Below are 53417 nucleotides of genomic sequence, written 5' to 3' on the forward strand. Positions count from 1 at the left end.
GGCGGCATAGGCTTAGGACAACTCTTGCCTTTTTGAAAAAGAAGCTTGCTAAACGTTAAATCAAAAACTCAATCCTTGTAAAAGTAAAAAGACCGCCTCAATCACTTTTGAGACGGCCTCTTTTTATATTTTAGTCTACATTTAGTTGTGATCTGGATAAAATATTTAATTAAAATAACTCCGCTGATACCCGAGTTATCGTTACCCACTTGACCAAGGCCCATCAACCTTCCAAACGTTCATATCTACCGTTCTTGAAAAAAGCTACTTCGGCCTATTCAAGATAGTTATTTTTACTTCTTAAACCATTCGACATCTCAATGAACACACTAAAAGCAAGTTTTTTAACTGCCGTCTGTCTTCTTATTATAACTGCCAGTTATTCACAGACAAAGCTGATAGAAAAAGTAGAAAGAAAGGAAGGTGAAATTGTTATCCCTTATGAAAAATATCAGCTGGATAACGGATTGACGCTCATCATCCATGAAGATAATTCAGACCCATTGGTACATGTGGATGTTACCTACCACGTAGGCTCCGCCAGGGAAGAACTTAAAAAATCAGGTTTTGCCCATTTCTTTGAACACATGATGTTCCAGGGATCGGATAATGTTGCTGATGAAGAACATTTCAAGATTGTAAGCGAATCAGGAGGTACTTTAAATGGTACTACCAATCGTGATAGAACAAATTACTTTGAGACTCTTCCTAAAAATCAATTGGAAACTGCTCTGTGGCTTGAAGCTGACAGAATGGGTTTTTTACTTAATGCGGTAACACAGAAAAAATTCGAAGTACAACGTGAAACTGTGAAAAATGAAAAAGGTCAAAATTACGATAACAGTCCCTATGGTAAATGGAGAGAACTCAACGCCAGCACCCTTTACCCCTACGGTCACCCCTACTCCTGGCTAACCATAGGCATCCTGGAAGACCTTGACCGGGTGAATGTAGATGACTTGAAAAAATTCTTTTTGCGCTGGTATGGCCCTAACAACGCCACATTGACTGTGGGTGGCGATGTCAATAGCAAAGATGTTATCGCCAAAGTGGAGAAGTATTTTGGAGACATTCCCAAAGGCCCGGAAGTAACACCTTTAAAACTTGATCCGGTAGTATTAGATAAAGATCGTTATGTTTCATATTATGACAAAAACATACGATTTCCTGCACTGCTCATGACCTACCCTACAGTGCCTCGTTTCCACCCGGACGAGCCTGCTCTTGATTGCCTGGGAGAAATACTCGGCACAGGTAAAGGGAGTTATTTTTACAAAACCTTTGTAAAGACCCAGGCAGCCATACAGGCCAGCGTTTTTCATAATACCAGTGAGCTGGCAGGAGAATTCACCATGTTCGTATTGCCATTCCCGGGAAAGTCATTGAGTGATTTTGAAACGGAAATGCGTCAGGCGCTGGATGAATTTGAGAAAAACGGTGTGACGGATGAGGATATCCAAAAATTCAAAGCCCGATATGAATCACAAACAATCAATGCACTGGCTACAGTAAGTGGAAAGGTATCCCAATTAGCTGCATATGAAACTTTTTCAGGCAATCCTAACTACTTAAAAAAAGAATTGGAAAGCTACCTGGCAGTAACAAAGAAAGATGTGATCCGGGTTTATAACCAATATGTCAAGGGGAAATATGCCGTAGTACAAAGTGTTATTGCCAAAGAAGATGGTGCACCTGCCAAACCGGATAATTTCTCTCCACAAACAGAAGGTAACAACCCATTCCCCGTTACAGATTATAGTGGCTTAACTTATCAAAAAGGGGAGAGTGATTTTGACAGAAGCAAAAGGCCTGTACCGGGTCAAAGTCCGCTGGTATCTGTTCCCGAAGTTTGGAATGCAACCACCAAAAGTGGCATCAAGGTAATAGGTACTAAATCTTCGGAAATACCGACTGTTGCTATAGAATTGACCATCTACGGTGGCCATAAACTGGAAGCCAGCAATTTTGAAAAAGCCGGGGTCGCTCAATTAACGGCAGCCATGCTGAATGAATCCACGGAAAATTATTCAAGTCAGGCACTCTCAGAGGAACTGCAGAAGTTGGGCAGCAGTATAAGTGTATCATCCGGCAGTAACAGTACCGTTTTATCGGTAAGAACACTCACTAAGAACCTTGACGCTACTATCGCCCTGGCAGAAGAGGTGTTGAAAAGGCCTAAATTCTTACAGGAGGATTTTGACCGCATCAAAAAACAGCAGTTGGAAGGTATTAAGTCCCAGGAGAAACAACCTGTACCCATCGCCAACAATGTATATAGAAGGTTATTATATGGAGATGAGCATATTTATTCGGTTCCATCTTCAGGTATTGAAGAGACGGTGCAAAATATCACATTGGAAGACGTGAAAAACTTCTACAAATCCTACTATTCTCCGACTGTGGCGGAGTTGGTAATCGTGGGTGATGTTGATAAAAAGGAAATTATGCGCAAACTGTCATTCCTTGACAATTGGGAAGCCCAAAAAGTAACAATACCTGAAATGAAAACGAATGGGGCAATAGACAAAACAAAGATCTACCTGGTCAATAAAGAAAAAGCTCCGCAATCAGAGATCAGGATAGGCTACTTAACAGACATGAAGTATGACGCCACAGGCGAATACTTTGAACGTAGCCTAATGAATTACAACCTGGGAGGTGCATTTAACAGTCGTATCAACCTTAACCTTAGGGAAGATAAAGGTTACACTTATGGGGCCAGGTCTTCTTTCAGCGGCGGGGATGAAAATGGCCCCTTCACCGCCAGTGCAGGAGTAAGAGCCAATGTAACGGACAGCGCGGTAGCAGAATTCATGAAAGAGATCAAGCTATATGCTGATAAAGGTATTGAAGAGGATGAATTGAGTTTCATGAAAAACTCTATTGGACAGCGGGATGCACGATCTTACGAAGCACCATGGCAAAAAACCAGCTTTTTGCGTCGCATATTGCATTACGACTTAAGCACCAATTATGTCAAGGAGCAAAATAAGATCATCAATACTATAACGGTGTCACGTATCAATGAACTGGCCAGGAAACACTTACCGTATGAAAAGATGAATATCGTTGTTGTAGGTGATAAAGAATCCCTGGCGCCAGGCCTGGCTGCACTGGGCTATGAGATCGTAGAAGTAGACACCAAAGGAAATATTATAGAAGAAGGTGCTAAAATAGATACTTCAAAATAACCAACAGATTAATTAAAGGAGGTGCCTCAAAAGTTAAACGTATTTGAGTGCATACTTGATAATCACAGACCGAGGCCGTTCAAAACACATTTGATACGGCCTCTTTTTATTGCCTCTATCGAAGAACGAAACCTCGTTACCATTCCGCTCCAATAGTCAAACAAATAAACCTGGCATTTAGGCCATCTCTTAAGTGATGTGAAGGGCTATTTAAACCCAGGACTTATTCCACACAGTGAGTCTCCATGTTAAAGACCTATCCGAAAGACACCTGTTTTCCTTTTCTCCAAATTAAAAATATCCGTCTTAAGGTCGGTCACTCCTACAGAACTTAAGTTCAAAGTTTACAGGTATAAAAAGTAAAGTTCTACAAATCAGCACTCATTAAAATAATTGACATTTTATACTACCAAATGCGAAATGTCTGGGATTATTAAAAATTCAGGCAGTATTTGAAATATATCACCATGCGCTAAGTTACATACACACTCGAAGTAATGTGATATACTCCCACCCTATTTGTGCGTTTTCACGATCTATTCCTGAACACTAAACCTCCAATTTTACCCCCTAAAATCGGTCGAGAAAATGTTCAGACAAATCAGTAATCTTAAAAATCATAAGACAAATTCGAAAAGAAAACTAAGACTCTTATTAAGTCTCGAGATTGGCCTGGGCATTTTATTGATCCTTTTTTCTGTAATACTTATCAAGATCTTTTTATAACCAAACATGCCTATGAAAAAGTCATTACTCTTTAAAAAGAATTCCAGCTTTGTTCCTCTGATGGTACTGGCTCTGCTGATAACCTGTCAGTTGGTGTATGCCCAGCATCAGGTGAGCGGCAGAGTAACTGAAGCTGACGATCCGCTACCCGGAGTAAATGTGGTAGAAAAAGGCACCACAAATGGTACCGTTACCGATATTGACGGTAATTATACCCTTACAGTTCCTGCTGAAGCCACGCTGGTATTTAGCTATATCGGTTTCACTAATGAGGAAGTAATTGTCGGTGGCCGTGATGTAGTCAATGTAACGATGCAGATCGATGTAACTTCTCTGCAGGAGGTGGTGGTGATCGGGTACGGCACGATAAGAAAATCTGACGTTACCGGAGCAGTCGCACAAATAAAGACAGAAGACATGCAACGATTGGCCACTTCAGATGTCAACCTGACCCTCCAGGGACGTGCTGCAGGGGTACAGGTAATCAAGGATTCAGGAGCACCTGGCTCAGGTTCTGTGGTAAGAATCAGGGGAATTGGCAGTCTGTCTGATAGTAACCCTATTTATATTGTAGACGGTTTCCCCACTCAAGACATTAGCAATCTCCTGCCATCAGATATAGAGTCCGTCGAGGTATTAAAAGACGCCTCTGCTACTGCTATCTATGGTTCTCGTGGCGCTAACGGGGTCATCTTAATTACCACTAAGAGAGGTAATGCAGGCGCTGTCAACTTCAATGTGAATGCGTACTATGGGGCAACGGAAGTCTGGCAGACCTTAGATGTACTGAATGCAGAACAATACGCCAACCTCAGGTTGGAAGCATTTGCCAACGATGGCACTACTCCCGATGCGAGCACTTTGGCTAAGCTGGAGTTTGTCCGGGACAACCCGGGTAACGGAACGGACTGGCAGGAAGAGATTCTGGAAGTAGGCAAAGTCCAAAACTATGCCCTAAACGTAAATGGTGGGAAAACAGAAAGTAAATTCAGCTTATCAGCCAATTACTTCAGGCTGGACGGAACAGTAAAAGGGACATTTGAGGAGAAAGTCATCACACGATTCAACAATGACCTTCAATTCAATGATTGGCTGACAGGCGGATTGAATGTATCTTATGCTTATCAAAATTTCACCAATTCTGTTGAAAGTCAGTTCGGAAGCCCGTTATCTACAGCTATCAGAAAAGACCCCATTACCATGGCTTTTGATCCTGGCCTGGGCACTTATGGCAGAAGTGGGCTTTCAGATGTACCTAACCCTTTACGCCAGGTGGATGAGGGAAGAGAAAGACTACGGTCAAACTACCGGATCCAGGCAGGCGCCTTCTTAACCGCTGAAGTGGTGAAAGGGCTGAAATTCACTTCCCGATTTACTTTTGACAGAATCGAAACCGATAATGACGACTTTGCTCCTGCCTTCTTTATCAATGGCAATGAAAATCGCGAGCTAAGCATTCTTACCAGTTTCAATTCGCAACGCCAAAGTTTTGTCAACTCAAACTTTGTTAATTACTTAAAAGAATTTGGTAATCATACCATTGACGCTACGGTAGGTATGGAACTATTCTCAGACCGCCAGGATGCTGTCTCGGTGGTTATATTAGGTGCTCCGGAAGATGAATCGTTGAGATTTAACATACAAAGTAACAATCAGGAAGACGTTCAATACAGCGATGGCCGTTTTTTTCAGAACAAACTCTTCTCCTATTTTGCCCGGGCCAATTATAACTATGACGATCGGTACCTTGTCACGGCCACGGTAAGAAGAGATGGGTCGTCCAAGTTTGCCGATGGAAACCGATGGGGAACCTTTCCTTCCTTTTCCGCTGGCTGGAATGCACATAACGAATCCTTTTTTCCTACATCCGACATTTTTTCGTCATTGAAAGTACGGGCCGGATGGGGCGAAGTGGGCAATGAAACCTCGGTGGGGTCTTTCGACTATCTCACACTGTACAATCCCAATTTCAACTATGTGTTTTCAGGTGACAATACAGCCCTGGGTTCGGCCCCTACTACCATTGTAAATAGTAACATTCAATGGGAAACTTTCCGACAGATCAATATTGGGACAGATATAGGCCTGTTCGATGATAAATTGAACGCCACACTCGACTATTTCATCAAAACAACCGATGATTTCCTTTATGTGCAACCCGTGCCTGGCATAGCTGGCGCTGAAGGTGGTACAGCAAATATTGGTGATATGGAAAACAAAGGATTTGAGATCGCCTTGGGTTACAGGAATAGTTTTGGAGACCTGGATGTGGATCTTTCCCTGAATGCCTCAAGGATCGTCAATGAAGTACGTTCCCTCGGAGGAGGCGAACCTCTCGAAGTAGGTTTTGAATCCAGGTCCGGTGGTCCTAACACCATTACTCAGGAAGGAGAAGAGGCAGTGATCTTCTATGGTCTGAAAACCGACGGGATCTTTAACAGTCAACAGGAAATAGATACCTATACGAATAGTGATGGTGAATTAATCCAACCCAATGCACAGCCCGGTGACGTTAAATACATTGACGTAGACGGCGACGGTTCCATCAATTTTGCCAATGACAGGACTAACATAGGCTCGCCCGTGCCGGACTTAACGCTGGGATTCAATGCCAAATTAGGGTACAAAGGGTTTGATCTGAGCATTTTCATCCAGTCATCCATCGGAAACGACATTGCTAACATGGCAAAGTTTTATTCATCAAGTCCCAGTGGCCTGGATAATCAATTTGCTTCACGTATGAATCGCTGGACAGCCGAGAATCCCAATGCAAATGAACCGCGCATGACGGTAGCAGACCCCAACCAAAATTTCCTTTACAGCGACAGGTATATAGAAGACGGTGATTATGTCAGACTTAAGAATCTGCAGCTGGGCTATACCCTTCCGCAAAACTTAGTGAACAAAATGTTTGCTTCGTCCATAAGAGTATATGTCTCTTCGGATAATCTTATCACGATCACTGATTATTCTGGTTTTGATCCGGAAGTAGGCCCTTTCCAGGGAAACGCCCTTCATTTTGGCGTGGACTATGGCCAGTACCCACAGGCTAGGACTTTCATGGCAGGCATCAACATTAACTTTTAATTCTTAAGATGATGAAAAGATTTATTTTGAAATATTCATTATTGATGGCTTTTTTTACCCTGGTATCGGGTTGCGATGAATTTCTGGAAGTAGAACCCAAAGGCTCTTCCACAGAAGCTAATTTCTTCAACGATCCCAACAACGCACTAAAGGCGGTCAATGCCATTTACGATCCATTAACATGGGGACAATCGGGAAACACATTACCCGTAGGATTCTCTCACTCTTACGAATTTATTGTAGGAGATATATTAACGGATGATGCTGTTAAGGGAAGTACGGATTCTGACTTACCGGGTATCAGTGAGTTGGAAGAATGGAGAGCCACACCGGCTAATGCTAATATTCTGACACTATGGTACAATCCCTGGGTAGGTATTTACAGGGCCAATATCGCTATAAACAACCTGCCTGACGCTCCGTTAGAAGAAGCGCTAAAAAATCGTTTGCTGGGAGAATCCTATTTTCTTAAAGGGTACTATTACTTTTTACTGGCGCGTATTTTCGGTGGAGCGCCTCTTTTGGATGAACCATTAAATCCTGATGATGTAAAGGCCAGGGATTTCGAAAGAGCGTCCATTGAAGATACCTATGCATTTACCTTCGAGTTATTCCGCAAGGCCATTGAACTTCTTCCTGAGAAGAGTCAATACAGTAGCATTGACCTGGGGAGGGCTACCAAAGGCTCTGCCAGAGCGTACCTTGCCCGCGCATACATGTATGAGTTAGGCATGATCAACCGGAATAATCTGACCTGGGATGATGTATATGATCAGACCAATGCCATCATAACCTCCGGGCAATATAGTCTGGTAAACAATTTTGCCACCATTTTCCAATTAGAAGGTGAAAATAATGCTGAATCCCTGTTTGAAGTACAAGCCGCCTCGGCCAATACGGATGATGTTTTCCTGGGTACGGGAACGGTAGAAAATCGATTTCAAAATCCTTTCGACACGTGGGGCTGGGGGTTTAACGTACCGAGGCAAGACCTGTTTGATTCCTTCGCTGACAACGACCCCAGAAGACCGGCCTCGCTTATGATAGAAGGTGAAAATGCCTATGGGGTGGCCATAAACGTCACGGCCGGCAATCGTAATCCTGAAGGCGTCCTGAACAGGAAAGTTATCGGCCATCCTGATAACGGGCCAGCGTTCAATGGGGACGGAGAACAAAATATACGCAAGTTCAGGTATGCCGATATACTGCTGATGCAAGCAGAAGCTGAATTTCACAGAAGTAACGAATCCAATGCCATTGATCTTGTAAACCAGGTAAGAGAAAGGGCTTCCAACAGTACTTTCCCTCTGGGGTATAACACCGGAAACCCTAGTGGATACGACGCCCCGGTCTTCGGTGGTACGTTGGCATCTCTGTCCGGAGTGAGTGGACAGGGCCTTTTAAATGCTATATGGCATGAGAGAAGACTGGAATTTGCCATGGAGTCTTTACGGTTCTGGGATCTGGTCAGGACCGGACGGTATATCGGTGCACTTGATTCAAAATTCGGCAACACTACCGTCAGTTCAGGAGCAATGTCACATGCGTTGACACAGTACGAACACCCCATCCCTCTACTGCCCATACCTACCGTAGAAGCCACAAGTTGGGGTCTTCAACAAAATCCGGGGTACTAACCATAAAAGATGAATGGATATGAAAAAAATTAACATACTATTACTACTTATGTCATTAGCATTGTTGCATACGATGACTTCCTGCGAAAATGAAACGGATGAATTCGACCTGGATTTTCCTTTACCACAGATCACAGCATTTTCTCCACAGTCTGACACGGTAGGGAAAACCGTGACGATCACAGGAGCTAATTTTGAGCGGATAAGCTCTATATCAATAGGTGGAGCAAATATCACCAGCGAAAATTTTGAGGTAACAAGTTCCACAAGCATTACCGCCACTTTACCCAGAATATTTAATGCCGGACCAATAGCTGTAATGAATGTCTTTGACAGGGGCGCTATCACATTGGATAACTTTGTGCCTTTGTACCCCACGGCCACCGTCTCTGGCTGGCCTTCGGAGTTAAATGCCTTTGGTAAAGTTCAGATCTTCGGAAAAGATCTGGACATGATCACATTGGCCATTGTAAACGGTGACACGGCCTCTATCTCTTCGGCAGGTACCACCGCCTTGGTAATCGACACTAAAAACGTCAATTTCCTTGCTGGTACCATCGGAACGGAGATTGAAATATCGTTAACAGGCCTTGGAGATGTTGAAAATCAATCCGCATTCCTCACATTACAGGAACCGGCAGAAGAGTTACCTCCAGGGTCTGAACCTCGCATGCTGCTTGACTTTGAAGATGGTATAGTGCCCTGGCAAGAATGGGTGGACGGGCCTGTGACCGGTGAGCAAGCAGGGATCAACCTGGGAGCCATAAGTCCCCATCCTTCCGGCGGAGATAACTTTCTATCCGTGCTTATTCCAAATGTAAATACTACCTCCTGGTCGTCGGAAGTATTTTTTGGCGACGTGGAACCGGAAGGGGATCAAGCTACAGACACTATCAACCTGGGTGATTTCAGGGACCCGCACCTTTCCTTCCTGGTAAACACAGGCAGCGGTGAGGCCCGGTTTGCTATAGAACTATATGAATCACATAAATGGGGCAAATGGTATAACGATGAAGATGGTGCAGTCATAGTCAAAACCGGGGGAACCTGGCAGTGGGTATCCATCTCATTGGCTGAGGATTCCGGGTTTGGTAACTGGGGAACTGTTGGATGGGACAACGATGACGGAAGTAAGACCGATATTGATTTTAGCCGTATAAGGTATATCAAACTCGGTACCGGTACCGATGGTTTTACCATAGGGAATGATTACGAGGCAAACATTGATAACTTTCAAATTACCGATGGCCCTGTCAGTAATGGGGATGACTTTCTTTCAGGTTCTTCTACTCCCCTATTCGTTTTCTTTGACCTCGAAGATGGGGTAAATCCTTATCAGGCTATAAATGAAGATAAAGTACAAAGTATAGCATCTGTAGTCACCGATCCTGCAAATGCTCCTCAAGGAAACCGGTTCTTAAAAGTAGATGCAGATGTAATAACGGCAGGATGGAACTGGTATGGAAATTACACTATACGGGAACTCAATGTTGATATAAAAAGTCAGCTAACTCCGTACATTAGTTTTTATGTGCATAATGGGAACAGGGACACCCGGTTTGAAATGCAGTTGTTAGATGCTAACGGCTTCGGTTGGGGAACTAACTTTTTGACACCAGCGAATGATGGCTGGCAAGTGATAACGATCAACCTGGTAACAGCCAGTTGGAGCAACTGGGGAGGCGCTCCCTACCAGGCACCGGACCTAAGTGCTATCACCGGGTTGGACCTGGCCTTAAATGCTGAAAAGATAGGGGATGCAGGAGCTACACAAACGGTATTAACCGATTATGTCATACTGACTGCCGGCTCAGTACGTTCAAGGATCGGGAGTCATAATATAAACTATCCGATCGTCTACCCACAAACAAAAGCCGGAAAGAAGCCTGCTTTTTAACTCTTTTAGAACAATTTTATCAGGAAAGCTGGCTTAGAAATAAGCCAGCTTTCAAAAACGAACCCCAGTGAAACTATCCCTGAAACAAATGCAAATAACTTCCGCCAAAACTACAAGACCACCGAACCATTGATTTCAATCATATGAAAAGCCGACTACCACTAACGCTCTTTCTTATCGCTTTTACTCTATCTGCCTGGTCTCAAAAAGTATCTCCCGCAGATACAAAAGCCACAAAAAAGACGAGGATGCTTTATACCAACCTGCAACAAATCTCGCAGCAAGGCACCCTATTCGGGCACCAGGACGACCAGGCTTATGGTGTTGGATGGTGGAATGAAAAAGGCAGATCCGATGTGAAGGATGTGACCGGATCATATCCTTCTGTCCACGGCTGGGACCTGGGGGACATAGGCATTTCACCCTTTAACCTCGATACGGTAGACTTTAAGTTAATGAGACAATGGATAAAAGCCACGTACAAACGCGGTGGCATAAACACCATTTCCTGGCATTTGGATAATCCCAAAACAGGGGGTGGCTCATGGGATAAAACACCTGCAGTCAAAGATATATTACCCGGAGGCCCGGCACATAAGGTTTACCTGAGTCAATTAAATGCTCTGGCCGATTTCCTGAAATCATGTAAAGTCGGTTTAACCAGTATCCCAATCATTTTCAGACCTTTTCACGAACATAATGGCAACTGGTTTTGGTGGGGAAAAGGACACTGTAGTGAAGAAGAATACATAGCGCTCTGGAGATTTACCGTCGACCATCTAAGAACCCAGCAAGGCATTCACCACCTTCTGTATGCGTTTTCCCCGGACAGAAGCAGGCTTGACCTTTCAAAAGGGGCCGAAGCCTATTACTACGGATATCCCGGCGATGAATATGTAGACATCATAGGGCTTGATAACTATTGGGATGTAGGCCATGCAAAGAACAAAAAAACACTGGAACAGCAGGAAAAAGACCTGATCCAAAGTCTTTCTCTCATCCATAAGATCGCAACAGAAAAGAATAAAGTAGCAGCATTAACGGAAACGGGCCACTCCGGCTTGAAGGAAAGGGATTGGTTTACTCAAAGGATACTTAAACCTCTCAAGGAAAATACGGACCTGAATATAGCCTGGGTCCTGGTGTGGAGGAACAGACATAAAAATCATTTTTACAGTCCTCCTAAAGACCATCCGGCAGCACATGATTTTCAAGTCTTTTTTGATGACCCGCACACACTGTTCGAGAAGGACCTGAGGAAGGTATATAAACCTGGTTTTGAGATCATTAATAAATAATGCAGCGGGTCTATTATATCCTGGTCATCAGTTTTCTCAGTACACAATGTTCCTCCCGGCAGGAAACTGATCACACTACCCCACCAAATATCATTTTAATCCTTACGGATGATCAGGGCTGGGGGGACGTAGGTTTCCACGATAATGACATGATCAACACTCCTCACCTGGACCAGCTGGCCAAAGAATCTGTAGCATTTACAAGGTTTTATGTTTCTCCTGTTTGTGCGCCTACAAGAGCGAGCCTGCTTACCGGACGTTATCATCTTTCTACGGGCGTGTCATGGGTAACCCACCGAAAAGAAGTGCTGCGTAACTCCGAGATCACTATAGCAGAACTACTCCAGGCCAACGGATACCGTACAGGGCTATTTGGAAAATGGCATAACGGAAAACAGTACCCACATGACCCGAACGGGCAGGGTTTTGATCAATTCATAGGATTTAAAGAAGGGCATCTCAATAATTATTTTGATGTGGAACTGGCCCATAACCAGCACACTGTTACCACCAAAGGCTATGTCCCCGATGTACTGACTGATGCTGCCATTCGCTTCATCCAAAAAGACCTCCCTTTCTTTTGTTACCTGTCCTTTAACACTCCTCATAGCCCTTTCCAGGTACCGGATAAGTACTTCAAACCTTACAAAAAAATGGGGCTTAATGACAAAACATCAGCAGTGTACGGCATGATCACAAATATTGATGATAACATCGGGAGATTGTTGGATGCACTCAAACGTTCTGGTAAGGAAACTGAGACCATTGTTATATTCCTAAGTGATAATGGCCCGAACGGACATCGGTACAATGGAAATCTTAAAGGCATAAAATCCCATGTAGATGAAGGTGGTGTAAGGGTGCCGTTCCTGGTTCGATATCCCGGTATGCAATGGAATACTGACAACGGCATATCTGCCATGGCAGCTCACATTGATATACTACCTACCTTGGCAGAATTAACAGGCATAAGTATTCCGGACTCACTGGAGATACATGGTAAAAGCCTCGTAAACACCCTGCAAGGACAATCACCTGACACGTCTCGATATTTTTTCACCCACCAGGTGAGGCGAACGTTTGACACCATTCCCGGAGCTGTCAGAACAAATCGATATTTGCTGACACTTCAACCTGAAGACACGGCGCTTTACGACCTCCAGAATGATCCTTATCAAAGACAAGATATATCAGATGCAATGCCTCAAATGGTTTCCGACCTGGAAAAAAGGTATAGTAATTGGTTTACAGACATTACGAAAAAAGGCATTGAGCCACAACATATTGAGATTGGGCATACCAATGTCGCCTTCATTGAATTTCCAGCTCAGGAAGCAATAAGCCATGAAAACGTTCAATTCAAAGGCCTGGAAGGCTGGGCAAACGATTACCTGGTAGAATGGTTGGATAGGTCCAACGCTTCCTGGCACCTCAGGTCCTTAGCAGAGAGTCAATATGAAGTAGTATTACAAGCATCATGTGATGTCGGTACGGCCATCCAAATAAAGGTAGGCGGACAAGAGCTTAACCATATCGTCAGGACACCCAGGATCAAAAAACGACTGGAAAGTCCTGACAGGATAAAAAGAGGAGAAGTGTATGAGTATGTATGGCCGGAAATACCATTAGGTACAATAGCCATAGCTGAAGGACTCCATAGCCTGAAAGTAACTTCCTACGAACCAAAAGACCTGGAGGTCAAATCTATCATTTTAAAATTGATCAAGCATGACAAGTGAAATGGCTCGCATTGAACGTATGAAAAAGCTTTTCAAAGCACACGAAAAATTGATAAGTCGCCCCAATGAAAAGGTGTCGGAAAACAATGGATGGTATCAAAGGTACCGGTACCCGATAATTACAGCTGAACACACTCCTATCCCCTGGCGATATGATCTTGATCCGGAAACCAACCCGCTGATGATGGAGAGAATAGGTGTGAATGCGGCATTCAATTCAGGCGCCATTTTGTTTGATGGTCGATTTTTGTTGGTAGTACGTGTAGAAGGTTATGACCGTAAGTCTTTTTTTGCAATAGCTGAAAGTGAAAATGGCATAGACAACTTTCGCTTTTGGGACTATCCCATAACACTACCGGAAACACATGATCCTGACATCAACGTCTATGACATGCGATTAGTGCATCACGAAGATGGCTGGATCTACGGCCTTTTCTGTACGGAAAGAAAAGATACAGAAGCGCCCCAACATGACCAGTCCGCTGCCGCAGCAGCCTGTGGCATAGCACGAACACATGATCTGATCAACTGGGAACGGCTGGAAGACCTGGACAGTGATGGAAGCCAGCAGCGTAACGTAGTGTTACATCCGGAATTCGTTGATGGTAAATATGCTTTGTACACACGCCCGCAAGACGGTTTTATAGATTCAGGAACCGGAGGAGGTATTGGCTGGACTCTAGCAGAAAGCATGGAAAAGGCAAAAGTGACTAATGAAAAAGTCCTTGACCCTAAAGTATATCATACGATCAAAGAGGTGAAAAACGGTCAGGGCCCGGCACCCTTAAAAACTGACGAAGGCTGGTTGCATCTCGCACACGGGGTAAGGAACACCGCAGCAGGCCTGCGATATGTACTATACCTGTTCATGACTGCACTGGATGACCCTTCAAAAGTGATCCACAGACCAGCCGGACATTTTATGGCCCCTGACGGTTCAGAACGTATAGGAGACGTATCAAATGTACTCTTCTCTAACGGTTGGATAGCCACCACAGCAGGTGACGTATATATTTACTACGCTTCCTCGGACACTCGTATGCATGTAGCTACTTCCACCATAGACAGGTTAGTGGATTATTGTAAAAATACCCCTGAAGACGGATTGAGGTCCTTTGCCAGTGTTCAATCTCGCAACGCGCTCATTAAAAGGAATATGGAATTTATGAAAAGTGTAGGATGGAATGCAAATAATGGAGAACGATAAAACAAGGATACCTTTTGCAGAGAAGATCTCCTATGGACTGGGTGACTTCGCCTCCTCCATGTTCTGGAAGCTTTTTTCCATGTTCCTTTTGTTCTTTTATACGGATGTATTCGGTATTTCAGCAGCAGCGGTAGGCACTATGTTTCTGATCACAAGAATATGGGATGCTGCCAATGATCCTTTAATGGGTATTTTGGCGGACAGGACCCACTCGAAATGGGGGAAATTCAGACCTTATTTATTATTTATAGCCGTTCCTTTTGCCATTGTAGGTGTACTCACATTCAGCACCCCGGACCTAAGCCCTTACGGTAAACTCATCTATGCTTACGTAACTTATTCATTGATGATGATGGTATATACTGCGGTAAATGTGCCGTATTCTTCCTTAATGGGAGTTATGACCAATGACCCGGGTGAACGTACCGCACTAGCCTCCTTCCGGTTTATTGGAGCATTCAGTGGTGGATTACTGGTTACCGCAACGGCCAATTCACTGATAAATTATTTTGGAAAGGAAGATCAGGCCGCTGGTTTTCAATATACCATTGGCATCTACGCAATAATAGCCGCTATATTGTTTGTACTCACTTTCACGGGTACGCGAGAGAGGTTAAGACCAGTTGTTACCTCACAAAGGTCATCATTGAAAGATGACCTGAAAGACATTTCTAAAAACGGTCCGTGGTTTATCATGCTGGGTGCCGGTATAGCTATTTTGATATTTAATTCACTTAGAGACGGATCTATACTGTACTATTTTAAGTATTATGTACAGGATCAAACCCTTTCATTTCTAGGCAAAGAGTATACATTAACCCATACTGTTCTTTCCTCTGCCTACATGTCTCTCTGGCTGGCCACAAACATCGTTGGCGTAGTGTTAGCTAAACCTGTTTCCTCCCGGCTTGGAAAGAAAAGGACCTTTGCCTTATCAGCTGTATTCTCTGCACTATTTAGCTTTATGTTGTTTTTCTTCAAACCGGATCAGATCGGTTGGATATTCTTCTCAAATATTTTGATAGGTATTTCTGCAGGTATTATATTACCATTAGCCTGGTCGATGTACGCTGATATCGCTGACTATTCAGAATGGAAAACCGGCAGAAGGGCTACCGGACTGATCTTTTCCTCCTCTTCCATGTCACAAAAATTTGGCTGGACCCTTGGCGGAGCGATCACTGGCTGGTTGTTGGCCGGCTTTGGTTTTGAAGCGAATATAGAACAGTCCGAAGAAACACTATTAGGCATTCGATTGATGATCAGTGTTATAGCGGGATTGGGGGCATTACTTTCATTTGGTTTTATTCATTTTTATAAGCTGGATGAAGAATTTATGGAAAAAGTGGTTAAGGACCTGGAGAAGTCGAGGGAAAATCAGTGATACTATGAAAACTCAATCTTTTTGTTATGTTTTTCTTTTGGCTGCTTTCAGTTTCACAAATAGCCAAAGTCAGACTACCTCTATAACGGGCACCATTTATTTGGATATCAATAAGAATAACACCTACGATACGGGCGAAGAACCATTGCAAGACGTACTTGTTTCCAATGGAAGAGACATTGTTATCTCAACGGCAGAGGGTCGTTATACAATAGAGGTAAATCATGGACAAACCATTTTTGTTATAAAGCCCTCAGGGTTCTCTTTACCATTAGATGAATTTGGGATTCCTAATGCCTACTTTCATTACTATCCCGATAAAATGGTCCCTGCGGAATATCCCGGGTTATCCATTACCCATGAGGTCCCGAAGAATGTAAATTTTGGATTGAAGAAGTCCCCGGAGTCGGATACATTCAAAGTGGCCATGTTAGGTGATCTTCAGATGAGAAACCAGGAAGAGATCAATTATGCCAACCGCCTCCTCACGCCTGAACTTTATAAGAGAGACGACCTTTCTATGGCCGTTCTTCTTGGGGATATTGCAGACGATAACCTGAATATTCTCAACGGTATGAGACAGATCACCAAACATTTCAAAATGGCTTCGTACCCGGTATTCGGTAATCACGACAGAAACCTGGAAAAGCCATGGAGATATAACTTTACAAGCACTTTCAAAAAGATATTTGGCCCGGACTATTATTCTGCTAACTATGGCAAAGTACATTTCATCATGCTTAATGATATACTGCCTACTGAAAAAGGATATACCGGCGGTATCACAGAAGACCAGCTGACTTTTATCGAAAATGACCTGAAACACGTTCCGGAAGATTACCTTATCGTTTTTAATCAACATATTCCGATTTATAGCCTTGATAACAGGAAGGATCTTCTTGAGTTGATCAAAAATCGTGAGCATGTACTGGCGGTTTCAGGGCACCGGCATATCCTGGAGCAGGAATTTATTCCATATGCCGATGGAAAGGAGCTCCATGAAGTAGTGGCCGGTGCGGTCTGTGGACTATGGTGGGATGGCGAGCGGGATTGGAAAGGCATACCTGTAGCCGTCATGGGCGGGGGCGCACCAAAAGGGTATTACGTCTTCACTTTTACAGGAAATCAATACCAAATGGCGTACAAAGCTTTAGAATTGCCACCGGAAAAGCAGATCAACCTATGGACCTGGCAACCGGACCGTGGTGATCCGGGGATGCAATTGCCCAACGGTTTTAAAGGAAATGAAGTCCTTGCCAACGTTTTTGCCGGATCAGTCAGAACCGAAGTGAGCATGTGTGTGGATGATGGCAAATGGGTGCCAATGCAAAAAGCCGACCTGCAAGACCCATATATAGCCAGGATCCTATATTATGAAAAAAAAGGTACCTACCCTACTCCCGGTCAAATCAGATCTGGATTAAGAAAGGAACCTTCCAGGCATCTCTGGATCGGTAGCTACCCGGAAGGACTTAGCTCCGGATCACACAAAGTAGAAATAATGGCGAAAGACCCCTATGGGTTGAATGCTTATGAGGTTTCATTTTTTATTTTGGGTAAATTTGACTGATGTTCAAACTATCTGTGTCCGCTATTTCCATTGTCTATTGTTTAATTTTCTCTCTGGCCCTTCTTTCATGTCAATCCAAAAGGCATAAGATCCTGATAGGCACCTATACGACCAACGAAAGTGAAGGGATCTATTTGTGCTCTTTTGATGAAGGTAAGGAGGTATTGACCCTGGATGGTTTAGCAGCAAAAACTGAAAACCCCTCCTATCTTGCAATTACAAAGAGCGGTGATCACATCTTTGCTGTCAATGAAACGAGAGACGGGAACGTAACGTCATTTAACCGGGATGGGAACCGGTTAGTGCAAAGTGGAATCAGCACCATTAATGGGGAACATCCCTGCTATATTGACATCAGTCCTGATCAGCAATTCATTGCGGTTGCCAATTACACAAGCGGTAACTTTTCCACTATAAGATTAACAAAAGATGGCAACCTGGATAGTAGTCCTGTATCATGGCAACATACGGGAAAAGGAACAGATTCTACGCGACAAGAGGCCCCTCATGCTCATTGCGCCAAATGGGTAGATAAATCTTCGTTTTTAATAGCAGACTTAGGCATTGACCGTATCCTGCCTTATCGCATTGACAATGACTCTAAGCTGGAGAAAGTAAGCGAAGGGACTAAAATGAAAGACGGTTGTGGCCCAAGGCACATCGTGTTTCATCCCCACCAGGATATTGTATATGCCGCGTGTGAATTATCCAATGAAGTTGCTGTATTGGAGTTTGATCCTGTAAGCTTCAAATTGATATCTAAACAGTACGCTTCTACTTTGCCAACAGACTTTGACGGGTCCAATACGAACGCTGATCTTCACGTCTCACCGGACGGAAAGTATTTATACGTTTCTAACCGTGGTCATAATAGTATAGCCGCCTTCAAGATCATGGATAACGGACAGCTTAACCCAACAGGACATTTCCCTACCAGGGGTGAAAAGCCACGAAATTTCACCATTTTGCCCGGAGGAAAACATTTGTTGGTAGCCAATCAGGATAGTAATAATATAGTGGCTTTCCGTATAAATTCCGAAGATGGTTCTTTGGAATTCACTGGCAGCGAAATTAAAGTGTCCTCACCTGTATGCCTTAAAAGCTTTAATAACTGACCTTACTTCTTCCCATTCTACAAGAATCAAAAGGGGCCGTTCGCTGACATTTAATTCATACAAAGGTTTTAATTGAGTTGGCCTCTAAAAAAAAGACGCACAAAAGATAGTAGTTTATATTTGGCCTATATAATGATATTGGGTGACCTATTCTGAGCTGCTCAGGTAGTTTCCACTCATAGTCAGCTCCATAAGAGCATTGGTAAAACACGGCTCCACCCCTGGACAAAGGGTGGCTTTTGATCATGTTACATTTCACCCCCGACTTTGTGTAATTCACCCATTCGGAGGCAAAGGTGATTGTTTTAACATTGATCATGTACGGAAAAGTTTTGACACCTTTCTTATTGAAGTCTCAGGAGTTTCACGATGAACTCATTCATAACATTCTACCCTTTTGGATGGACCATATGTTGGATATGGAAAATGGAGGTTTCTATGGCCAGGTAGACGGAAATAATCGATTAAACCATAAAGCAGGTAAAGGGGTGATACTAAATACCCGGATATTATGGACATTTTCCGCCGCCTATGCTTACAACGCGGACAAGCGATATTTGGCAACAGCCCAACGCGCCTATGCTTATATTAAAGACCATTTCATTGACAAATTGTATGGCGGGGTATATTGGATGTTGGACTGTGAAACCCATCCAATTAACACAAAAAAACAAGTATATGCACAGGCTTTCGCCATTTATGCCTTCTCAGAATATTATAAAATAACCGGACAAAAAGAGGCGCTTGACCTTGGGATCGAGCTTTTCCACCATATTGAGAATTTCAGTTTTGACCAAGAGCATAACGGATACCTGGAAGCCTTTGATCGTGAATGGCGTGTTCTATCTGATTTTCGCCTAAGCGATAAGGACGAGAATGAGGCAAAAACTATGAATACCCACCTTCATATTTTAGAAGCATATACCAATCTTTTTCGAATTTGGCCGGACCCCGTACTGGAACACCGGCTTAAAGGCCTCATCCGGCTGTTCATAGACCAATTCATCAACAACCGTTATCACTTTAACCTTTTCTTCGACGAAAAATGGCAATTGAAATCAAATACGATCTCCTATGGCCATGACGTAGAAGGCAGCTGGCTTTTGTCAGAAGCAGCCGCCGTCTTAAATGACTCAGTGCTGCTGAAGGAAGTGGAACACCTGGCTGTAAAAATGGTTGAAGCCTCCTTGGAAGGTATAGATGAAGACGGTGCACTTATGAATGAAGCAGGAGATGAAGGGTTCACAGATACTGACAAACATTGGTGGCCTCAGGCAGAGGCATTGGTAGGCCTCATCAACGCCTGGCAGATATCAAAAGATGAAAAATACCTGCGACATGCGGAAAAAAACTGGCGGTTTATCAAAGATCATATCATCGATCATGAAAATGGTGAGTGGTTTTGGCGGGTCACTAAAACGCATGGCAGTGTGACTACAGAAGATAAAGCGGGCCCGTGGAAATGTCCTTACCATAATGGCAGGGCGATGATAGAACTAGCAACAAGACTCTCAAAACACAGATTATGAAAAAACTATTACTATTACTTACATTAAGCATTTCATCAGGTGTATTTGCCCAGGATGCCATTCTAAAAGAAGCAGAAGATGGTACCTTGACAGGTACTTTGGTTGAGACCTCCAAAACAGGTTTTAGTGGTACAGGTTATGTCACCGGCTTTGATGCCGATGGTGATAAGGTATCGGTAACCCTTAATATACCTACAGCGAACACTTATGAGTTAACCATAGGTTATGCTTCAGAGTTTGGAGATAAGACCAATGATATTTACGTCAATGGTAATTTCCTCATGCAACAGGTATTCCCTGAATCCAACTCATTCACCCCCCTGAAGATTGGTGATATCGCTCTTGCTGAAGGTGAAAATGTGGTAGAAATAAGAAAAAACTGGGGGTTTTTCGATGTAGACTATTTCTCTTTCAAAAAGAAGGCGAACATTTTCATCGTTGATAAAGACCCCGTAAAAATCGAGCTGGAAGAAGGCGAACTCATTGGGATAGACATTGATAACACCGAGCCCGGATTCTCCGGAACGGGGTACTTGACGGGCCTGGATAATGATGGAGACAAAGTTATCCTCACCATCAATGTCAGTGCAGCGGGTGAATTTAGTTCCAAAATTGGCTACCGGTCTGTTTTCGGTGATAAAACTCAGAGTTTATACCTTAATGATGTATTTAGTCAAAATATCGTTTTTCCACAAAGCGCAACATTTACTGATTTGGAAGTGGGGGTTCTTTCACTGGTTGAAGGAATTAATACAGTTGAGATAAGAAAAAACTATGGATTTCAGGAGCTTGATTATCTTACGATCACACCTGTTATTCCAGCCACTCCTCCGGTAGCAGTGGTCGGCGCAGACCAGGTAGTCATGGACACCGACGGCGATGGCCTGGCCTCAGTAGTGTTGGATGCCTCGATGAGCAGTGATGTTAACAATAACATCAGTACCTATATTTGGAAAAATGCTGCCGGTGATACATTGGGAGAATCGGCTACACTATCTGTTCCGTTGGAAGTGGGAGGTCATGATATCACACTTACCGTAAAAGACGCTACCAACCTGGAAGCTACAGATCAGTTGAAAGTATTCATAGGAGATGGAACAAACTATGGCAACAACAGAATAGGCATAAGAGCAGGCAGTCAGGATGTATTTGCCAGCGGTTTAAACCTGGCTTGGGATGAATATTCCAAAGATATTGTGGAGTTAAATCAATCTTATTTTAAATCCGTTTTGGATGACATGGAAAGTACCGGAGGCAACGCCTTACGCTGGTGGCTGCATACCAACGGGCGCTTTAGCCCGGTATTCAATAATGCCGGAGGGGTGACCGGACTCGGGCCAAATACCATTTCTAATATGAGAAAAGTACTTGATCTGGCCTATGAACGGGGAGTGATCATCAGCATGTGTCTTTGGTCGTTTGATATGTTGCAAAACCAGGGGCAGAATGTCTCTATAATGAAACAACTGTTAGAAAATCCCCAGGCGACCAAAACGTATATCGACAATGCATTGATCCCCATTATTGAAGAATTAGGCGATCACCCTGCTGTTATGTGTTGGGAGGTCTTCAATGAAGCGGAAGGTATGACGAATGAATTTGGCTGGACACCTACCCGTACCTCTATGAAGTCGATACAACAGTTTGTTAATTTGGTTGCAGGGGCCATTCATCGCACCGAGCCCAAGGCACTGGTATCTACCGGGGCCTGGTCGTTTAAAGCATTGACAGACCAGGCAGGCTTTTTTAATTACTATCGTGATGACCGGCTCATCGCAGCAGGTGGCGATACGGACGGCACACTCGATTTTTACCAGGTACATTACTATCCCGAGCATTTTGGCAACGTCGCGTCACCGTTTCACCGGCCGGCATCATGGTGGGATCTCGACAAACCTATTGTCATAGGCGAATTTCCGGTGAGAGAGATTGATGGCCAGGCTGATCCAAATTATAGTACTACAGAAGCCTATCAGCTTGCCTATGAGTACGGATATGCCGGCGCAATGGCATGGTCATACAGTGGTTTCGACGGAGGTGACTTTAACGATGCCAAAGAGGGAATGAACTTTCTCATGACCAACCATGCCAGTGATATATTGATCGGACCGGATCCCATTTTCAATAATGCTCCTGAAGTCATTGCAGAAATCCCCGCTGCGAGAGTGGTGTTAGGCACTACAGAACTACTGAAGAACTATGCTGACCTAAAGCAAGTTTTTTCAGATCCTGAAGATGGTTCCAATCTTAAATTCACTCTGGCAGGAAATTCTCAACCTGCCATGACAAAACCTGAAATAACAGATGGAAAACTGAGTATTGAGCTATTAAATCGCTCTACGGGACGTTCTTTGATCACCGTACAAGCAGAGGACACTAATGGAGCAAGCACTGTAGTTAGTTTCTCTGTAAATGTTCGGGACCCACAAGGTAACCTGGCCCTATTCGAGTCGGTTGAAGCCTCTTCTGTAGAAGACGAAGACAGAGCCGCCGACCTCATCAATGACGGAGACCTGACCACACGATGGTCAAGCGTATATTCGGACAATCAATCTGTAATAGTTGACCTGGGAGAATTAAATGAGATTGATAAGGTAAAACTATATTGGGAGACAGCCTATGCAAGTGAATACACACTGGATGTTTCTGTAAATGGCCAATCATGGACAACTGTCTACGAAGAAACAGCTGGAAACGGTGATTTGGACGAAATCACCTTTGATACAATAAATGCACGATACCTCAGAATGAATGGAACCAGACGCGCGAGTGTATATGGCTTTTCCCTGTGGGAATTTGAAGTTTATGGTCCGGGGGTCATAGCTGCATTTGAAAATTCCGGTTACAGAAATGTTAAAGTTTACCCGAACCCGGCTAATAGTTTCCTGAATTTGGTAGTGGGCGAAACATTTGATGTAAAGCTGATGGATGTACGGGGGACAGTGTTAAAAAAACATCAAATCAGAGATTTCCATACCATGAATATTTCAGACCTGAAACCAGGTGTATACTTCATAACCTTCAACAACAGCAGAACAACTTTAACAAAAAAGATAGTGAAAAATTGACTTGGTAATTCACTAATACCCTTATCAGGTGCTACACTTTTTAAATAACACACTGATTAAATGAATTTTATGTCTATTAAATTTCAGCGATATTTAATAGACCCAAAGTGTGAATTTGGAGGCAGTGTTTATGCTCATTAAAAAACCATTCGTTCTTATAGCTCTTTTTGCGTCTCTGGCTGCGCTTGGACAGCCAGACGCCTTACTGGAGAAAGAGATTATTTTTGATGGGCTTCCAAAAGAATTTGGGCTATCTCAACGGACCATCAATTGCATACTTCAGGATGATGACGGGCTTATATGGCTTGGTACGTGGTCAGGATTGGTCCGCTATGACGGTTATTCCACGAAATTATACAATGCTTCAGACAAACCCGGAAGTTTAAAAAGTAACAAGATCACCCGACTGGCAAAGGATAAAAACGGCACACTTTGGATCGGAACAAGGATGGGGGGACTGTTCCGTTATGATAAGATCAGCGACAAATTTGAGCAATATGTACAGTCCGAAGGTAATAACGGGCTTAGCAATAATAATATATGGGCACTACTACCTGATGAGGACAACACACTTTGGATAGGTACTGAAAATGGACTAAATAAACTAGACGTCAATACAGGTAAATTCACTTCTTATTTTGCCAATGCCCAAAGTAACGAATCGCTTATACACAATTTCATTACCAGCATCTATAAGGATAAAAAGGGTCGTATGTGGATTGCTACTGAAGTGGGTTTACACCGCATGCATCATAATGGAGACCAGGTACTTTTTGAACGATTCATATACAAAGAAGATAGTGGCAATAAAAATCTCCATAATTATATCTACCAGGTGCTGGAACATAACAACGCCATATGGATTTGTACCAAGCTGGGATTGAAAAAACTCAAAAACGGCGAATGGTCAAACTTCATCCTGGAAGAAAAAGCACCCAGCTTTAGTTTTTTCCGAACGATGCATCTTTTGCCAATGAAAACCCCTCTCATTTTGGCAGGAAGTGAAATGGGATTGAATTTTTTCGATATTAACAAAGAGTCATTTGTCCGATTCATGGGTAATTACGACCCGAAGATCAATCTTACAGACAATGTAGTGATGTCCATCTTTCTGGATGATTCGGAAATATTATGGATAGGTACGCGTAAAGGACTGAATAAATTTGATACCTATGACAATGGCTTTCAGCTGTACAAGACCTCTCGTTTTGATACTTCCCAGAGCATTATTTCAGGCATAGCTGCCAAAGGTGACGATAATTACTGGATATCTACTCTGGGTGGAGGGCTCTACAAGTTTAAATGGAACGGAGATAACCCAAAATTCACGCGATACAAAATTAAAACAAACGAGCCGGTTGAATTCACTGATTTCATTCAAACTATGAGAATGGACTCGAAAGGCCAACTTTGGATCGGTACGGCAGGAAGTGGTCTTTACACCTTTTCAACACGGCAAACCTCTGACAAAAATCCAATTGTCACAAAGTTTAAAAATTTCTCCATTTCAGATACGCTCCCGAATCAACTCAGTGACAATTATATTATGTCTATAACTGAAGGAAGTCAGGAGGTCATCTGGATAGGTACCTGGAGTGGTGGATTGAATAGGATTAAAAACAATGAGGTTACCCAATATCCAGACCCTATACTTAGCGAAGTTCCATTAGTCGCACTTTTAGAAGATGCCCTCGGTGTGCTATGGGTTGGCACGAGAGGCATGGGGCTTATCCGGGTTGACATAGACCAAAATAACCAGATCACCCTGAAAAGATACAGGCATAACGAAAATGACGAGGCCAGCATTAGCAACGATTTTATCAATGCGATCATCCAGGACAGTAACGGAGACCTGTGGATTGGTTCGGAAGGAGGCCTGGATTTTTTTGACAGGCACACCGGAACATTTACCCAATTCCCTATCCACGCCACAGGCAAACAAGAGGTAGTGGTTGGGATCCTGGAAGATAGCGAATCCCGCTTATGGATCTCTCACTGGAACGGGCTTTCCGTTGTCAAACCATTGGACCCATCTTTTGAAGTCCGGCATTTTGATCGTAGTGATCGCATTCAGGGTGGCTTTTTTTATAATAATGTTTGTTTTTCAGATCATGGAAGTAATCTCTTTTTTGGAGGTGCAGATGGACTGAACATCGTTAAACCACACATCATCAAAAACCCTTTTAAGCCCAAAGTTATGTTGAAAGACTTTAGGGTGTTCAATGATCCCATTAGAGTTGATAGTGCATATCAAGGCAACATCATACTGAACCAGGACCTTAATAATACGGAGGAAATCTTTCTCAAATTCGATCAAAATTCGATATCCTTTGAGCTGGTGGCACTTCATTATGCGGCTCCGAAAAAAAATGTTTTTTCTTATAAACTCGAAGGGTTTGAGCAGGAATGGCAGTATAGCAATAGCGCACAACGTTACATCAATTACACCAACCTGCCCGATGGTCAGTATATTTTCAGAGCAATGGCTTCTAAAAATGATGGCACCTGGGGACCTGAAAGAAAACTTGTTATAGTCGTTGCTCCCCCCTGGTGGCGCACCTTGTGGGCTATGTTGATCTACATTTTCGCATTCATGGTCATTTTATATGCTTTCAAACGACTCATATTGGCCCGGGCAGATTTTGTAAACAATCTGAAATTAGAAAGACTGGAAAAGCAAAACCTTGAAAAACTGAATAAGGCCAAACTTGAGTTCTTTACGAATGTTTCTCACGAATTTCGAACACCACTCACCCTGATAGCCGGCCCTCTTCAAAAAATATTAGACTCAGGAAATACAAATAGGTTTTTAAGAGAGCAATTACTCATTATCAATCAGAATACTCAACGTCTTCTGCGCCTGGTAGGGCAATTGCTGGATTTTAGAAAAGCAGATGCAGGAAACCTCAAACTCCGTGTAGCCGAAGGTAATATTGTTAAATTCCTGGAAGAAATACAGCTGTCATTCTCAGGTTTAGCTGACCAGAAACAGGTAAATGTAGGATTTGTATCTTCTTCAAATGTCATCAAAGTATGGTATGACCGGGACCAATTGGAAAAGGTTTTTTTCAACCTTTTATCGAATGCTTTTAAATATACTCCGCCGAAAGGTAATATTTCCGTTTCCATATTTGAAAATGCGAATGATATCAAAATATCTGTCGAGGATTCGGGATCAGGAATACGTCCCGAAAATTTTGAAAAGATATTTGAAAGATTCTTTAGCCAAGATTCAGATCATCAAAGTACCGGCATAGGCCTGGCACTATCAAAAAGTATTATTGACCTACATCACGGCTCTATTGAAGTAGAAAGTCTAGAGGAGAAATTTACCCGGTTCTTGGTCACGTTGAAGCTGGGGAAGGAACACTTCGATACATCTGAGATCATTCACGATTTTAAAGACAGTGAGGTGATAGAGCTTTACCCCGACTTATCAGCGTTAAAACTGGAACCGGAAGATGGATCAAAGGAATATGCTTACAAAAACCTGGAATCCTGGCCACGGATATTAATTGTCGAAGACAATAGTGAAATACGAGACTACGTCAAATCAATTTTTCGTGGAAAGTATGTCACGCTGGAAGCTGAAAATGGCCAGGCCGGCTATGACATGGCATTGGAAGAGATGCCTGACCTGATCATCAGTGACATAATGATGCCTGGCATTGACGGTATTGTTTTCTGCAAAATGATCAAAGAAAATATAAAAACTTCACATATCCCTGTGATTCTGCTTACTGCCAGAACTTCGCTGATCTTTAAAGTAGAAGGTTTGGAAAGCGGGGCAGATGATTATGTTACTAAGCCCTTTGACCCAAAGGTGTTAGAATTAAAAGTCAGAAATATCATACGGTCCAGGGAAGCACTTCGTAAGGAATTCAAGGACAATGAGGTACTGAAAGTAGAGCCTAAAAGAATTACATTGACTAACCGGGACGAGGAATTCATCTCCAGGGCCCTGGAAAGTGTTGAAGAAAATATGTCGAATTCAGAGTACGGTGTTGAAGACCTGGGAAAAGATACCGGTATGAGTAGAATGCAGCTATATCGCAAGCTCAAAGCACTTACCGGTCAGTCTGCCAATGAATTTATACGCACCATACGACTAAAACGTGCCGCTCAATTGATCGAACACGATGAACTCACCATAGCAGAGGTGACCTATGAAGTTGGTTTTTCAGACTTGCCCTATTTTAGAAGCTGTTTTAAGAAGCAATTTGGCGTAAACCCCTCAGCATATGCCAAAAAAGATGGATCTGCTGAAGATCACCACGGATTGTAATATTTACCAACCGTGAAAGTGCATTTTTCCATCCAATGCAGCGTTTGATATGGCACATCTTTGATTAAATCATCAAAGAAAACCGCCATGAAAGTACTTCGTTTATTAGTAATCTTATTTATCGTTCCTTCAGTCACTTTCCCCCAGATCACAAGCGATTTTGTTTCCATATCAGATACTGATTTCGTAAAGAACGGTGACAAATATTTCTTTCTTGGAACGAATTTATGGTATGGAATGAATTTAGGTGCTTCCGATGAAACCGGCGACAGGGCCCGGCTGGTGAATGAGCTGGACAGGTTACAAAATCTGGGAGTTCATAACATCAGGATACTGGGGTCATCAGAAGGCAACGCAGATAGTAAGTACCAGGTATTACCAGCGCTGCAGATTAGTGCCGGTGAATACAATGAAGCGGTTTGGAAAGGCTTGGATTTCTTACTGGCTGAAATGTCAAAAAGGGATATGACAGCTGTAGTCTGTCTAAATAACTTTTGGATGTGGTCAGGTGGTATGCCTAAATACCTGTCATGGGTAAAAAAACAGGAAATACCTATGCCTGATATAGAAAGAAAGGGTTCCTGGGATGAATTTATCAGTTATTCACTAGAGTTTTTTAGCAATAAAAAGGCGAATGAACTTTTTAAGGAACATCTGAACACGACCATTAACAGAACCAATTCAATTACCGGGATAACGTATAAAAATGATCCTACCATCATGGCCTGGCAACTGGCCAACGAACCCAGAGGGTATGGAAGTCCCAAAGTGTATCAAAAATGGATCAGAAGGATCGCCCGATATATCAAGTCATTAGACCAAAATCACCTGGTATCTGTGGGCAGTGAAGGGAACACCGGTTCCAGCCGGGCCGGGGTGGACCTATACAGCGATAACAAAAGTAAATTTATTGATTATGCCACCGTACATATCTGGATCCAAAATTGGGGTTGGTATACACCTGAAAGACCCGCTACCTTTGAAAGTGCTTTAAAAAAAACGACGACCTATCTGGAAGATCAACTGACCAAAGCTTCAAAGTTGGGGAAACCTGTCATAGTGGAGGAGTTTGGAGTATCAAGAGACAGGGCAAGTTACGACCCCTCAGCCACCACTCAGATAAGAGACCAGTATTATGAATACCTTTTCTCTGAAACCCTGTCACACGCCCAGGGTGGAGGATTGATCAAAGGTTGTAACTTTTGGTCATGGAGTGGCGAAGGAAGACCTCAAAACCCTGGTGGCATGTGGAAAAAGGGACATGACCTGATCGGGGACCCACCTCATGAAAAGCAAGGGTGGTATTCCGTATACGATACAGATGCTTCTACCATAGCTATTATTAAAAAGTATGCTGATCTATTCAATGCAATAAGTCAAAAACTAGCTGCCAATTATTCCACCGAAAAAGAAAAGTAATCTCATGAAAATGAATCTCAGGTTCTATATGATCAATATTTTACCAGAACCATTTAATACCATTTCTTTTAGAAAACCCGTGCATCAAGTCCATGAATGATGCGTCTGAATTATCATTTAAAAAAATGCAATTCCTTGGCTTAAAGAATATTAGAAGATATTCCTTAGAGAGAATTACGTGATTTCACTGTTTAGATCACTTATCCGTTCTATTAACTTTATGTTAGTGTGAGTGACATGAGGACATCTTCAACAAAGAGGTGTTTAATATTGAACGACATCACTGTTGATGGTAAAATTTATTCAGGTATATCAATCATTTTTAAAAAACCAGTACGGGATGAGTGAAGAGAGAAAGACAAAAGAGAGTACACTTCAAAAAGAAAATGAAGAACTTAAGAAGAGGGTAAAAGAACTGGAGCAGGACCAGTTTTTATTTGCCGAATTATTAGACAATATACCGGATACCATCTATTTTAAAGATACAAAAGTCGCTTTATAAGGACAAGCAGGTCGATGGCACTTTCATTAAATCGAAAGTCAGAACAAAGCTTATTGGGCAAAACTGAATTTGATATTCATGACAAGGAACATGCTCAACAAGCCTTTAAAGATGAGAAACAAATCATGGCACAGGTGACCCAATAATAAATTGTGAGCAAAAGGAATTAAACGCTAACAATTTTGAGATATGGAAATCTACCACTAAACTACCGCTCAAAGATAAAAATGGGATTATTATAGGTACATTCGGAATTTCCAGGGACATCACCGGTAGAAAAAAAGCTGAAAAGGAATCAGAGTTCACTAAGCTGTGTTTAAGCAATATAAACAAGGAGGTAAGGGACCCATTACGTGTAATATTCAGACTTACAAGCTCATTGCTAAATAAAGACATTTCTGACCATCAGCGACAAGTCTACCTCCGTATTATTAAAAATTCAAGCCATAATCTGAACGTGACTCTACAAAATGTATTGGACCCTACAGACTCAAATTCTAATCTATTGCAAAACTAAAGTATAACAGCCAGGAAAATGGTGGACTATATGGGCTATTTTATTCATGAGGTGAGTGCAAAACATAAATTCCTTAAAAGATTGGAGTTTAAATGAATAACAATAAATTAGCGTGGCAGACGTATAAGTCACCTTAAATCAGGTAACAGTTAAGTCTGCTAAATGCTTAAAAAATGATAATAGCCGTAATCGCCCATGATGGAAAGAAGCCCGAAATGGTTGCCTTTCTATTAAAACACAAACACTTGCTCGATCATGCTGAAATACATGCTACAGGTACTACGGGTGGCCATGTAGAAAAAGCAGGGTTAAAAGTAAATAAGTTGCTATCAGGGCCGTTAGGCGGTGATGCACAAATAGCTGCTATGGCGGCTGAAGGTAAAATGAACCTTGTGATCTTTTTTCGGGACCCATTGGACAAGCATCCTCATGAACCGGACGTTCAAATGCTTATGCGTATATGTGATGTACATGACATCCCGTTGGCTACTAATCCTGCTACTGCTGAGTTGCTGTTAAAAGGTTATACTTCTTCATAAGTTATTTCCCATAGTAAAAATCAATTGCAAACCTTTGCATAAGAAACGCCCCTTAAATTCACTGTGATAAATTTCTTACCAATACTTCTTTGGACTAACTTTAGCTGCACACAAAATAAAGGTCACTATTGATTGTTCCATTCGGGCTTTCAGTAAAAATATTTTGCACAAAATAATAGGATGAGTATTGACATTAAAAAGATAGGGCTATTCACCTCCGGAGGGGATGCGCCAGGAATGAATGCGGGCATACGGGCCGTGGTAAGGGCTTGTGTATATCATGACAAAGAGGTATACGGTATATATCGTGGATACCAGGGTATGGTTGAAAATGACATTGTAAAACTCGATGTACGATCCGTTAGTAATATTATACAACGGGGTGGAACCATTTTAAAATCAGCCCGAAGTGATGAATTCCGCACCATAGAAGGAAGAAAAAAAGCATTTGAAAGTCTTAAGTCAAACGGTATTGATGCATTGGTTGCCATTGGTGGGAATGGTACCTTCACAGGATTACATAAGTTCTATCAAGAACACGGCATTCCTTGCATTTGCCTGCCAGGTACTATCGACAATGACCTTCCCGGTATGGATTATACCATAGGTTACGATACAGCCACGAATACGGCGGTAGAAGCCATTGACAAGATCCGTGACACAGCACTTTCGCATAACAGGCTTTTCTTCATAGAGGTAATGGGAAGGCACAGTGGCTATATTGCCATTAACAGTGGTATAGCCGGTGGTGCCGTAGCGATTATTATACCGGAAGAAGAGACCTCTACAGATGAGTTAATTGCTAAAATAGATGTAGGAGCAATAAATAATAAAAAATCCAGTCTGGTGGTAGTAGCCGAAGGAGGTGAAAGCGGAAATGTCTGGAAAATTGCTAACACCATAAAAGAAAAAGCCCCTTATTATGACGTTAAAGTAACAATACTGGGACACTTGCAAAGAGGTGGCTCACCGAGTTATTTTGACAGGGTACTGGCCAGCAGGCTCGGTGTAGAAGCTGTAGAAGGGTTGCTAAATGGCATCAAAGACGTAATGATCGGCGTCAAAGATGGTAAAACCGTGTATGTAGACTTTGATACGGTAGATAATAACCGTCATGAAATTGACGAAGAATCATTAAGACTTGCTAAAATACTTTCAATTTAGATGATACTCATAGCCATAAGCGGTTCCACAAAGTGTGACTGGCAACTGATCGATAGTGCCGGTAAGGCTACTGCATTTAGTTCTACCGGTATTAACCCTTTTTTTCATTCTGAAGAAGAGATCATAGATGTATTCAATTCAATTAAAGAAATTGCAGCGGTAAAAGACAGCATCGAAATCGTTTATATCTACAGCGCAGGATGCGGAAGTAAACGTTTGAAGACCGTAGTGAGAAATGCGCTGGGGCAGGTATTTACCAGATCGCATTTTTATGTCAATCATGACATTGTGGCTTCTGCACTGTCCACTTATGAAGGCGTCCCTGCTATTTCATGTATTCTGGGGACCGGGTCTAATGCATGTTTTTTTGATGGCGACATTGTCAGACAAGAAATTCCCGCGCTGGACTATATCTTAAGTGATGAAGGAGGTGGCTCTTACTACGGTAAAAAGCTTTTGACAGCTTACCTGCATAATACAATGCCACAGGAGCTAAGAGAAAAATTTTCATCTCAGTATGCATTATCTCAGGAAGAGATTCTTGAAAAGGTATATATGCAGCCTTATGCTAATGTCTATCTGGCCTCTTTTATGCCTTTTATACAAGATAATATTAAGGATGAATACCTGTACACCATGGTAAAAGAAGGTATGGGCCTGTTCATGGACCTTTTTGTAAGGAGTTTTAGTCGTTTCAATAATGTCAAAACACATTTTACAGGTTCCATCGCTTATTATTTTAAGGATATACTTAATGAAGTGGCGTCAGCAAAAAAAATAACAGTAGGTAAGATCATTAAAGAACCCATCAACGACCTGGTAAAATATCATCTGGATAAATCACCCCCCCAAGGTTCATCTCAGTAACTTAGCAAGTCACACATTCACACTACTTTATAAAATCAATGATCGCAGGAATAGATATAGGAGGTACGAATACCAAGTTTGGATTAATAGATCAGGATGGTAACGTATTATTTCAGGACAGGATCAAAACAGCTGTCCATTCTAAATTTGAAGACTATATACATGAGTTAGCTACTGCCATTAAAGCAGGGGCTCAGCAAGTAGCCCCGGATACACCCATAAGAGGAATTGGTGTGGGGGCACCTAATGCCAACTATTACAGAGGTACTATTGAACATGCGGCAAACCTTCAGTGGAAAGGAATTGTACCACTGGCCGATATATTAGGCACTCACTTTGATGCTCCCATAGTGATTACCAACGACGCCAACGCGGCGGCTATGGGAGAAATGGTATACGGCAATGCCAAAGGTCTTAAAGATTTCATTGTGATCACATTAGGTACGGGGCTAGGGTCAGGTATAGTATGTAACGGGCAGCTGGTACATGGTTTTGATGGCTTTGCTGCCGAATTAGGTCATGTTATCGTAAATCCTAACGGCAGGCTTTGCGGCTGCGGACGAAAAGGATGTCTGGAGACCTATGTTTCTGCCACCGGCATTAAACGTACCGTGTACAAGATGTTGGCAGATCACCTTGAAATGAGTGAGTTGCGCAAAATAAGCTTTGACGATCTTTCCACAAGAATGATTTCCGAATACGCTTTAAAAGGTGATAAAGTGGCTAAAGATGCCTTCGAATATACCGGACAGGTACTGGGCAGTAAACTGGCCGACACTGTAGCACATACAAATCCTGAAACCATTTTTTTGTTTGGTGGGCTTGCCATGGCAGGTGACCTTATATTTGAACCAACACGACGTCACCTGGAAAAAAACTTAATGACTGTTTACCGGGAAAAAGTAAAAATCGAACCCTCAGGACTACCGAACCAGAGCGCTCCTATCCTTGGTGCCGGAAGTCTGGTCATTAATCATCTTAATTACCAATCACAACAGAAAGTATGACAAGACACACGTATGATTACGGTTTGATAGGAAACTGTTCTTACCAGGCCCATATTCACAAAAACACCAACGTTGAATGGATGTGCTGGCCAAGATTTGATAGCAGCTTTATCTTCGGCGCTATGCTGGACAAGCAAAAAGGTGGTGAATTTTCAATAAAACCTGCTGGTGAGATCAAAAACAGTGAGCAGTATTACCTGGAGAATACCAATATACTATGCACCGAAATCACATGTGCAGAAGGCCGGTACCGCATTACAGATTATGCTCCACGCTTTCATCAGTATGACCGGTACTTTAAACCACTCATGCTGATACGAAAAATACAACCGTTAGATGGAAACCCCAGAGTAAAAGTGTGTTGTCATCCTGTCGGGCAATATGGGGAATTGAAACCCGCTCAATATGAAGCAAGTAATCATATTGAATATATAGGCCTCGAAAAAGACCTTAGACTGACCACCAATTTCTCTTTATCGTATATTGTTTCAGACCAGCCTATCGTGCTGGATGGAACCAAATACATGGTGCTCACCTACGGAGCGCCGTTGGAAGCCTCTTTAGGAAGTACTTGTGAAGATTTCCTTACCAAAACCAAAATATACTGGCGGGGATGGGTGAAAAATATGAGTGTGAGTACATTTCATCAGGCTGATATCAATCGCTCCGCTTTGGCATTAAAAATTCATCAATATGAAGATACAGGTGCAATTATAGCTGCCGGTACTACCAGCTTGCCCGAAGCGCCGGGTAGCACCCGAAATTGGGATTACCGGTTTTGCTGGATGAGAGACACCTATTATACTTTAACCGCCTTTAATAACATAGGTCACTTCGAAGAATTAGAGAAGTATTTTAATTACATTGTCAACATAAGTGTAAAATCGAAAGACCGTTTCCAGCCTTTGTATAGTATCACCGGAGAGGAAAGGTTGGATGAACGTATCGTAGAGTTAGATGGATACCTCGGTAATAAACCGGTAAGAGTAGGTAACCAGGCGTACACACACATCCAAAATGATGTCTATGGTCAGATACTCCTGGCCCTCCTCCCACTGTTCGTAGATAGTCGTTTCATTAACACAGAGCGTTCGGATTCATTGCACCTGATCTACGACGTACTCAAAAAAATCGATGAACTGATGGAAGAGCCTGATGCAGGCCTATGGGAATTCCGGACATTGAGCCAATACCACTCTTATACTTACTTGTTTCACTGGGCGGGCAGTTCAGCCGCGTATAAGATCGGTAAGATGTTCAAAGATGAAAAGATCACAAAGCTCGCTTCAAAGCTAATGAAGTCTGCTTCAGACAAAATTGAAGCGTGTTACGATGCGGACCTTAAGGTATATACTCAGGCTATCGGTACCAAAAACCTGGATGCCAGTGATCTTCAACTGATCATGATGAACTACCTGGATCCGTCCTCTCAAAAAACGAAAGATCACCTGACAGCATTGGAAAAGGACCTGAAATCAGCAGAAGGTCTATTTTACCGTTACCGCCACAAAGATGATTTCGGAGCGCCGGAAACTACTTTCCTTATTTGTGCTTTCTGGTATGTAGAAGCTCTAACATGCGTAGGCAGAACAAGTGAAGCTATTGATACCTTTGAGTATTTATGCTCATTTAGTAATCATCTGGGGCTGTTAAGTGAAGATGTAGAAGCAAAATCCGGTAGTATGTGGGGTAACTTCCCCCAGGCTTACAGTCACGTGGGTTTGGTCAATGCAGCCTACCGCATAAGCAGGAAACTGGACAAGCCTAACTTCCTGTAGTCTTTCTTATGAACGTCAGACTTTAATCGTTCGCAAAAAACAACGCACAAATAACTGATCTGATCAAGCTATAATCAGCTTATCAGATCAGTTGCTTAAGCAAGTTCCTGACCTGTTTCGGTTCCATGAGGCTAAATCGGGCTGCCGAATGGATATCTCCGACTTTTATAGTGAACGCCTGATCCGGAAGTGCTTTAAACGTATCCTCGTCCGTTGCATCATCGCCAATAGCCAGGATAAAGTCATTTGCTTTCTCCTGGACCCATTTCATAGCCGCTTTCCCCTTGTTTACCTCCAGATTTTTTATCTCCACGACCATACTGCCTTCCAGCACTTGCAGATTCATATTGACGGCAAGATACTTCAGATGACTGATAATTTCACGTGAACGTAATTCACCTAATCCTGTCTCTACTTTCCTGAAATGCCAGACCAGGGAATAATCCTTTTCTTCTATAAATGAGCCCGGGGTTTTATTGACATAGATCTCCATGATCGGACGAATATCATCCTTCCAGGAGTTATCTAACTTATCACTTGTTTCCCAGGCCTTTCCTTTGTGTTTGATCCAAACTCCATGTTCAGCTACAAACTCAATATCATGTTGTCCCAGCCAATTTTCTAGTGTATTTCTATCACGTCCGCTGATCACAACCACATTATTCTTTTTGTTTTTGGTCAACCCTTTTATTATTTCATGCAGTTCCTCGTCAGGACCGGCCTGGGTAGGGTCCGTATTAAACGGTGCCAAAGTACCATCATAGTCAAGGAAAAGTAGCTTTTTGTCGCTTTTCCTGAAGGACTCTATTAATGTTTTTTCAGCAGTACTATCAAGTAACTTAGTGGTCATTTCCTTTTGTTTAACAAACACATCATGAAGACGGTCCATAAATAGTTTTACCCAATGATGGATATTGTATTTTTTTAGGGAGGCTTGCATTATTTCCATATGCCGGATCTGCTCTTCTTCCGTCATCTCCAGTGCGCGCTTAATAGCATCACGCACCTGATGTTTGTCATTCGGGTTCACTATGATGGCCTCTGAAAGCTCTTTCGAAGCCCCGGCCATTTCACTTAAGATCAATACACCTTGCTTGTCAAGTCGGCTAGCTACATATTCTTTACAAACCAGGTTCATACCATCCCGCATAGGAGTAACCAGCGCTACATCTGCCATTCTGTAATAAGCGGACAGATCACTCAGAGGAAAGGAACGATAAAAATAATGAATTGGGGTCCAGTTCACTGCTCCATATTTACCGTTGATCCGGCCTACCAGAAGGTCAATCTCTTCCTTAAGTCCACGATATTGTTCTACGTTATCCCGAGAAGGCACTACTACCATCATCAAGGATACCTTACCCAGGTATTCAGGGTATTTCTGAAAAAACAAATCAAAGATCTCAAGCCTTGCCGGTATTCCTTTTGAATAATCCAGCCTATCAATAGAAAGCATAAGCTTTTGAGCCCCAAGAGATGTCCTGAATTTCACTTCCCTGCTTAACGTTTGGGGCGAAGCCGAGCTATTGGCATATTTTTCATAGTCAATTCCCATCGGAAAGGAATCCACCTCAACCGTACGACCGTCCTTATTTAACTGTCCATGCTGATTACTGATAAAACAAATACGGCTTACCGCACTCAGAAAGTGACGCATATCATCGTATGTATGAAAGCCGATCAGGTCTGAACCTAGTACCCCGTCAAGCAACTGCCTTCTCCAGGGTAGCAATCGAAATACCTCAAAAGACGGGAAGGGAATGTGTAGAAAAAAACCAATACTAACACTGGGTAGTTTCTCACGTATCAAGCCCGGCAGCAGCAATAGCTGGTAATCGTGGACCCAAATGGTATCATCAGGGTTGGCCACCTCCACAACTTCTTTGCAAAATTTATGATTTACCTCTTCGTATGCCTGCCAATACGATTTTTTGTAAAGTGCATTCTGGTTGAAATAATGAAAAGTGGGCCAAAGTGTTTCGTTACTGAACCCTTCATAATACAATTCAATCTCTTCCTCAGTCAGCGCAACTGGTTTCATATTTTCCAGTTTTAATTTGGCCGCTGCCTCTTTCTCTTCCTCTTCATTATCAAAGTGGAAGCCTGGCCAACCTACCCAAATATTATCCCCATCCTTATAGACGGAGCCTAGCCCGGTAGCTAAACCACCTTCACTTGACTTGTACCTAAGCTTTCCATTTTCGTCTTTGGCAACTTTAACAGGTAGCCTGTTGGATACTATAATCGTTCTTCCCATTGCGTCATGAAGATACCAAAAGTGAGAGTTTATACAAGTCAACCAACAATAATTTAAATGTGTCAATAGCTCTGTCCAGATCACTTTGCCATGAATCCAACAATTCTAATTTTAGGAGTAGTTCTTATGACCCGCTTTGAGGATAAAAAAACTTTTACGTTTTTTGCTGATAACCTCCACAAAGCGTTGACACCATCCACAAGGCTTTATGGAACAAGAAGTATTGATTTCATTTTAAATATATGATTATCAATTATTTAACATGATTTCGATTTTATGGCATGTCGTTGGTAATGGGTTGAGTAAAATAAATCAAACTTTAAAATACCATGAGAAAGACAATTTTCACACTGCTTGTTACCATGATGGCTTTAACATTTTCATTAGAAGGATTCAGTATTGATCAGGACCCCGCCAAAAAGGAGATCAAAGTTGAAGAGTTACCCATGGAAGTTCGTACCGCTGTAAGCGACAGCGAATACGCCACCTGGACACTGGTTAAAATTCACGAAGTAACCGGTAAAGAAGAAGGCACTAAAGATTACGAAATTCTGGTAAAAGATGACACCGGAAGTGCCCTGACGTTGGTATATAACAAAGAAGGAAAGTTACTCGAGACGAAAGAATAACCCTAGGTGTCTGACTGTCCAGGTCAACATTTAACCTAAACCGTTCATATAGAATAAGATTCCCAATTTCGTGGTCCGTCTTGTTCATAAAAAGGTGTCTGATACAGACGCCTTTTTTTGTATCTGATAACGATCATTATAGCAGGTTGGCTCTACTGCCACTTCAATCAACCTGTTAAAATGCAGTACAACGAAAATATCAACATACGGTTGTTATATCGGGCTGACATCACGTATCTAAGTAAGTAAGAAATATGTACTGTTTCTGCAGCTCATGTATTGGACCTGATGCTTATGAAAAAACTCCTGGTTATTGATGATGATGCTTCATTCAACCTGATGTTAAAGACATTCCTGAGTCGCTTTTATCATGTTGACGCTGCTATGAATGGTAACGAAGGCATCACCCAGCTAAAAAAGCAGCACTATGATATGCTAATTACAGACCTTCGTCTGCCGGACCATTATGGGCTGGAGTTACTGAAAGAGGTACAACGAACCTATCAAGGGCTTCCCGTTATATTAATGACAGGCTATGCGGATATCAAATCCGCCGTTGAAGCCATGAAACTTGGAGCTATAGACTATATCAGTAAACCCATAGATCCGGAAGAATTATTGGCCATTATCAAAAATGCTCTTTCCGCAGACCAGGAAGTAGCCCGGTCTGTTGACCCAAATAATGATCACTTCTTGAAAACCAAGAGTGCTGCTTCCCTCAAGATACAGGAACACACTGACCTGGTCGCTCCTACGGAAATGTCTGTGATCATAACAGGTGAAAGTGGCACAGGAAAAGAATATGTAAGCCGGCTTATTCATGATAAAAGCCTGAGGAAAGATAAGCCTTTTGTTGCTGTAGATTGCGGGGCTTTACCTAAGGATATTGCAGGAAGTGAGCTTTTCGGCCATGTGAAGGGAGCTTTTACAGGTGCCCATTCGGATAAAATAGGGTGTTTTGAACAGGCTGACGGAGGTACACTCTTCCTGGATGAAGTGGGAAACCTGCCTTATGAAATACAGGTACAACTTCTGCGGGCTCTTCAAGACCGCTCGATAAGAAAATTAGGTAGCAATCAAACCATTACTGTCAATGTCAGAATAATAGCGGCAACTAATGAAAATCTTAAAATGTCGATGAAAGAGGGTGAATTCAGGGAAGACCTTTATCATCGACTGAATGAGTTTTCCATTGAAATACCTCCTTTGCGCCTGCGAGGCACCGACATTCCTATTTTCGCAGACTATTTTCTCAGGATGGCCAACCAGTCTCTGAATAAGCAGGTAATGGGGTTCAGTAAAGCCGCCTTAAATCACCTTTGTCAATATGCGTGGCCTGGTAATTTGCGCGAGCTAAAAAACGTGGTGAAGCGAGCTGTACTACTCACTGTCAGTGAAGTAATTCAGGAAAACGACCTTCCCTCAGAAGTGATAGAAAATACCTTTATCCCTTCCCCGGACCATGAAGATGAACCATATAAAGCATATGACTTAAAAAATATCACCGCCCATAAGGAAAAAGAACTCATTGAATCTGCCTTAATAGAATCGCGTTACAATAAATCCAAGGCTGCGAAAATGCTCAACATCGATCGAAAAACGCTCTATAAAAAGTTAAAGCTATTCAATATCGACTCTTGACACATTTTTATCAACTGTCACTTCCAACTCCCCTATTTTCTCTTTCACCAATACCAACGATTTGTCTATATCCTCCATAATTTGTTTAAAAACAGTATCTGACGGCATTTCAGTACTTGTTTCCAATGATCGTAGATGGTCCGTGACTTTCGACAGCCCCAGTTGTGCAAATGGCGAGTGCATTTTATGCGCCATTTCTTTAACATGGATAAAATCCTTCATGGCAAAGAAGCGCCTCAATTGCTTCAGGTCCTTCAATGCATTATCATAAAATACATCCAACAGTACAGCGATGGTCCTTGTATCACCTCCAGCAAAAACCGATAACGTGTCCAAAGATAACTGTATTGGAGTCGATGTAGTGATCGTTGATGGCACCTCTGCCTTCGCCAGTGAAGAACAAACCACTGACAGCAACGCTTCCTCATGAAATGGTTTATAAATAATATCGTCGAAGTCGTATTTATTCAGCCATGACTTACGCGTTTTTGAGCTATCAGCTGTAACGGCTATTACCGAAATATTCTTATTGGGTGATTTCCCCTGACGCAGTTTTTTTAAAAACTGCGTTCCGTCAATGTCAGGCATATGAATATCTGTGAGTACCAGGTCATAGGAATGTGTATTTAACTTATAAAGCGCTTCTCGTGCGCTATTTACACAGGTCAATCTCCTTACTTTAGTCCCTAAAATGGTTTGCTGTAGGGCAGTATTGAATTTATCATCGTCAATGATGAGAATATGTGCCCGTTTCAGTTGATCATAATGTAAAATATGGTCGGTCTCAACGGCTTTTTCTCCCTCCTCGGGTACTTCAAACGGTATCTTAATCATGAAACATGTACCAACATCCAACTCACTCTCCACTTTAATTTCACCCCCCATGGCCAGCACCAGTTTATGGGATATGGCAAGGCCAAGGCCTGTACCCAGATGTTTTTTAGTCATTGTGCTATCCCCTTGATAAAAATTATCAAAAACACGGTCTAATTGTTCTTTTGGGATCCCTATGCCACTATCTCTTACACTTACCGTTACTTCCATTTTTCCCGGCTTCTGCTCCTGTGAAGTAACATGAAGTACCACTTCTCCACTATCTGTGAATTTAATAGCATTATCTGCTATGTTGAAAAGTACCTGCTTAAACCTAAGAACATCTCCCACAAGCTTTTGATCTAAACTTATTTCCGCTGTTTTTTTCAATTCAATGCCTTTGTCTTCTGCTTTTTGCTGAAAGGTGAGATATGTTTCGTTCATCACCTCCTGAAGTGTAAAAGGTGCCTTTATCAGTTTAAACCCTTCTGCGGCTATCTTGGACATGTCAAGAACGTCATTCACAAGTGCCAGTAAATGGCTGGAGGAATTATATATAATAGAAGTATAGGAACGTTGTTCTTCAGGCATTTTGGTTTTGGTGAGCTGCTCGGAAAAACCCAGTATGGCATTCAGGGGTGTCTTTAACTCGTGGCTTACATTGGCTAAAAACTGCTCCCTGGCACGGGCCAGTTGCTCCGCCCTTAGCTTTGCCTTCTCCAGCCTTGATTTATAAAAATTACTCTTGGATATATCGCCAAAAATTAAGAGAATACATATAAAACAACCTAAAAACGCCAGAACTATGATCAGCACGATGAACATAAGATTATCTCTTACAATGATATGCGCCTGTTTTTTTTTCCTCGAGTAATATCGACTTTCCGAATCCTCCAGGTCCTTTATTACTGCCTTAATCTGCTCAATGATCACTGAATTGGCTTCCAAAAGCCGCATCTCACGGGCCATATCGCTGCGGTGGTGATCATATTCTTCCTGACGTATCTGCTGCAGTATTTTTTTTACCTCACTTATCATTACAGTATCTGGCTGAAACACTTCACTCGTATCATATTCATACTCTGTTTCATGCATAATACGAGTTACTGTATCCACCTGATCCGTTACAGACGGCTCTTTTCGTGAGAGAAGTTTTTTGATCTTATTGAAAATACCCTTTGCTTGTTCTATATCTTCTACAGGTTTGTAGACCAAAACGGTATCCACTAAACTGGTAGTGGTCGATTTCTTTCTGAAAAAAGTGGTGAGTGAAGTAGAATCAATTCCACTTTGATCGATTTGTTCCAACGCTTTCTCTGTATAACTCACTTTATCACCAGCTCTGGATCGTAAAAAGCGTTGAAGTTCCAGCACTTTTCTGTTAAGTAGTAATGATATCGAATCCAGTTTTTGTTTTTCCACCCTTCCCTGCCAATCTCCCGACACCAGGCTATGGACATCAGAATTTACCTCTTCTATTTTTAGTTTGTACTTATTATAATATTCTTTCTTCCTGGAAATAGCATACGCCCGGCTGCTGCTCTCTGCCTCTGAAAGGTGCATAATAATAGTATTCATACCTCTCAGCTTATCATTGGGTTCTGTGATCTGGTGGATAGCTTCCAACAGTTTTTCAAAACTCCGATAGGCCAAACTTCCCAATGTTACAAACGTGACAATGGCAAGAACAAAAGAGATAATCACTTTTGTCTTCATTCCGGTAGTGCTATCATGTATACGACTCATGGTATAGGGTACTTCACAGTATTGCTTGTAAACACTGTTCCAGCTACAGTAACGTCCTGTATTAACAATACTTATATAATATCAATAATGAGCCTGGTCCGTTGAAGTATCAAGTCAATTTCGATGAATCAACTTTTCATCATTCAGATGAACATATTCATACCAAAGCACTCCAGCCAAAAAAAGTCACGTTTTATCCACATCTACAATGTAACAAGGCTTATTCGTAGAAAAAGGTGCTGAGAAGTCCTGTTTTATCACCTGAGTACCGGCACAGGTATTTGTCACATAAACCAGCTTAAAATACTAAATCAAAACGTAATCAAAAATTAAAGGGCTATGATCAAAATCACCCAAAATGAAACCATATCTACTGCCCAAATAGCTTTGACATATTGCCCGAACGTTTATATTTGAGATTGAACAAAATGACGCCCCAATGTTTGACGATGAAGATGATTACTCAAAACCTGAACAACTGCCTATCTATAAAAAAGGAAGAGAAATATTCGATATCGTAAAGACCCTAACCGATTTAATACCTGACGACAACGAGCATTTGTTAACCACCAAAGGGTTCATGCTGGAAGACGCCGCTAATCTCACCGTGAAAGTCGCCGGAGCTGAAGGAGCTGATCTATTTGACATTCGCATGGAGGCAGCGACCATCATTAGGAAATCTGCCCGGGACCTTATCGTACAATTAAATAGTCTGGACATGTTCGGTTTTGAAGAAGTCCAATATTTCGATTTACTCAGGCGTGAAGTAGAAGAATATCGTTTGTTATTCATTGAATGGGTAAGTGGTTTTGATAAGTGGAACTATGTTGTCGATCGTTGGGGATTGTTCAATCCTCCCGGTATTAGTCCTTTCGATGCAGATGTCCCCTGAGCAAAACCTATTGGGTCAACAGCATACTTCAGTAATGTCGATATAAGACAATTCTTGATTTTTTCCGGGTGATAGCAAAAAAACAACACTATTTTTACTGTTGTATCCATTAAACAATCAGCGTATGGGCAACAGTGCTATTAAAAGTATTAAACCATTAGGTTTCCCCTGGGTAACACAAGACCCCTTCTTATTTTGCGTCTATCATGAGGACCATTATCCTGAAGGAACTGAGGAAATGGGGCCTGCGGCATCACTGGCTGGCAGAAACCTGGGGCAAGATTTTACGGTAAAAGATGGCTGGCGAATGTATCATGGCCAGAAAATACCAGGCTTCCCGCAACATCCGCACAGAGGCTTCGAGACCATCACGATCGTACAAAAAGGTTGGGTAGATCATTGCGACTCAATGGGCGCTGCCGGCCGGTTTGGAAATGGCGATGTACAATGGATGACCGCAGGCAAGGGTGTATTACACTCAGAAATGTTCCCTTTGTTACACCAGAACCAGGACAATCCGCTGGTGTTGTTTCAGATATGGCTAAATTTACCGGCCAAACACAAGTTTGTAGCCCCCCACTTCAAAATGTTGTGGAACGAACATATTCCGATAGATGTCCATCAAGATGACACTAAAAAAAAGACGTCTGTAAGTGTGATATCAGGCACTCTTGGTGATGTAAAAGGCCCTGAAACGACTCCCGATTCATGGGCAGCCATTAATGAACATGAAGTAGCTATCTGGACAATTAAAATGGAGGCCAACGCCAGATGGCAGCTTCCGGCAGCACATCCTGATGTAAACAGATCTTTGTATTTTTATGAAGGAATGGAAATCACCCTTCAAGGACAAAAAATAACTCCCGAACATGTCGCTGAACTACAACCGGACGTATGGGTTGACATCAAAAATGGTGATAAAGAAGCTCAACTATTACTACTTCAGGGAAAGCCTATGAATGAGCCAGTAGTACAACATGGTCCTTTCGTGATGAACACAGAACAGCAAATTCATGAAACTATGATAGATTATCAACGAACAGGGTTTGGAGGATGGCCATGGCCTGCAAATGATCATGTTCACGAAAAATCAAAAGGACGTTTTGCCAAACATGCGGACGGAACGTTAGAAGAAAAAAATAACTAAGTCAAAGTCTCTGACCGAACAGTACATGTCATAACAGAGGCCATTTTATGCAACTTCCATTAAAAATGCATGGCTTAAATATCTTTTTTGAATGGTACAGCAGGAAGGTCTGCAGAATTCACCAGATTAAGTGACCCGGGGTTGTCCGACCAGCCATATTTTACCTGTTTCGGTGCAGTTACTTCAGGGTGTTGCAGAGTCACCTCATTCAGTCCGGTGATCTCAGCCTTCGCCCACACAAACTTACCATCTTCACCCGCCAGCGCAAAACCTTTTAACTGCGCAATACCATCTGATGTTTTTAATCCTTCACCTATATGATCAAAGGTTAAAACCACTTTACCTGACAGCACATTTATATCAGCCAAAGACGGGCCCGAATGAATTATATCTTTCCCATAAGCCACTCTTAATGCAGAAATAGCAAGACGCCTGCCTACCTCCTGCTTATTCCTGGGATGAATATCATCTGCTTCACCGATGTCTATAGCCAGCGCCATTCCGGTGTTCTTAACTTTCAAAGTTTTTCGTTGTGCATCACGTAGTTCAGCCCAGCCAACAGGCACATTGGGATCCATATCAACAGCCCTGAAATTAGCAAGTTGTACAAACAGGAAAGGAAAATCACCCTGATCCCATTGTTGTCTCCAGTTGTTAATAAGCATGGGAAAAAGTTCTTCATAACGTTTCGCATCAAAAGCATTACTTTCGCCCTGGTACCAAATCACCCCTTTGATACCATAGGGTACAATAGGGCTTATCATTCCGTTATATAGAATGGTAGGCCCAAAATTTTTGTCTATCGCTTTTGGAGGAAGCGGGAAACGATCTATACTTATTTTGTATTTCCAACTCCCATCCAACATGATTTTCCGCTCACCTGCCATGATGTAATAATCTTCAGCATTACCATGCAACCCACCATTACCGCGCATATCTTCTACTCTCACCGTAATGGTATTTTCACCCTTTTGTAACAAGGACGGATCAAAATAGTAGTGTCGCTTTGCATTCCATTTTCCAACGGTTTCACCAATGAGAGTACCATTGATATAGGTCTGGTCACTATCATCTATAGGGCCGAGATGTACCTGTGGTTCTTTTTGGTTTAAGTCCGACGCTTTCAGTTTAAAACTTTTCCTGAACCACACCACGCCATCTAATTCCTTGTGTCCGGCATCTTCCCAGAGGGCAGGTATCTCCATTTTATTCCAGTCACCGGTATTGAAGTCATTCAACATCCACTTCTCATTCAGTCCATGATCGAGTTTTTGGAGTGAAGTCTTCCATAGTTTGCGTTTTTTTTCTATTTCTTTCAACGTTAATTCGTAATCCATTTCACTGATTTCCTTTACACGGGTACTCAGCCGGTCCTGGGTAAAGCCTTCAGCGCTTATCCATGGTTCAATCATAGAACCACCCCAATTACTGCTGATCAGGCCAATAGGCACATCGAGATCTTTCTGAAGCTTTCTTCCAAAGAAGTAACCTACGGCTGAAAAGCGCCTGGCTGTTTCAGGAGTACATGCCGTCCATGCACCTATCACATCATCTGCCGGTCGAAAATTCAGCTGGTTCTTTATGGTGAACAACCGCATAGTGGGTTGGCTGGCGTTAGCGATTTCTTCTTTGGCATTATTTACCCGTTCTACCGGCCACTCCATATTTGACTGCCCGGAACATATCCATACATCACCAAAAAGCACGTCGGAAAAAGTAAGCGTTCTTGTACCGGAAACTGACAATGTATATGACCCACCGGCCGTTTTTTCCTTGAGTTGAACACGCCAGATACCCTGTTCGTCTGCAAAGGTAGTAAGCTTTTCATCTCCCAGTGTTACAGTCACTTCATGACCGGGTAGATCCGTTCCCCAAACCGGCACCAACTGGTTGCGTTGCAACACCATATGATCAGTGAAAATAGCAGGCATTGATAACTGGGCCAGTGCAGGCAGATTAAAACTTGTCCAGAAAAAAAGGAGGTATAAGAAACTTGATCGAACCATAGTAAGGATAAAATTACTAAAGCTTCGTTGAAACAAGGAATACAATCAAAAGAATATGGTCACCGTCACAAGGTAAGTAGACTGCAGTGACCGATATTTGATAAAATGTAAAACCATCGCAAAACAGGAAAACGTTCCGCGATGGTTACCAACACAATCAGGGTACTCCCCTAATTTTTAATGAGTTTGTGAACTTTAATATTTCCGTTTTTATCCTGTATTCCCAGGAAGTATAGCCCATCAGGCATTCCGACAGGTAAGATGAGTTCCTTTACCTCTCCCTCTAAAAGGGTAGAATTTGTAGTAAAGAATGCCTTACCCGTAGCAGATCTTAACTGAATGATTACCTCTCCGGTACCACCTGTGCTTCTTACGTTCACGCGGTCTTCAACAATCGTTGGGTATATGGCATAGGCCTCGGGTACTAATTCATCCTCCAGACTGGTGATCCTGCCATTGCCCAGCTCAATGTCTCTCACATCAGGATTACTTTCACTTAATACATAGGTTTGTTGTACCGTCATAGAAGGCCTTTCCAATGTCAGGTGATACTTTCCGAACGGCAGTTGATCAAATTGGAACGACTCATCATTGGAAGACATAGTCCACTCAATAGCACGAGATGATGTGGCATCTTTCAAAAGAACAACGTATGCATCGTTTTGTGGAGCCGGATCACCCTCTATGGTAACACGCCCTTGTAAGACACCTTGCCCCTGCCTCGATAAGCTTTGAGACCTGATTAAGGTAATGTCTACTTCCTCTGCAGCACCGGTCAGGTCAAGAGTATACGCATCCTGCCAGGCGATTCCATTGACAAAATAGGTAGGTATGAACGTTGTAAAGTTGCTCTCATCACCACGTGCATGGATCAGGTACGTACCTTTGGATAAGCCTGAGAAGCGATATGTACCATTATTTGTGGTGGTAGTAGCATGCTTCTTCCATAAATCCTCATTTTTCCTGTAGAGCTCAAGTATTCCACCGTTCACAGGCTGCAAATCTGCTCGTAGCGTTCCTTGTATATATAAAGAGTCTGTAGATGGAGTATCTATGAACAATGTTTGAGAAGTAGAGCAAGTATCCGTTCCATTACTTACCATAAGATTTATCGTCCATAATCCCGCATCAGGGAATAGGAAGTCTAAGACAGGGCCTGAAGCCTGAAAACCTCCTTCTACTGTCCAATTAAATGTTTTGATTAAATCCTGGTCATTGGCAGTAAATACATACCTGAGGGGTTGAATGCTATCCGCCTCAAAAGTAAAGCCTGCATTACAGAATCCTCCGTTGGATGGGTCTAACACAACCGTTTCACAGAAACTACATATGGCTCCCTGATCATCTGTTACATTTAAGCATACCTGGTAATTACCTGCTGAGGCGTACGTATGTTCACGAATTGGCAAACTTCCTCCAAATTCCGTTGTATCTGTAACTACTGTACCATCTCCAAAATCCAGTGTGTAGGCTTGGGAAGCCGATGATAATACGGCCCAGGGTTCTACTTTGATAGTATTGGTGATAAGATCACGTGCTATGTTAAAAAAGCAGCGTTCTGGCTGTGGTGGCCGTATTATTTGGATAGATTGACAAGAATCAATGCCATCTTTAACAATGAGCGAAACACTCCAATTCCCTGCGTCTTCAAAGATATGTTTTACCACACGTCCCTTCACTTGCCGTTGTCCTTCAAAGTCCCATTGGTAGGTTTTTGAGAGATCTGTATCTTCTGCTGTGAATACATAAGTATGTATTCCAGCTGTAGTTGCAGAATCAACGGTATAATTGAAGTTAGCATTGCAGACAGTAGTATCAGAACCCGTACTGATGGTGATCTCTTTACAATATGTACATGGATCAGTGCCATCCGAAGCATTGGCGCTGGTCAGACATGCTCTATAATCACCCGGAAGCTGGTATTTATACCTGATAACAGGAAGAAGACCTCCAAACTCCAATGTATCGGATTGTACGGCACTACCATCTCCAAAATCAAATGAATAGGCCACCGAAGTGGAGCCGAATGGGGTAAAGGGCTCAAATACAACAGAATCTTCAGCGGTTTTTGTAACATTGAAAAAACAGGGTATGCCAACGCCATCTACCGTCACATTCTGAGAAGAATTGCAAACCTCTCCGCCATCGGTAACGGTAAGTTTCACCAACCAACCACCACCATCAAAAAATATGTGTTCTACTTCGCGTCCTTCTACCTGACGATTACCTCCAAAATCCCATTCATAGGTTTTAGAAGGGTCTGTATCTTCTGCTGTAAATGTATAAGCACGTACCCCGGCTGTACTTGTGGAATCTATGGTATAGCTAAAGTTAGCATTACAGGTATTGGGATCAGAACCCGTACTGATGGTGATCTCTTTACAATATGTACATGCATCAGTACCATCCGAAGCATTGGCGCTGGTCAGACATGCCGTGTAGTTACCGGGAAGCTGATATTTATACCTGATAACCGGAAGAAGCCCTCCAAAATCAGATGTGTCTGACTGGATGTTACCATCTCCAAAATCAAGTGAATAAGCCACCGAAGCGGAGCCGAAGGGTGTAAAGGGCTCAAATATAACAGAATCTTCAGCGGTTTTTGTTACATTGAAAAAACAGGGTATGCCAACGCCATCCACCGTCACATTCTGAGAAGAATGGCAAACCTCTCCGCCGTCGGTAACAGTAAGTTTCACCAACCAACCACCACCATCAAAGAATATGTGTTCTACTTCGCGTCCTTCTACCTGACGATTACCTCCGAAATCCCATTCGTAGGTTTTGGACGGGTCTGTATCATTAGCTGTAAAAGTGTATAAATGAACACCCGAGGGCAAGGTATTCAATTGATAGGTAAATTCAGCGTCGCAGGCAAGGGGCTTTAAATAACGCTCTGTAATTGTAGTGTTTTCAACAGCAAGTGAACGTAGTGTCAAAAACAGGCCAAATAAAATAAGTGAAACGTTTCGCTTCATCTTAAATTGGTTTGATAAACTTAGTTTCATGTTGACTATTTCTTATGGTTATACCTAAGAAACCACCTGGACCTCCAAATCCCCTATAGCTCTTCGAAACAATTATAAAATAATTCCTAATCGTACCCCCAGAACGTATCTGTCATTAGATTTTAGCGGAGGTTTAAAATCTGGCCCCAGGCCAAACCGGAGATAAGGCACAACTTCAAAACGTTCAAAATCTCCCTGCCTAATGATTACAGGCAAGTTTAGCGAAACGTTTAACTGCGGGCTCTGATAGTCTAAATTCCCGGTGATCTCCCCATTGCTAAAATTGAATACTTCATCGCCATCTATAATGCTACTGGCTAAAAAACCCAGTTCAGCTCCTATTGAAACTTTACCTATCTCTAAGAAATACCCTGCACCCACAAAAAAAGATAGTGACTGAAAGCTGTTTTGTCTGTCCACTTTTTGATTGACCTCCGTTTCTACTTCTGTAGTATCCACCACATATACCGGAACTCTCACTCCATCTTCAATAATAAAGAATGTAGAGACCGTATCAATGCTCTGCTGACTGATCGTTTCGGAACGGGTGAATGATACATTATTGACAGAGTAATTATACTCTACCCCGGCATGAAACCGTAGATTATTTAAACTATAACGCCCCATCAACCCAAAGCCTAACCCCCGATAATCAGTATTTGAATTCCCGTTTCTGCGCATCCATAGATTAGGAGTTAAATAAGGAATAAATTGCCATGGCTTTTCAGGTTGCCGGATTTCCGTAGAAACCTGTACTGTGTCATAAACTACCTGGACCTTCTCTATACGCACTGTATCATAGAATACTTTTTCTTGTATTACTACCTGTGTATCATATTTAACTATGATCTTTTCATACCTGATAGTATCATATACAGTCGGTAAGTACACAGGATTAGCAGCTACTGGTGTAAGCTGGGATGGTTCAGCCTCTGCTTCAACCTCAGGCACTATTGATTTCTTAATGACGACATAATCCTGAATGATCTTATAATGGAATTTATCACCAAGCAGCTGATCGAGTACTTCATATACCGTTTTGTCAGTGAATTTCACAGTCACTGTTGGTTCTCCATCAAAAATTTTAGGATCATAAGATAAGTACAACTCATAAGCATCCGATATTACCTGAAGTATCTTTGGATAGCTTTCTTCATGAAATGAAAATGAATTTTGCTTTACCTGAGCCTTTGCGTTAAAACAGAAAAAGCTAAAAGAAAAAACGAATATTATTCGTCTATTGACATCCATCTCCCTCAAAAGTAATGATGCCTTCTTTATTAGTACTGTTCAGGTTGTGTGTTGTCTCAATAACTTCAATGATGGTATTAAGTGATTGCTTTTTGAAGGTTGCTGTAATCTTACAAGAGAGTATAGCTTCATTTTTAGTAGTTATTTCCATCTCAAACTCCTGGGATAACGTTTCAAAGACTTTACCAAGCGAAACTTCTTTGAAAGTCATCACTCCTGTTTTCCAATAAAGCTGATTATCATCTGATGTTTTTACCACAGGGGCTTCATTCTCAGCAACCACTACTTCTTCCTCGGCCTTCAACACTACTACATCTCCTGAAAGCAGGTAAGTAACCTGTACCTTCCCTTCCTTCACCAGTACCTCAGTAGGTTTATTATCAAAAGCCTGCACCAAAAATTTTGTGCCCAATACCTTTATCTCGGCATCTGAAGTGGTTACCACAAAGGGCTTTTCTTCATTATGAGCTACTTCAAAAAATGCTTCTCCTTTTAGGCCAACCGTTCTGATATCAAGCTCATTGAACGTTGTGGGCAAATAAGATACTTCACTACCTTCTTTTAAACTTACCAGGGTTTTATCTTCCAATGTATATTCCTCAACTTTTTCCTGGGCTTGCAATACTACTGTATTGTCCGTTAGCAAGTAACGTACCGATACAAACGCTATTCCCAATACAATCACACTAGCCGCTGCCCACCACCACCTGGAAGCACCTGATATCGGCATCGTTTTAATGTCCGCTTCCCATCCCAACCTGGTCTTTACATCTTTTAAGGCCCGATCCACATCTGCCGTGCCTGGCGCAGCAAGCAACGACAACTCCCACGCCTGGTAAATGCGCCGCGCTTCCATACGATTGGTCTCGTCCTCAAGCCAGCGTTCTATATTGAGGCGCTGATCAGCTGTAACTTCTTCTCCCTTAAGATAAGCCAGCAGCTCTGCCTCGTTGATATCGTCTTGGTTCAGCTCCATCAAGTAACTAACAATCTTAAGTTATAATTCCCCTATCAGGATTACAAGTATGTTCATAATTACTAAAAGTTCTTTTCTAATAATTTTCATAGCTTTAGTAATGTGATTTTCTACTGTCTTGGTACTTATCTTAAGTTTTTCAGCGATTTGCTTATGACTAAACCCTTCAAAACGACTTAAATGAAAAACTTCACGGCATTTATCCGGAAGTAAGGTGATAGAATACTGTAACTTCTCTATAATTTCATCTTCAATGTCATAGTCACTGTAAGAAAGGACCTGGTCCCGATACTGTTTCTGAGTATAGTTAATATACTTCTGTTCTACCTGTTTGTGTTTAACCTGGTTCAGACACCTGTTTCTAACACTGGTCAATAAATATGGAAAGAGCTTCAGATCGGGCTTAAGTTTATCACGCATTTCCCAGAGTTTTATAAATACTTCCTGGACATGTTCTTCAGCAGCATCTTCATCCTTTAGCATGCCTTTTGCAAAGTTGAGTAAAGCTCCATAGTATTGACGAAAAGCTTTTTCAAAAGCCGGCTTGCTTCCCGATTTTATTTCCGATATTATATTATCAGGCTCTTGCGCCAAGGTTGATCTGGTTGTTACTCTGGTTTCGATATTAAACGTTCAATGTTAACAAATTTATAGCAGAATGATAGGTAGGTGGCAGCACATTACGTAGTGGTTATAAAGATCATTATATCCATTAAAAGGTATTATGTTACAGGTAACAAAAGGTTCAGGATTTCGGTTTAAGATCATGCACTACATATTATCCCTGGATTAAACCCGGATTATGCATTGGAATAATTGAAAGGAGGGCTTAGGTTATTGATTTGAGAAAATATTCCCTTCATCCATGGTCTTTTTTTAGCAGTTAGAGAGATTTTCAATACCGTTTTATTGGCATGGCTTACTGTCCAAGCTCCTAATGCAAAGCAATAGGATTTTAAAGTTCTAAGGGTGGCCCTATTATGATGATTAAGGGCAAAATGTCTGAATAAACTCATCAGGTTATAGGCTACCATAATAAATCGGAATGAGGCTTCAGTAGCCCAAAAATCCTGCAGGCAAAAACTATCTAGCCCAAAATCATCTTTCAATTCTTTAATCCTGTTCTCACAATCGGCCCACGTGTTATAGATATTCCATATCTGATCAAGGGGCAAGTCCAGATTAGTCACATAACAACTATAGCGATAACCGGGTAGCTCATCAAAGAGCTGTTTACCTGTTGAGTCAGGGCGGATATCCACCTGCTTTTTGACGACAATGTATCTTCTTGGTTTTCCATTTTCGTGGGAAAATATCATGGAGTTGAGTTCAATCCCTGGGCTCAAACTTATCCAGTTATCAAGTCCCCAGACAGCACTTTTTACATTAGGGTACATCCTTACAGCCATGATATAGTTGTGCTGTTTCTCTTCTAAATAGCTGAGTAACTCTTCGGTATAAAAGCCACTATCAGCACGTACCAAGCCTACTTTCTTACCCGCTAATGCCTGATCAAAAGTTTCCT

Annotated in this window: 33 protein-coding genes; 25 read left to right on the top strand and 8 right to left on the bottom strand. The window is 42.2% G+C overall.

The features are described from left to right. The first annotated feature begins 320 nt into the window (after positions 1–320). The 21 genes from FNH22_RS28300 (at position 321) to FNH22_RS28395 (ending at position 35526) form a co-directional block, all read left to right on the top strand. On the top strand, positions 321–3191 hold the full coding sequence (locus tag FNH22_RS28300) for a pitrilysin family protein (RefSeq protein ID WP_143401893.1): 2871 nt from the start codon (positions 321–323) through the stop codon (positions 3189–3191). Positions 3192–3929: 738 nt separating this feature from the next. Next, positions 3930–7004: a TonB-dependent receptor gene (locus FNH22_RS28305; protein ID WP_185154462.1), complete on the top strand. Its 3075-nt coding sequence runs from the start codon at positions 3930–3932 to the stop codon at positions 7002–7004. 11 nt (positions 7005–7015) lie between these two features. Continuing rightward, positions 7016–8641 carry a RagB/SusD family nutrient uptake outer membrane protein gene (locus FNH22_RS28310; protein WP_185154463.1) on the top strand — a complete coding sequence of 542 codons (1626 nt, stop codon included), beginning with the start codon at positions 7016–7018 and terminating at the stop codon, positions 8639–8641. A gap of 19 nt (positions 8642–8660) precedes the next feature. Then, on the top strand, positions 8661–10538 hold the full coding sequence (locus tag FNH22_RS28315) for an IPT/TIG domain-containing protein (protein WP_185154464.1): 1878 nt from the start codon (positions 8661–8663) through the stop codon (positions 10536–10538). Positions 10539–10681: 143 nt separating this feature from the next. Further along, a complete protein-coding gene (locus FNH22_RS28320) occupies positions 10682–11836 on the top strand; it encodes a glycoside hydrolase family 26 protein (RefSeq protein ID WP_143401897.1) in 1155 nt (384 codons plus the stop codon). Beyond that, complete coding sequence (locus tag FNH22_RS28325) at positions 11836–13575, top strand: arylsulfatase (protein WP_143401898.1); 1740 nt, start codon at positions 11836–11838, stop codon at positions 13573–13575. The genes FNH22_RS28320 and FNH22_RS28325 overlap by 1 nt, the downstream gene beginning before the upstream one ends. After that, on the top strand, positions 13565–14782 hold the full coding sequence (locus FNH22_RS28330; RefSeq protein WP_305038374.1) for a glycosidase: 1218 nt from the start codon (positions 13565–13567) through the stop codon (positions 14780–14782). The genes FNH22_RS28325 and FNH22_RS28330 overlap by 11 nt, the downstream gene beginning before the upstream one ends. After that, complete coding sequence (locus FNH22_RS28335; protein WP_143401899.1) at positions 14769–16166, top strand: MFS transporter; 1398 nt, start codon at positions 14769–14771, stop codon at positions 16164–16166. Before FNH22_RS28330 ends, FNH22_RS28335 begins: the two co-directional genes overlap by 14 nt. A gap of 4 nt (positions 16167–16170) precedes the next feature. Beyond that, positions 16171–17736 (top strand): calcineurin-like phosphoesterase family protein, encoded by a 1566-nt coding sequence (locus FNH22_RS28340; protein WP_185154465.1) that lies wholly within the window; start codon positions 16171–16173, stop codon positions 17734–17736. Beyond that, on the top strand, positions 17736–18851 hold the full coding sequence (locus FNH22_RS28345) for a lactonase family protein (RefSeq protein WP_143401901.1): 1116 nt from the start codon (positions 17736–17738) through the stop codon (positions 18849–18851). The genes FNH22_RS28340 and FNH22_RS28345 overlap by 1 nt, the downstream gene beginning before the upstream one ends. 317 nt (positions 18852–19168) lie before the next feature. Continuing rightward, positions 19169–20380, top strand: coding sequence for an AGE family epimerase/isomerase (locus FNH22_RS28350; RefSeq protein ID WP_143401902.1), 1212 nt, complete (start codon positions 19169–19171; stop codon positions 20378–20380). Next, positions 20377–23448, top strand: coding sequence for a CBM35 domain-containing protein (locus FNH22_RS28355; RefSeq protein WP_143401903.1), 3072 nt, complete (start codon positions 20377–20379; stop codon positions 23446–23448). Before FNH22_RS28350 ends, FNH22_RS28355 begins: the two co-directional genes overlap by 4 nt. 130 nt (positions 23449–23578) lie before the next feature. Next, the gene (locus tag FNH22_RS28360; RefSeq protein ID WP_143401904.1) at positions 23579–27733 is read left to right on the top strand and encodes a two-component regulator propeller domain-containing protein; all 4155 of its coding nucleotides are present in this window, start codon (positions 23579–23581) and stop codon (positions 27731–27733) included. A gap of 87 nt (positions 27734–27820) precedes the next feature. Further along, entirely contained in the window at positions 27821–29152 is a 1332-nt protein-coding gene (locus tag FNH22_RS28365; RefSeq protein ID WP_143401905.1) for a cellulase family glycosylhydrolase, read from the top strand. A 340-nt stretch (positions 29153–29492) separates the two neighbouring features. Next, the gene (locus FNH22_RS32200) at positions 29493–29654 is read left to right on the top strand and encodes a hypothetical protein (protein WP_185154466.1); all 162 of its coding nucleotides are present in this window, start codon (positions 29493–29495) and stop codon (positions 29652–29654) included. Positions 29655–29668: 14 nt separating this feature from the next. Next, positions 29669–29800, top strand: coding sequence for a hypothetical protein (locus FNH22_RS32765; RefSeq protein WP_255518179.1), 132 nt, complete (start codon positions 29669–29671; stop codon positions 29798–29800). Between the two features lie 544 nt (positions 29801–30344). Beyond that, on the top strand, positions 30345–30710 hold the full coding sequence (locus tag FNH22_RS28375; RefSeq protein WP_143401906.1) for a methylglyoxal synthase: 366 nt from the start codon (positions 30345–30347) through the stop codon (positions 30708–30710). Between the two features lie 180 nt (positions 30711–30890). Then, a complete protein-coding gene (pfkA, locus tag FNH22_RS28380) occupies positions 30891–31874 on the top strand; it encodes a 6-phosphofructokinase (RefSeq protein WP_143401907.1) in 984 nt (327 codons plus the stop codon). Then, a complete protein-coding gene (locus FNH22_RS28385; protein ID WP_143401908.1) occupies positions 31875–32741 on the top strand; it encodes a hypothetical protein in 867 nt (288 codons plus the stop codon). A 38-nt stretch (positions 32742–32779) separates the two neighbouring features. After that, positions 32780–33748: an ROK family protein gene (locus FNH22_RS28390; protein ID WP_143401909.1), complete on the top strand. Its 969-nt coding sequence runs from the start codon at positions 32780–32782 to the stop codon at positions 33746–33748. Beyond that, positions 33745–35526 carry a glycoside hydrolase family 15 protein gene (locus FNH22_RS28395; protein ID WP_143401910.1) on the top strand — a complete coding sequence of 594 codons (1782 nt, stop codon included), beginning with the start codon at positions 33745–33747 and terminating at the stop codon, positions 35524–35526. The genes FNH22_RS28390 and FNH22_RS28395 overlap by 4 nt, the downstream gene beginning before the upstream one ends. A gap of 82 nt (positions 35527–35608) precedes the next feature. Here FNH22_RS28395 and FNH22_RS28400 read toward each other — a convergent pair whose 3' ends face one another. Next, positions 35609–37783, bottom strand: a complete 2175-nt coding sequence (locus FNH22_RS28400; RefSeq protein ID WP_143401911.1) for a bifunctional alpha,alpha-trehalose-phosphate synthase (UDP-forming)/trehalose-phosphatase — start codon at positions 37781–37783, stop codon at positions 35609–35611. Positions 37784–38112: 329 nt separating this feature from the next. On the opposite strand from FNH22_RS28400, the gene FNH22_RS28405 reads away from it, so the two are divergent. Together FNH22_RS28405 and FNH22_RS28410 are read left to right on the top strand one after the other, a co-directional pair. Beyond that, positions 38113–38412: a hypothetical protein gene (locus FNH22_RS28405; protein ID WP_143401912.1), complete on the top strand. Its 300-nt coding sequence runs from the start codon at positions 38113–38115 to the stop codon at positions 38410–38412. 294 nt (positions 38413–38706) lie between these two features. Beyond that, entirely contained in the window at positions 38707–40053 is a 1347-nt protein-coding gene (locus tag FNH22_RS28410) for a sigma-54 dependent transcriptional regulator (RefSeq protein ID WP_143401913.1), read from the top strand. On the opposite strand, the gene FNH22_RS28415 is transcribed toward FNH22_RS28410, so the two are convergent. Continuing rightward, positions 40033–42612, bottom strand: a complete 2580-nt coding sequence (locus tag FNH22_RS28415) for an ATP-binding protein (RefSeq protein WP_143401914.1) — start codon at positions 42610–42612, stop codon at positions 40033–40035. The genes FNH22_RS28410 and FNH22_RS28415 overlap by 21 nt on opposite strands. Before the next feature lie 439 nt (positions 42613–43051). Here FNH22_RS28415 and FNH22_RS28420 point away from each other — a divergent pair, with 439 nt between their 5' ends. Next, the gene (locus FNH22_RS28420; RefSeq protein WP_143401915.1) at positions 43052–43504 is read left to right on the top strand and encodes a hypothetical protein; all 453 of its coding nucleotides are present in this window, start codon (positions 43052–43054) and stop codon (positions 43502–43504) included. Between the two features lie 124 nt (positions 43505–43628). Further along, positions 43629–44651, top strand: coding sequence for a pirin family protein (locus tag FNH22_RS28425; protein WP_143401916.1), 1023 nt, complete (start codon positions 43629–43631; stop codon positions 44649–44651). A 74-nt stretch (positions 44652–44725) separates the two neighbouring features. Here the strand turns inward: FNH22_RS28425 and FNH22_RS28430 are convergent, their stop codons facing one another. The 6 genes from FNH22_RS28430 to FNH22_RS28455 all read right to left on the bottom strand — a co-directional run. Next, entirely contained in the window at positions 44726–46657 is a 1932-nt protein-coding gene (locus FNH22_RS28430) for a sialate O-acetylesterase (RefSeq protein ID WP_143401917.1), read from the bottom strand. 170 nt (positions 46658–46827) lie between these two features. Further along, a complete protein-coding gene (locus tag FNH22_RS28435; RefSeq protein ID WP_185154467.1) occupies positions 46828–49635 on the bottom strand; it encodes a PKD domain-containing protein in 2808 nt (935 codons plus the stop codon). A 102-nt stretch (positions 49636–49737) separates the two neighbouring features. Beyond that, entirely contained in the window at positions 49738–50916 is a 1179-nt protein-coding gene (locus FNH22_RS28440) for an STN domain-containing protein (protein ID WP_143401919.1), read from the bottom strand. Continuing rightward, the gene (locus FNH22_RS28445; protein ID WP_143401920.1) at positions 50903–51892 is read right to left on the bottom strand and encodes a FecR family protein; all 990 of its coding nucleotides are present in this window, start codon (positions 51890–51892) and stop codon (positions 50903–50905) included. The genes FNH22_RS28440 and FNH22_RS28445 overlap by 14 nt, the downstream gene beginning before the upstream one ends. 21 nt (positions 51893–51913) lie before the next feature. After that, the gene (locus FNH22_RS28450; RefSeq protein ID WP_185154468.1) at positions 51914–52486 is read right to left on the bottom strand and encodes an RNA polymerase sigma-70 factor; all 573 of its coding nucleotides are present in this window, start codon (positions 52484–52486) and stop codon (positions 51914–51916) included. A 206-nt stretch (positions 52487–52692) separates the two neighbouring features. Then, a partial coding sequence (locus FNH22_RS28455; RefSeq protein WP_143401922.1) for a transposase occupies positions 52693–53417 on the bottom strand: 725 nt, incomplete at its 5' end.

Origin of the sequence: Fulvivirga sp. M361 (assembly GCF_007097395.1) — a bacterium.
Classification (GTDB): Bacteria; Bacteroidota; Bacteroidia; order Cytophagales; family Cyclobacteriaceae; genus Fulvivirga.

What these genes read in the sequence shown, in the direction of transcription:
- FNH22_RS28300 (WP_143401893.1), top strand. Translation starts at nt 321, where the DNA reads ATGAACACACTAAAAGCAAGTTTTTTAACTGCCGTCTGTCTTCTTATT.
- FNH22_RS28305 (WP_185154462.1), top strand. Translation starts at nt 3,930, where the DNA reads ATGAAAAAGTCATTACTCTTTAAAAAGAATTCCAGCTTTGTTCCTCTG.
- FNH22_RS28310 (WP_185154463.1), top strand. Translation starts at nt 7,016, where the DNA reads ATGAAAAGATTTATTTTGAAATATTCATTATTGATGGCTTTTTTTACC.
- FNH22_RS28315 (WP_185154464.1), top strand. Translation starts at nt 8,661, where the DNA reads ATGAAAAAAATTAACATACTATTACTACTTATGTCATTAGCATTGTTG.
- FNH22_RS28320 (WP_143401897.1), top strand. Translation starts at nt 10,682, where the DNA reads ATGAAAAGCCGACTACCACTAACGCTCTTTCTTATCGCTTTTACTCTA.
- FNH22_RS28325 (WP_143401898.1), top strand. Translation starts at nt 11,836, where the DNA reads ATGCAGCGGGTCTATTATATCCTGGTCATCAGTTTTCTCAGTACACAA.
- FNH22_RS28330 (WP_305038374.1), top strand. Translation starts at nt 13,565, where the DNA reads ATGACAAGTGAAATGGCTCGCATTGAACGTATGAAAAAGCTTTTCAAA.
- FNH22_RS28335 (WP_143401899.1), top strand. Translation starts at nt 14,769, where the DNA reads ATGGAGAACGATAAAACAAGGATACCTTTTGCAGAGAAGATCTCCTAT.
- FNH22_RS28340 (WP_185154465.1), top strand. Translation starts at nt 16,171, where the DNA reads ATGAAAACTCAATCTTTTTGTTATGTTTTTCTTTTGGCTGCTTTCAGT.
- FNH22_RS28345 (WP_143401901.1), top strand. Translation starts at nt 17,736, where the DNA reads ATGTTCAAACTATCTGTGTCCGCTATTTCCATTGTCTATTGTTTAATT.
- FNH22_RS28350 (WP_143401902.1), top strand. Translation starts at nt 19,169, where the DNA reads ATGTACGGAAAAGTTTTGACACCTTTCTTATTGAAGTCTCAGGAGTTT.
- FNH22_RS28355 (WP_143401903.1), top strand. Translation starts at nt 20,377, where the DNA reads ATGAAAAAACTATTACTATTACTTACATTAAGCATTTCATCAGGTGTA.
- FNH22_RS28360 (WP_143401904.1), top strand. Translation starts at nt 23,579, where the DNA reads ATGCTCATTAAAAAACCATTCGTTCTTATAGCTCTTTTTGCGTCTCTG.
- FNH22_RS28365 (WP_143401905.1), top strand. Translation starts at nt 27,821, where the DNA reads ATGAAAGTACTTCGTTTATTAGTAATCTTATTTATCGTTCCTTCAGTC.
- FNH22_RS32200 (WP_185154466.1), top strand. Translation starts at nt 29,493, where the DNA reads ATGAGTGAAGAGAGAAAGACAAAAGAGAGTACACTTCAAAAAGAAAAT.
- FNH22_RS32765 (WP_255518179.1), top strand. Translation starts at nt 29,669, where the DNA reads ATGGCACTTTCATTAAATCGAAAGTCAGAACAAAGCTTATTGGGCAAA.
- FNH22_RS28375 (WP_143401906.1), top strand. Translation starts at nt 30,345, where the DNA reads ATGATAATAGCCGTAATCGCCCATGATGGAAAGAAGCCCGAAATGGTT.
- pfkA (WP_143401907.1), top strand. Translation starts at nt 30,891, where the DNA reads ATGAGTATTGACATTAAAAAGATAGGGCTATTCACCTCCGGAGGGGAT.
- FNH22_RS28385 (WP_143401908.1), top strand. Translation starts at nt 31,875, where the DNA reads ATGATACTCATAGCCATAAGCGGTTCCACAAAGTGTGACTGGCAACTG.
- FNH22_RS28390 (WP_143401909.1), top strand. Translation starts at nt 32,780, where the DNA reads ATGATCGCAGGAATAGATATAGGAGGTACGAATACCAAGTTTGGATTA.
- FNH22_RS28395 (WP_143401910.1), top strand. Translation starts at nt 33,745, where the DNA reads ATGACAAGACACACGTATGATTACGGTTTGATAGGAAACTGTTCTTAC.
- FNH22_RS28400 (WP_143401911.1), bottom strand. Translation starts at nt 37,783, where the DNA reads ATGGGAAGAACGATTATAGTATCCAACAGGCTACCTGTTAAAGTTGCC.
- FNH22_RS28405 (WP_143401912.1), top strand. Translation starts at nt 38,113, where the DNA reads ATGAGAAAGACAATTTTCACACTGCTTGTTACCATGATGGCTTTAACA.
- FNH22_RS28410 (WP_143401913.1), top strand. Translation starts at nt 38,707, where the DNA reads ATGAAAAAACTCCTGGTTATTGATGATGATGCTTCATTCAACCTGATG.
- FNH22_RS28415 (WP_143401914.1), bottom strand. Translation starts at nt 42,612, where the DNA reads ATGAGTCGTATACATGATAGCACTACCGGAATGAAGACAAAAGTGATT.
- FNH22_RS28420 (WP_143401915.1), top strand. Translation starts at nt 43,052, where the DNA reads ATGTTTGACGATGAAGATGATTACTCAAAACCTGAACAACTGCCTATC.
- FNH22_RS28425 (WP_143401916.1), top strand. Translation starts at nt 43,629, where the DNA reads ATGGGCAACAGTGCTATTAAAAGTATTAAACCATTAGGTTTCCCCTGG.
- FNH22_RS28430 (WP_143401917.1), bottom strand. Translation starts at nt 46,657, where the DNA reads ATGGTTCGATCAAGTTTCTTATACCTCCTTTTTTTCTGGACAAGTTTT.
- FNH22_RS28435 (WP_185154467.1), bottom strand. Translation starts at nt 49,635, where the DNA reads ATGAAGCGAAACGTTTCACTTATTTTATTTGGCCTGTTTTTGACACTA.
- FNH22_RS28440 (WP_143401919.1), bottom strand. Translation starts at nt 50,916, where the DNA reads ATGGATGTCAATAGACGAATAATATTCGTTTTTTCTTTTAGCTTTTTC.
- FNH22_RS28445 (WP_143401920.1), bottom strand. Translation starts at nt 51,892, where the DNA reads ATGGAGCTGAACCAAGACGATATCAACGAGGCAGAGCTGCTGGCTTAT.